Origin of the sequence: Indioceanicola profundi, assembly GCF_003568845.1 — a bacterium.
Classification (GTDB): Bacteria; Pseudomonadota; Alphaproteobacteria; order Azospirillales; family Azospirillaceae; genus Indioceanicola; species Indioceanicola profundi.
This window is the reverse complement of record NZ_CP030126.1, coordinates 222685-277419: the sequence shown is the minus strand read 5'-3', so window position 1 is coordinate 277419 and position 54735 is coordinate 222685. Positions and strand designations below refer to the sequence as shown.

General features: G+C 67.3%; 57 protein-coding genes (2 of these 57 cut by a window edge). 29 read left to right on the top strand and 28 right to left on the bottom strand.

Annotated features, from left to right (window positions below; all coding sequences use genetic code 11):
- Both DOL89_RS01335 and DOL89_RS01330 read right to left on the bottom strand, forming a co-directional pair.
- On the bottom strand, positions 1-1420 hold the 5' end (the start) of the coding sequence (locus DOL89_RS01335; RefSeq protein WP_162937262.1) for a sensor histidine kinase. 1961 nt of this gene lie to the left of the window's left edge; the window shows 1420 of its 3381 coding nt (coding positions 1-1420); its start codon is at positions 1418-1420; its stop codon lies off the left edge, out of view.
- 82 nt (positions 1421-1502) lie between these two features.
- The gene (locus DOL89_RS01330; protein WP_119677528.1) at positions 1503-2105 is read right to left on the bottom strand and encodes a DUF938 domain-containing protein; all 603 of its coding nucleotides are present in this window, start codon (positions 2103-2105) and stop codon (positions 1503-1505) included.
- 134 nt (positions 2106-2239) lie between these two features.
- On the opposite strand from DOL89_RS01330, the gene DOL89_RS01325 reads away from it, so the two are divergent.
- The 5 genes from DOL89_RS01325 to DOL89_RS01305 all read left to right on the top strand — a co-directional run bounded on the left by DOL89_RS01325 (position 2240) and on the right by DOL89_RS01305 (position 5991).
- The gene (locus DOL89_RS01325; protein ID WP_225889854.1) at positions 2240-2725 is read left to right on the top strand and encodes a tellurite resistance TerB family protein; all 486 of its coding nucleotides are present in this window, start codon (positions 2240-2242) and stop codon (positions 2723-2725) included.
- A 53-nt stretch (positions 2726-2778) separates the two neighbouring features.
- On the top strand, positions 2779-3117 hold the full coding sequence (gene fdxA / locus DOL89_RS01320) for a ferredoxin FdxA (protein WP_119677526.1): 339 nt from the start codon (positions 2779-2781) through the stop codon (positions 3115-3117).
- A 377-nt stretch (positions 3118-3494) separates the two neighbouring features.
- Complete coding sequence (locus DOL89_RS01315) at positions 3495-3995, top strand: CarD family transcriptional regulator (RefSeq protein WP_119677525.1); 501 nt, start codon at positions 3495-3497, stop codon at positions 3993-3995.
- A 127-nt stretch (positions 3996-4122) separates the two neighbouring features.
- Positions 4123-4935 carry a metallophosphoesterase family protein gene (locus DOL89_RS01310; RefSeq protein WP_119677524.1) on the top strand — a complete coding sequence of 271 codons (813 nt, stop codon included), beginning with the start codon at positions 4123-4125 and terminating at the stop codon, positions 4933-4935.
- A 168-nt stretch (positions 4936-5103) separates the two neighbouring features.
- The gene (locus tag DOL89_RS01305; protein ID WP_119680166.1) at positions 5104-5991 is read left to right on the top strand and encodes an RNA polymerase factor sigma-32; all 888 of its coding nucleotides are present in this window, start codon (positions 5104-5106) and stop codon (positions 5989-5991) included.
- 106 nt (positions 5992-6097) lie between these two features.
- Here the strand turns inward: DOL89_RS01305 and DOL89_RS01300 are convergent, their stop codons facing one another.
- Together DOL89_RS01300 and DOL89_RS01295 are read right to left on the bottom strand one after the other, a co-directional pair.
- Entirely contained in the window at positions 6098-8101 is a 2004-nt protein-coding gene (locus DOL89_RS01300) for an adenylate/guanylate cyclase domain-containing protein (RefSeq protein WP_162937261.1), read from the bottom strand.
- A gap of 47 nt (positions 8102-8148) precedes the next feature.
- Positions 8149-9684, bottom strand: a complete 1536-nt coding sequence (locus tag DOL89_RS01295; protein ID WP_119677522.1) for a M48 family metalloprotease — start codon at positions 9682-9684, stop codon at positions 8149-8151.
- Positions 9685-10035: 351 nt separating this feature from the next.
- On the opposite strand from DOL89_RS01295, the gene DOL89_RS01290 reads away from it, so the two are divergent.
- Entirely contained in the window at positions 10036-10494 is a 459-nt protein-coding gene (locus tag DOL89_RS01290) for a spore coat protein U domain-containing protein (protein ID WP_119677521.1), read from the top strand.
- Positions 10495-11183: 689 nt separating this feature from the next.
- Here DOL89_RS01290 and rpsU read toward each other — a convergent pair.
- Positions 11184-11387: a 30S ribosomal protein S21 gene (gene rpsU, locus DOL89_RS01285; protein ID WP_012567245.1), complete on the bottom strand. Its 204-nt coding sequence runs from the start codon at positions 11385-11387 to the stop codon at positions 11184-11186.
- 284 nt (positions 11388-11671) lie between these two features.
- On the opposite strand from rpsU, the gene def reads away from it, so the two are divergent.
- Positions 11672-12232 carry a peptide deformylase gene (gene def / locus DOL89_RS01280; protein ID WP_119677520.1) on the top strand — a complete coding sequence of 187 codons (561 nt, stop codon included), beginning with the start codon at positions 11672-11674 and terminating at the stop codon, positions 12230-12232.
- A 130-nt stretch (positions 12233-12362) separates the two neighbouring features.
- Positions 12363-13250, top strand: a complete 888-nt coding sequence (locus tag DOL89_RS01275) for a COQ9 family protein (protein ID WP_225889853.1) — start codon at positions 12363-12365, stop codon at positions 13248-13250.
- A gap of 31 nt (positions 13251-13281) precedes the next feature.
- Here DOL89_RS01275 and DOL89_RS01270 read toward each other — a convergent pair whose 3' ends face one another.
- From DOL89_RS01270 to pheS, 3 genes are all read right to left on the bottom strand, one after another.
- Positions 13282-14970, bottom strand: coding sequence for a methyl-accepting chemotaxis protein (locus DOL89_RS01270; RefSeq protein ID WP_119677519.1), 1689 nt, complete (start codon positions 14968-14970; stop codon positions 13282-13284).
- Between the two features lie 181 nt (positions 14971-15151).
- Entirely contained in the window at positions 15152-17545 is a 2394-nt protein-coding gene (gene pheT, locus DOL89_RS01265; protein WP_119677518.1) for a phenylalanine--tRNA ligase subunit beta, read from the bottom strand.
- 52 nt (positions 17546-17597) lie between these two features.
- Positions 17598-18674 (bottom strand): phenylalanine--tRNA ligase subunit alpha, encoded by a 1077-nt coding sequence (gene pheS / locus DOL89_RS01260; RefSeq protein ID WP_119677517.1) that lies wholly within the window; start codon positions 18672-18674, stop codon positions 17598-17600.
- A gap of 92 nt (positions 18675-18766) precedes the next feature.
- On the opposite strand from pheS, the gene DOL89_RS01255 reads away from it, so the two are divergent.
- Positions 18767-19105, top strand: coding sequence for a BrnT family toxin (locus DOL89_RS01255; protein ID WP_225889852.1), 339 nt, complete (start codon positions 18767-18769; stop codon positions 19103-19105).
- Complete coding sequence (locus tag DOL89_RS01250; RefSeq protein WP_225889851.1) at positions 19077-19433, top strand: helix-turn-helix domain-containing protein; 357 nt, start codon at positions 19077-19079, stop codon at positions 19431-19433. Before DOL89_RS01255 ends, DOL89_RS01250 begins: the two co-directional genes overlap by 29 nt.
- Positions 19434-19537: 104 nt before the next feature.
- Here the strand turns inward: DOL89_RS01250 and rplT are convergent, their stop codons facing one another.
- Entirely contained in the window at positions 19538-19900 is a 363-nt protein-coding gene (rplT, locus tag DOL89_RS01245; protein WP_119677515.1) for a 50S ribosomal protein L20, read from the bottom strand.
- Between the two features lie 13 nt (positions 19901-19913).
- Positions 19914-20114, bottom strand: a complete 201-nt coding sequence (gene rpmI, locus DOL89_RS01240) for a 50S ribosomal protein L35 (RefSeq protein ID WP_119677514.1) — start codon at positions 20112-20114, stop codon at positions 19914-19916.
- A 180-nt stretch (positions 20115-20294) separates the two neighbouring features.
- Between rpmI and DOL89_RS01235 the strand changes: the two genes are divergently transcribed.
- Both DOL89_RS01235 and DOL89_RS01230 read left to right on the top strand, forming a co-directional pair.
- A complete protein-coding gene (locus DOL89_RS01235; protein ID WP_119677513.1) occupies positions 20295-20804 on the top strand; it encodes a DUF488 domain-containing protein in 510 nt (169 codons plus the stop codon).
- Between the two features lie 11 nt (positions 20805-20815).
- On the top strand, positions 20816-21535 hold the full coding sequence (locus DOL89_RS01230; protein WP_119677512.1) for a 2OG-Fe(II) oxygenase: 720 nt from the start codon (positions 20816-20818) through the stop codon (positions 21533-21535).
- A 13-nt stretch (positions 21536-21548) separates the two neighbouring features.
- Here DOL89_RS01230 and pip read toward each other — a convergent pair whose 3' ends face one another.
- Entirely contained in the window at positions 21549-22499 is a 951-nt protein-coding gene (gene pip / locus DOL89_RS01225) for a prolyl aminopeptidase (protein ID WP_119677511.1), read from the bottom strand.
- Between the two features lie 93 nt (positions 22500-22592).
- Entirely contained in the window at positions 22593-23192 is a 600-nt protein-coding gene (locus DOL89_RS01220) for a TetR/AcrR family transcriptional regulator (protein ID WP_119677510.1), read from the bottom strand.
- Between DOL89_RS01220 and DOL89_RS01215 the strand changes: the two genes are divergently transcribed.
- From DOL89_RS01215 to DOL89_RS01205, 4 genes are all read left to right on the top strand, one after another.
- On the top strand, positions 23191-23790 hold the full coding sequence (locus DOL89_RS01215; RefSeq protein ID WP_205574613.1) for a group III truncated hemoglobin: 600 nt from the start codon (positions 23191-23193) through the stop codon (positions 23788-23790). The two genes, DOL89_RS01220 and DOL89_RS01215, sit on opposite strands and share 2 nt — an antisense overlap.
- A gap of 57 nt (positions 23791-23847) precedes the next feature.
- Positions 23848-24273: a hypothetical protein gene (locus tag DOL89_RS01210; protein ID WP_162937260.1), complete on the top strand. Its 426-nt coding sequence runs from the start codon at positions 23848-23850 to the stop codon at positions 24271-24273.
- A 167-nt stretch (positions 24274-24440) separates the two neighbouring features.
- Positions 24441-24599 (top strand): hypothetical protein, encoded by a 159-nt coding sequence (locus DOL89_RS24710; protein ID WP_162937259.1) that lies wholly within the window; start codon positions 24441-24443, stop codon positions 24597-24599.
- Positions 24600-24699: 100 nt separating this feature from the next.
- Positions 24700-25467, top strand: a complete 768-nt coding sequence (locus DOL89_RS01205; protein WP_119677508.1) for a thermonuclease family protein — start codon at positions 24700-24702, stop codon at positions 25465-25467.
- 254 nt (positions 25468-25721) lie between these two features.
- On the opposite strand, the gene DOL89_RS01200 is transcribed toward DOL89_RS01205, so the two are convergent.
- Complete coding sequence (locus DOL89_RS01200; protein ID WP_119677507.1) at positions 25722-26180, bottom strand: spore coat protein U domain-containing protein; 459 nt, start codon at positions 26178-26180, stop codon at positions 25722-25724.
- A 314-nt stretch (positions 26181-26494) separates the two neighbouring features.
- Between DOL89_RS01200 and DOL89_RS01195 the strand changes: the two genes are divergently transcribed.
- Both DOL89_RS01195 and DOL89_RS01190 read left to right on the top strand, forming a co-directional pair.
- Positions 26495-27505: an NAD-dependent epimerase/dehydratase family protein gene (locus tag DOL89_RS01195; protein ID WP_119677506.1), complete on the top strand. Its 1011-nt coding sequence runs from the start codon at positions 26495-26497 to the stop codon at positions 27503-27505.
- A gap of 88 nt (positions 27506-27593) precedes the next feature.
- Positions 27594-28226, top strand: a complete 633-nt coding sequence (locus DOL89_RS01190; RefSeq protein WP_205574612.1) for a glutathione S-transferase family protein — start codon at positions 27594-27596, stop codon at positions 28224-28226.
- 29 nt (positions 28227-28255) lie between these two features.
- Here the strand turns inward: DOL89_RS01190 and DOL89_RS01185 are convergent, their stop codons facing one another.
- The 6 genes from DOL89_RS01185 to DOL89_RS01160 all read right to left on the bottom strand — a co-directional run bounded on the left by DOL89_RS01185 (position 28256) and on the right by DOL89_RS01160 (position 33587).
- Positions 28256-28441, bottom strand: a complete 186-nt coding sequence (locus tag DOL89_RS01185) for a hypothetical protein (RefSeq protein WP_119677505.1) — start codon at positions 28439-28441, stop codon at positions 28256-28258.
- An 86-nt stretch (positions 28442-28527) separates the two neighbouring features.
- Positions 28528-28872, bottom strand: a complete 345-nt coding sequence (locus DOL89_RS01180) for an HNH endonuclease (protein WP_119677504.1) — start codon at positions 28870-28872, stop codon at positions 28528-28530.
- Between the two features lie 169 nt (positions 28873-29041).
- Entirely contained in the window at positions 29042-30472 is a 1431-nt protein-coding gene (locus DOL89_RS01175; RefSeq protein WP_119677503.1) for an NAD(P)(+) transhydrogenase (Re/Si-specific) subunit beta, read from the bottom strand.
- 18 nt (positions 30473-30490) lie between these two features.
- The gene (locus DOL89_RS01170) at positions 30491-30925 is read right to left on the bottom strand and encodes an NAD(P) transhydrogenase subunit alpha (RefSeq protein WP_119677502.1); all 435 of its coding nucleotides are present in this window, start codon (positions 30923-30925) and stop codon (positions 30491-30493) included.
- Positions 30926-30943: 18 nt separating this feature from the next.
- Positions 30944-32281, bottom strand: a complete 1338-nt coding sequence (locus DOL89_RS01165; RefSeq protein WP_119680161.1) for a Re/Si-specific NAD(P)(+) transhydrogenase subunit alpha — start codon at positions 32279-32281, stop codon at positions 30944-30946.
- A 202-nt stretch (positions 32282-32483) separates the two neighbouring features.
- Positions 32484-33587 carry an FUSC family protein gene (locus tag DOL89_RS01160; RefSeq protein ID WP_162937258.1) on the bottom strand — a complete coding sequence of 368 codons (1104 nt, stop codon included), beginning with the start codon at positions 33585-33587 and terminating at the stop codon, positions 32484-32486.
- 184 nt (positions 33588-33771) lie between these two features.
- On the opposite strand from DOL89_RS01160, the gene DOL89_RS01155 reads away from it, so the two are divergent.
- Entirely contained in the window at positions 33772-35514 is a 1743-nt protein-coding gene (locus tag DOL89_RS01155) for a methyl-accepting chemotaxis protein (protein ID WP_225889850.1), read from the top strand.
- Positions 35515-35553: 39 nt separating this feature from the next.
- Here the strand turns inward: DOL89_RS01155 and DOL89_RS24705 are convergent, their stop codons facing one another.
- The 4 genes from DOL89_RS24705 to DOL89_RS01140 all read right to left on the bottom strand — a co-directional run bounded on the left by DOL89_RS24705 (position 35554) and on the right by DOL89_RS01140 (position 40060).
- On the bottom strand, positions 35554-35763 hold the full coding sequence (locus DOL89_RS24705) for a hypothetical protein (protein ID WP_162937257.1): 210 nt from the start codon (positions 35761-35763) through the stop codon (positions 35554-35556).
- Between the two features lie 339 nt (positions 35764-36102).
- Positions 36103-36477 (bottom strand): hypothetical protein, encoded by a 375-nt coding sequence (locus DOL89_RS01150; protein ID WP_119677499.1) that lies wholly within the window; start codon positions 36475-36477, stop codon positions 36103-36105.
- Positions 36478-36641: 164 nt separating this feature from the next.
- A complete protein-coding gene (locus DOL89_RS01145) occupies positions 36642-38315 on the bottom strand; it encodes a peptide ABC transporter substrate-binding protein (RefSeq protein WP_225889849.1) in 1674 nt (557 codons plus the stop codon).
- A gap of 131 nt (positions 38316-38446) precedes the next feature.
- On the bottom strand, positions 38447-40060 hold the full coding sequence (locus DOL89_RS01140) for a peptide ABC transporter substrate-binding protein (RefSeq protein ID WP_225889848.1): 1614 nt from the start codon (positions 40058-40060) through the stop codon (positions 38447-38449).
- Between the two features lie 267 nt (positions 40061-40327).
- Between DOL89_RS01140 and DOL89_RS01135 the strand changes: the two genes are divergently transcribed.
- Both DOL89_RS01135 and DOL89_RS01130 read left to right on the top strand, forming a co-directional pair.
- On the top strand, positions 40328-42763 hold the full coding sequence (locus tag DOL89_RS01135) for an ABC transporter permease (RefSeq protein WP_119677498.1): 2436 nt from the start codon (positions 40328-40330) through the stop codon (positions 42761-42763).
- Entirely contained in the window at positions 42760-43086 is a 327-nt protein-coding gene (locus DOL89_RS01130) for a hypothetical protein (protein WP_119677497.1), read from the top strand. Before DOL89_RS01135 ends, DOL89_RS01130 begins: the two co-directional genes overlap by 4 nt.
- A 16-nt stretch (positions 43087-43102) precedes the next feature.
- Here DOL89_RS01130 and DOL89_RS01125 read toward each other — a convergent pair whose 3' ends face one another.
- The 4 genes from DOL89_RS01125 to DOL89_RS01110 all read right to left on the bottom strand — a co-directional run bounded on the left by DOL89_RS01125 (position 43103) and on the right by DOL89_RS01110 (position 47829).
- Positions 43103-43552 carry a GtrA family protein gene (locus DOL89_RS01125; protein WP_119677496.1) on the bottom strand — a complete coding sequence of 150 codons (450 nt, stop codon included), beginning with the start codon at positions 43550-43552 and terminating at the stop codon, positions 43103-43105.
- A gap of 16 nt (positions 43553-43568) precedes the next feature.
- Positions 43569-44594 (bottom strand): glycosyltransferase family 2 protein, encoded by a 1026-nt coding sequence (locus DOL89_RS01120; protein ID WP_119677495.1) that lies wholly within the window; start codon positions 44592-44594, stop codon positions 43569-43571.
- Between the two features lie 100 nt (positions 44595-44694).
- Positions 44695-46308, bottom strand: coding sequence for a hypothetical protein (locus DOL89_RS01115; RefSeq protein WP_225889847.1), 1614 nt, complete (start codon positions 46306-46308; stop codon positions 44695-44697).
- Positions 46309-46446: 138 nt separating this feature from the next.
- Positions 46447-47829, bottom strand: coding sequence for a pentapeptide repeat-containing protein (locus DOL89_RS01110; protein WP_119677494.1), 1383 nt, complete (start codon positions 47827-47829; stop codon positions 46447-46449).
- A 365-nt stretch (positions 47830-48194) separates the two neighbouring features.
- Between DOL89_RS01110 and ffh the strand changes: the two genes are divergently transcribed.
- From ffh to DOL89_RS01075, 8 genes are all read left to right on the top strand, one after another.
- Positions 48195-49553 carry a signal recognition particle protein gene (gene ffh, locus DOL89_RS01105; protein ID WP_119677493.1) on the top strand — a complete coding sequence of 453 codons (1359 nt, stop codon included), beginning with the start codon at positions 48195-48197 and terminating at the stop codon, positions 49551-49553.
- 4 nt (positions 49554-49557) lie between these two features.
- The gene (locus DOL89_RS01100; protein WP_225889846.1) at positions 49558-49962 is read left to right on the top strand and encodes a VOC family protein; all 405 of its coding nucleotides are present in this window, start codon (positions 49558-49560) and stop codon (positions 49960-49962) included.
- Between the two features lie 29 nt (positions 49963-49991).
- A complete protein-coding gene (gene rpsP, locus DOL89_RS01095; RefSeq protein WP_119677492.1) occupies positions 49992-50336 on the top strand; it encodes a 30S ribosomal protein S16 in 345 nt (114 codons plus the stop codon).
- A gap of 172 nt (positions 50337-50508) precedes the next feature.
- Positions 50509-51126: a ribosome maturation factor RimM gene (gene rimM / locus DOL89_RS01090; RefSeq protein WP_119677491.1), complete on the top strand. Its 618-nt coding sequence runs from the start codon at positions 50509-50511 to the stop codon at positions 51124-51126.
- Between the two features lie 77 nt (positions 51127-51203).
- Positions 51204-51977, top strand: a complete 774-nt coding sequence (gene trmD, locus DOL89_RS01085) for a tRNA (guanosine(37)-N1)-methyltransferase TrmD (RefSeq protein ID WP_119680156.1) — start codon at positions 51204-51206, stop codon at positions 51975-51977.
- Positions 51974-52363: a 50S ribosomal protein L19 gene (gene rplS, locus DOL89_RS01080; RefSeq protein ID WP_119677490.1), complete on the top strand. Its 390-nt coding sequence runs from the start codon at positions 51974-51976 to the stop codon at positions 52361-52363. Before trmD ends, rplS begins: the two co-directional genes overlap by 4 nt.
- A 90-nt stretch (positions 52364-52453) precedes the next feature.
- Complete coding sequence (locus tag DOL89_RS24700) at positions 52454-52612, top strand: hypothetical protein (protein ID WP_162937256.1); 159 nt, start codon at positions 52454-52456, stop codon at positions 52610-52612.
- A gap of 149 nt (positions 52613-52761) precedes the next feature.
- Positions 52762-54414, top strand: a complete 1653-nt coding sequence (locus DOL89_RS01075; RefSeq protein ID WP_119677489.1) for an ABC-F family ATP-binding cassette domain-containing protein — start codon at positions 52762-52764, stop codon at positions 54412-54414.
- A 57-nt stretch (positions 54415-54471) separates the two neighbouring features.
- Here DOL89_RS01075 and DOL89_RS01070 read toward each other — a convergent pair whose 3' ends face one another.
- Positions 54472-54735 carry the end of a DUF2087 domain-containing protein gene (locus DOL89_RS01070; protein ID WP_119677488.1) on the bottom strand. Its footprint extends 288 nt past the window's final position, so only the last 264 of its 552 coding nucleotides appear in the window; its start codon lies beyond the right edge, outside the window; its stop codon occupies positions 54472-54474.

The window sequence follows — 54735 nt, the reverse complement described above, 5'->3', positions numbered from 1 at the left end:
CGGTGCCCGACGAGCCGGGCGGGCGGCGGTAGAGACCGCGCTGGGTGCCGATCCAGACGCTTCCGTCCAGCCCCTCCGCCAGCGCCATGACGGCCCCGTCTCCAAGGCCGCCGGTCGCATCGCCCCCGGCCGGGCGGATGGCGTCCACCCGGCCCTTCCGGTGGTCGAGCACATCGATGCCGGCCCCGGCGGTGCCGAGCCAGAGCCGGCCGTCGCCGGTCGCCAGGACGCTGAGCACGTTGGCGCGCGAAGGGCCGGAATTGCCGTCCGGCGAATAGGCGATGGTTGAAATGGCGTCGTTGGCCGGATTGTGGCGGTCCAGCCCGTTTCCGGCCGTGCCGACCCAGACCAGGCCGGAGGGATCGCGGTACAACTCGGTTACCGCATCGCCGGAAAGACTGCTGGGAATAGCCCCGTTGTGCCGGGCGACCCGCATCGCTCCCGTGGCGGGGTCCAGGATCGCGATACCGCCGCCATAGGTGCCGACCCAGATCTGGTCCGGCCCCACTTCCGCCAGCGCCGTCACCCGGTTGTGCGGCAGCCCGTCCGCCCCATCCGCTTCGGCGCGCCACCGGCGCAGCACGCGCCCGTCCGGAGCCAGCAGCCACAGCCCCTCCGTCGCCGTGCCAACCCAGATGCGGCCCGCCTTGTCCTGAGCAAGGGCCAGGATGGCGGCGCTGGGCCAGCCTTCCCCCGAATCCTGCACGGGGCCGCCGATCAGGCCGCCATCCCAGGTCCGGCGCACCAGCCCAGCCGCGGTGCCGATCCAGAGATCGCCGGTATCCGTGGCAAGCAGGGTCGCCACCTTCTCCGCATGGGAAGCGGGGAGCGGACCGGAATCGGTGGGAACGGCGGTCAGCGCGCCGCTGACCGGGTCCAGATGCTGGAGCCCGGCCTGGGTACCGATCCAGAGCCCGCCGGTCCCGTCCTCCACGATGGCATTGACCCGGTCGGAGGCCAGCCCCTGCTCCGCCGCCGTCCAGCGCCGCCATGTGCCGTCATGGATGTCCAGCACCGCCAGACCATCGGCGTTGCTGCCCACCCAGAGCGTGCCGTCCGACCGGCCGTGCAGCGCGCGGATGAAGGCGTCCGTCATCACGCCATCGGCAGGTCTGAACCGGTAACCGTCGAAGCGGGCGAGGCCGCCCTGGGTGCCGACCCAGAGGAACCCGTCCGCATCCCGAACCACCGATCCCACCACGGCATGGGGCAGGCCATCGTCGCGGTCGATCCGGTCGAAGACAGGTGTGGCCAGACCGCGCCAGTCGGCGCGGGGCGCAGCGGCGGCCATCGCCGTCGCGACCGGCTCCGCACAGGCCGGTGCCGCCCCCAGCAGCGCCAGGCCGACAAGGCCAGCCGTCAGCGCCCGCGCGAAAGCGGGGCGGCGGGACGGACCGATGAGGGTGACCGGAGATGGCATGGACGGGCGCAGTGCAGCAGCGGCCCGGCGAACATACACGGGCGCCGGATACTACTCCATCCTGTTGGAGTAGTCCTTGCGGTCAGACGCGGCGGAAGACCAGGGAGAGATTGTTGGCGGGCATCTCCGCCACTTCTTCCAGGGCCAGACCGCGCCCCTCCGCCTCCTGCGCCATCGCTTCCAGATCGCGCACGCCCCAGGACGGGTCGCGGGCGCGCAGAGACTCGTCGAACGCCTCGTTGCTGGGCGCCGTGTGGCGGCCGCCCCGCCGGTAGGGGCCGTAGAGCACCAGCGGCGCCCCTGGCGCAAGCAGGGCCCCAGCCCCTTCCATCAGGCCGACCGTCGCCGCCCAGGGGGAGATGTGGACCATGTTGATGCAGACGATGGCGTCGGCGGCTTCCACAGGCCAGGGCCGGCGGGTCACGTCCAGCGCCAGCGGCTCCGCCACCGAACGGACGCCGGTTTCCCGTACCCAGGCGCGGATGCTGTCCAGATTCTCGGGGTCCAGGTCGGTGGGTTGCCAGCGCAGGCCGTCCAGCGCCTCGGCGAAGAAAACCACATGCTCCCCCGTGCCAGACGCGATCTCCAGCACCAGCCCCTCGGCCGGAAGCGCGCGGCGTAGAACCTCAAGGATCGGGCCGCGGTTGCGCAAGGCTGCGGGTGCGGATCGGCGGGGATCGGTCATCGGATTTTCCTGGTTGCGGCGCAGGGGACGATAGGTCAGGCGGAACGTCCCCGCAACGTGGCCGTTCCCTTTGCAATGGCAGGCTTGGGAGCGATCCGCAGGGCTTGCCCTTTCCTGGCCACGACCCAAGCTGGATGACCATGTGGAACCGCGTCAGACGATTGTTCGAGCAGCCCGAGCGCACCCTGGGTGAACTGTCCAAACCGGACAAGCTGCATCTCGCCGCCGCCAGCCTGCTGGTGGAGGCGGCGCGCATGGACGACACCATCTCCCCCGAGGAGCGGGTGCGCATCCACGGCATGCTGCAGCGGAAATTCGACCTCTCCCAGGAGGAGACGGACGAGCTGCTCGCCTCCGCCGAGAAGATGACGGAGGGACCGGCCCAGCTCTACGCCTTCACCAGCAGCCTGAAGGACCAGTGCAGCTATGAGGAGCGGGTCGAGATCATCGAGATGCTGTGGGAGGTGGTCTATGCGGATGGTGAACTGCACCACCTCGAATCAAGCCTGTTGCGCCGGGTGGGCGGATTGCTCTACGTCTCCGACCGGGACCGGGGCGAGGCGCTGCGGCGCGTGAAGGCGCGCCTGGGACTGCCGTCCGGGCCGGGCGTGCCGGACTGAACCGGGCGCCGCCGATCCGAAGGCGGGTCGGATGGTCAGAAGAGAGGTCGAGGATGCCGTACGTCGTCACCGAGCTGTGCATCAAGTGCAAGTACATGGATTGCGTCGAGGTCTGCCCCGTGGACTGCTTCTACGAGGGTGACAACATGCTCGTGATCCACCCCGACGAATGCATCGACTGCGGCGTGTGCGAACCGGAATGCCCGGCCGAGGCCATCATCCCGGACACCGATCCGCAGGCGGAGAAGTGGCTGGAGATGAACCGCGACTATGCGGTCCAGTGGCCCAACATCAACCGCAAGAAGCCGGCCCCGGCCGACGCGGACGAGTGGAAGGGCGTGCCGGACAAGTTCGCCAAGTACTTCAGCAAGGACCCGGGCGCCGGTACCTGACCGCCGCGCCCTGCGCTTGCGACACGGCGGCTCCACGAACGAATAAGTTCCCTGCGGCTCTGCGGCCGAACGCCGCAGTTTTCGCCCGACATGCGGGATTCGCATGGCGGTTCCGTGCAGCAATGCGAGAACTTTGCGGGAACGATCAGGACGGCGGTCTGTAACCGTGCCGTCACATGCCCTATATTGATCAGGTGAGGACGGGTGTGCCGACGCGTCAGGGATTTGCGCGCCGTCCTGTTTCGCTTGGCAAGATCATGGGCTGGTGACGGCCGTTTTCGGACGGACGCCGCTCTGCCGTTGTCTCTGCCGGCAGGCTAACCCCGTCGTTCTTGTCCTGGCGCGCGGGTCCGCGCGGAAAGTGAGAGCCGACCGAAATGTCCGAAACCTTCGACTTCTCCACCGGTGACCATGTCGTCTACCCGGCGCATGGCGTTGGCAAGATCATCGGGATCGAGACGCACAGCATCGCTGAGCATACCGTCACCCTTTATGCCATCCAGTTCGAGAAGGAACGGATGACGCTGAAGGTCCCGGTGAAGAAAGCCCAGGCCGCCGGCCTGCGCCGCCTGTCCTCCAAGGACCGCATCAAGGCTGCGCTGGAGACGCTGCAGGGACCGTCCAAGATCAAGCGGATCATGTGGTCCCGCCGCGCGCAGGAGTACGAAGCCAAGATCAATTCCGGCGACCCGGTGTCCATCGCGGAAGTCGTGCGCGACCTTTACCGCGGCGCCGACCAGTCGGACCAGTCCTACAGCGAACGGCAGATCTACCACGCCGCGCTTGAGCGTCTTGCCCGCGAGCTGGCGGTGGTGGAGAAGATCGACGAGGCCAAGGCGACCGAGCGGCTGGAAGCCGTTCTCAGCAAGGCGGCTTAAACCACCGCTTAACGCCTTTGGGTCTATACGTTAAGGAGGGGCGACCTTTGCAGGTCGCCCCTTTTTTTGCGCGTCGGCGGCGCATACACTCGCGCCCGGTTTCCCGGGACCCAAGAGCGCCGACCGAATGGCAGAAACGCAGAAATTCGTCCAGTTGGGCCGTCCTCGCCGCATCTGGGCGGTCGCCTCCATCCATGGCGAGGTGAACCGGCTGGCCGCGCTCCATGACGATATCGGCGGACGCTTCCTTCCGGGCGACCGGCTGGTCTATCTCGGCAACATGATCGGCCGCGGCCCGTCCGTGGCCGAAACCATTGACGAGCTTCTGGCCTTCCGCCGCGCCATCCTGGCCATGCGGGGCGTGATCGACACCGACATCGTCTATCTGCGCGGCGGGCAGGAGGAGATGTGGCAGAAGCTGCTGCAACTCCAGTTCGCACCCAACCCGATGCAGGTGCTGCAATGGATGCTTGGCCAGGGCGTGGAATCCACGCTGATGGCCTATGGGGGCGATGTGCAGTTCGGGCTGGCCTGCGCCCGCGACGGGGCCGTCAGCCTGACCCGCTGGACCAACCAGCTCCGCGCCGCCCAGCGCGCAGCGCCAGGACACGACGCCTTCTATACCAGCCTGCGCCGCGCAGCCTTCACCGGCGCAGGGGAACCGGCCTCCGGCCTGCTGTTCGTCAATGCCGGCGTTGATACAAGCCGGCCTCTGGGGCACCAGGGCGATAGCTTCTGGTGGGGCGGCATGGGCTTCAACCGCATCACGGAGCCGTTCGGGGAGTTCGTCCGCATCGTCCGCGGCTACGACCCTGCCCATGGCGGCCCCGTAGTGACGCCGCACGCGGTCACTCTGGACGGCGGCTGCGGCTTCGGCGGCAAGCTGATCTGCGGCTGCCTGGCGCCGACCGGCGACATCCTGGAACTTGCGGAAGTCTGAGGGGCGGCTCCGCCTCCCCTTCCCGTCCGGTCCATCCGCTTCGCCTTATCTGCGCATTGGAATTTTTCCAAACCCAGTGATCCGTTCCAGAACCCCCTTCGTATCAGTCGTGAAGAGGGGCGGATGAACGGCTGCATGGCCCACCGCCTGCCGAACAGGGGATGGGACATGGCGCACATCGACGATCCGGAAACCCAGAAGGCCAACCTCACCTTCATCAGAGCATCGATGAAGGAGCCTCTGCTGTCCCGGGACCACGAGTTCGAGCTGGCCAAACGCTGGCGCGACGGGGGAGATGAGGATGCGCTGCATGAGCTGGTGCGCAGCTATACCCGTCTGGTCGTCGCCACCGCGTCCCGCTTCCGCAATTACGGCCTGCCCATGGGCGACCTGGTGCAGGAGGGCAATGTGGGCCTGATGCAGGCGGCCGCCCGCTTCGAACCGCACCGGGAAATCCGTTTCTCCACCTATGCCGCCTGGTGGATACGCTCCGCCATGCAGGACTACATCCTGCGCAACTGGTCCATCGTGCGCACCGGCACCACCGCCGCGCAGAAGAGCCTGTTCTTCAATCTCCGTCGCCTTCGAGCCAAGATCGAGGAGAGCCCCTCGGCCACGAACCTGTCCACGGACGGGCGGCGGAAGATCGCCGAAGAGCTGAATGTGGATGAGAGCGAAGTGCTGAGCATGGAAATGCGCCTCGCCGCCGCCGACCAGTCGCTGAACACCCCCGTGGCGGAAGGCGGCGACGACCAGTGGCAGGATTTCATCGCCGACAACCGTCCCTCCCCCGAGGATGTGGTGATCGGCGCCCGCGACAGCCGCATGCGCTCCAAATGGCTTGCCGAGGCGCTCGGCGAACTGTCCCCGCGCGAGCGCACCATCATCGCCGAACGTCGCCTGCGCGACGACGGCGCGACATTGGAAGAGCTGGGCAAGGTGCTGGGCGTCAGTAAGGAGCGGGTGCGCCAGTTGGAGCAGCGCGCCCTGATGAAGCTCCGCGCCTCCATGATGCGACATGTCGGGCTGTCGTCCGACCTGCTGCTGGAGGCGTGAGGCCGGGCCGTCTCCCGAAAGTCATGCTCGGCGGCGGCCTCCGGTCATCGGCGGCAGCGTCGAACGTGACCGGAGCGCGGTCGGCATCGAGTAGGCGGCTTCGACCTCAGCCTTGCGCCATGGCCGGCGCATCCGCGGCGGCCCCTTCGGTCAGCAGCCGGTGGACCCCGACGGCGCCCGCGCGTCCGCGCAGTTGGAATCGGCCGAGCGCGCGGGTGGAACCAGCCTCCGCGCCGGCGGCCTGCACCGTATCCTCGCTGGTCAATGCGACACAGCAATCATCCCCGATCATCTCACTGCCCAGCACTTCCAGCCGGGCGGCCGTGTTCACCGTGTCTCCGACGATGGTGTAGTTGATTCGGCTGGCAGCGCCGATATTGCCCACCACGACGGGGCCGGAATGGATGCCCATGCGCAGGCACAGCTTCGGCCTGCCCGCGGCGTCCGCCTCGTCCGCCGCGGCACGGATCAGCCGGTCGATGGCGCGGGCGGCACGCAGGGCGCGGGCAGCATGATCGGCCTGATGCTCCGGCGCGCCCCAGAACGCCATCACCGCATCGCCGATGAACTTGTCCACCGTCCCGCCCTCCGCCTCGATGCAGCCGGCGATCAGGGTGAAATGGGCGTTCAGCCAGTCCGCCGTCTGCTGCGGCGACAGGGTTTCCGCCAAAGCGGAGAAGCCCTTGATGTCGGTGAACATCACGGTGACGTCCCGCTCCTCCGATATGACGCCCAGCGGGTTGGCCCCGCGGTCGATCAGGCGCAGCACCAGGGCCTTGGGCACATAGGTCTCGAACCAGCGCAGACCGCCCACCATGGTGTTGAAGGCATGCGCCGCATCCGACATTTCACGGAACCGGCTGTCCGGGAGAACCGGGACGGCATGGAAATCCAGCCCGCGCACCGCGGCGGCGGCGGCGGCCAGACGCTTGATCTGCCGCCCGATCCGCTTGCCGAGCCAGAGCGCCAACACCACGGATACCACAAGGATGAGAAGGCCGCCGCCGGCCAGCTTCATCAGGCGCTGATACTCGACCAGCACGTCGTCCTTCGGCAGGACGATGGACAGGGTCCAGGGATGCTCCCCGTAATCCGGAAGCGGCCGCAGAAGATAGATGTACTCAATCCCGTCCAGCTTGGATTCGCGGGTCGTCAGGTTGAGCAACGGCCGATCCGGATGGACACGCAGGTCGAGATGTATGCCGCGCGGCTTCTTCGCATATCCGGTCGCCTGCCCGTTCGGATCGGCCTGCTGCCAGATCGCCGCCAGGACCGGATCGCCCAGCTCCTCCAGCGAGGGCAGCGGCGGGCGTTCCTGCCGGTCGATATCCTCGAAGTCGAAGCGTCGATCCCGCAGGATCGGGTGGGCCAGCACATAGCTGTCGTTGAACAGGATTGCCGCCTCCAGCCCCGATTCCGTCTTTACGCGCGCCAGGAAGCGGGACAGGTCGGTAAAGCTGACGCCGGTGAGCAGCATGCCGAGAAAGCGCCCGTCCCGGCGCACCGGCATCTGGACGGTCAGGATGCTGGTGCCCAGCTCCTCCGACCAGATCGGGTCGATCCAGACCGCTCCGCCGATGGACCGGCCGAGTTGGAGCGTCTCCCGCGCCCAGAACACATTCTGCTCGGTCCGGGTCTCCACCTCCGTGCCGCCCTGCCGGCTGGCCGTGACGAAATTGCCGTCGGCGCTCAGGAAGCCCACCCCGGTGATCTGCGGAGCCGCGGCCAACGCCGTGCGGAGATGCCGGCCGAGCTGTCCCTGATCCTCCAGATCGACGTGCCCCTTGGCGATAACGTCGGCAAGGAATTCCACCTGCGCCTTGGCGGGGTCGAGCTGGGCGCGGACCCGCGTTTCCAGCCCATCCATCAGAAGCTGCGCTTTGTCCACCAGCAGCGTGGCGGTGTTCCAACTGGTCGTGGCCATCCCCAGCAGCAGCACACTGGCGACCGCTACCAGCATCAGCCCGCCGAAGCCCAGAGTCAGCACCGCCGCGATCGGCAGGCGGATGAGCTTGCGCTTTATCCGGCACGCCTGATCCGGGGCGGGGCTGAGGGGCGGAGGCTCCGGCTCGGCGGCAGCCGGCCGGGCAAGGCGGTTCCTGGCGGTCATGGTGCGGACGGTACGCCGCGCCGCGCCATGCCGCAACGGAGATCAATTCAGCCTTCGGTGACGATTTTAATCAACTGACCGGGTTGAAGCTGCTGGCCCGGCGGGATGTTGTTCAGCACCCGGAACCTCTCCTCCGCATATTCGCTGAACGGCATGCGGCGGATATAGTCCTCTGCCGTCTCGCCGGAGCGGACGGAAACCGTGCGCAGCCGGTAGGGCCTGAACTGCGACCGTTCCGACTGGCTCAGTGTCCGGAAGCTGTTCACCACCTGCTGGAAATCGCGGTCAAGGCTTGCCGTGGCCTGCGGGGCCGAGGCGAAGAGGAAACGGTAGAAGGTGGAATTGTCCCACTGGATGGCAACCAACCGCACATCCACCGCACCCTGGTTGGTATTGGCCCGCGTCAGCCCCGTAGCGGCGGGCCTGCCGTTGACGCTCAGGGACTGCACGCCGTTGAGCTGCGCCTGGCCAGCCCACTCCCCGGTCAGGAACTGGACCGGATCGCGCGTGCTCTGCGACCGCGCCACGTCGAAGATGATCTGTGCCTGTTGCTGCGGCCCGATGGCCGTCACCTGCTGGGTTCCGTTCAGCAGCCTGAAGCCCTCCGGCACTTCGAAACGGAAGCCCAGAGTGGGATGCACGAACATCCTGTCGCGCACGAAGCCGTGCTCCGGATTGTCGCCGTAAAGCAGGCCGTCGATCCGGCGCAGATACTCTTCCGAATTCACGATCCAGTCCTGGCCGGGATTCTGCGCCACGGCAGCGGACGCGCGCTCCACCCGTTCACCGGTGGGCGGGTGGGTCTGCAGATAGTTGAAGCTGTCAGCGGCCCCCGGCTGACCGGCCAGCAACGCCTCCAACTGTGCATGCCGGCCCATCGTGTCGAGGAATCGCGCCATCTCCATCGGGTCGTAGCCGGCGTTGGCCATATAGCGGATGCCGAGCTGGTCGGCTTCCAGCTCCTGCCCCCGCCCCCACCCGGCCAGCGCGTACTGCGCCCCTTGGGCGGCAAGCTGGCCCAGCTCGGCCCCGCCGAGGACGGACGCCAGGACAGCGCCGACCTGGGCCACGGTGCCACGGCTGTAGCGCTCGGCCGTGTGGCGCCCGGTTATATGCCCGATCTCATGGCCGATGACGCCGGCCAGTTGCGCCTCGCTGTTGGCCAGGGCCATCAGCCCGCGGGTGATGTAGACATAGCCGCCCGGCAGGGCGAAGGCATTGACCACATCCGAGTCCAGAACCGTGAAGGTGTATTTGACGTCCGACCGTTCGGTGTTGGCCGCCAGCCTTTGTCCCAGACGGTCCACATAGGCGCGGATCTCGGGGTCCTGGACCTCTCCGCCGAACTCCTCGAGGATCTGCGGGTGCTGCTCCGCCCCGACGGCGGCCTCCTGCGCCACGGGCATGAGGCCGGTGAACTGCCGTTCACCGGTGGCCGGGTTTACGGCGCAGCCGCCCAGCAGCAGCCCGGCCGCGGCCAGCGCTCCCAGGACACGCAGCCTCAAGGCGGTCCAGTGGCGCCCGGCGCCGACATCATGCGCTTCTATCTGTCCGGCAAGCTCCCGCGCGGCCGCAGCCGTCATCTCCCCATCCTTCTTTCTTCCCATTCTACCAGTTACGAGAAAACAGCCGCCCCCTAGCCGGGTTCCCGGATCGTCGGCGGCAACCAACCGGGCGTACGCGCGGGAACCCGGCACCCGTTGCGGTTCGCAATGCTTCCTGCAAACACCCCTATACGGCTTCGACAATATGCAATTGCATTCTGCCATACCCGCCAGCGGGAGTGGGAAAAGATGACCTGAATATCATCGCAAACTCCATATATTACAGCCGCTTACACGACCATCGCCCTATGCTGGGCACCTGGCCCGTTGGTTGCATTCTGGTTTGGCATGCAGGCGAGAACGCCTCGACCGAACCGATGGAGCCTTGAGATGATCCGCACCGTTGCCGCCGCCCTGATCGCCACCGCCGCCCTGACCGTCGCCGGCTCCGCCGCGGCCGCGACCAGCGGCACGATCAAGCTGAACGGCAAGGTGGACCTGGCCTGCTCGGTGTCGGTGCAGGATCTGAACCAGCAGCTGAACCTGGCCGGCGGCGACAGCAACAAGGCGGTTGGCAAGGTCACCGAGACCTGCAACTCCGGCAACGGCTACCGCATCAGCATCTCCTCCCAGAACGGCGGCAAGCTGCGCGGCGAGCGCGGCACCGAGATCGGCTACCAGGTGAACTACGACAACCAGGGCGGCACGCTGGGCAGCGCCATGAATGTCGACCGCGCCGGCGCCCGCTTCGGCCAGCAGTACGATCTCAAGGTCTCCGTCCAGGGCTCCGACCAGTACATCGCCGGCGCCTACGAGGACACCCTCACCGTCACCATCGCCGCTAAGTAAGGCGCGCCGACAGGCAGAGCATCGGTTCGTGAGGACGAAGGGCCGGCACCGGAAACGGGCGCCGGCCCTGATGCGTTTACAGGAGCGGAACCGCAGAAATCCACCGTGCCCCCGGCAGCCCTTCGGCCACACGATGGAACCGGCATGCCTTGAAAGATCAGCTTTATAGGGAAGTCTACATTGCCGTGACTCTGCCAGCGGCCCGGCCGCGTAGCCGCAGATCATCGCAAGGGGGCTGGCGCCCCGCCGACTTCCGGCAAGTTCGTCATTTTCGCAATTCGACTTGTTACCGGCCTCGCACGTCGACCCTGTCCAGGTTTGCGTTCGCAAATCCCGATTCTCGACAAAGCAGAAGGGGAAGACCGAGCTGACGTCAGCCGCGAACGATTGGCAGAAGGCTTGCTCCCGTGCGGGCATGCCATCTCACTTTGCGTCGCAGAAGTGAACTTCAGGGCCGTCCACGGGCGGCAGCTTGCCAGCGTGTCTGGATGCGAGCTGAATGGATGGATGCTCGGCCTGTGGGGCGCGGCCAACCCGGTTTCCGATAGGCTGGATCGTCCAGACGGGGCTGCCGACGAAGCGCGCTGCAAAGACCAAAAGCCGCCCGGCGGCGTCGCGGGGCGGCTATCGATCCTTTGCAACCGGCCAGCCCGTAACTTCGGGCTGGTTCACCGGACTGCCGGCAGGGCTTAGTAGCCCTCGCGCTCCAGGCGCTTGCGCAGCAGCTTGCGGGCGCGGCGAATCGCCTCCGCCTTTTCACGGGCGCGCTTCTCCGAGGGCTTCTCGTAGTTGCGGCGCAGCTTCATCTCACGGAAGATGCCCTCGCGCTGCATCTTCTTCTTCAGCGCGCGGAGGGCCTGATCGACGTTGTTGTCACGAACCAGAACTTGCACGGGTCGTCACCACTCCGATGGTTGCAAAGGTTGGACGGCGTTATGCCGACGCAGGGTTAACAACGAATAAAGGGCAGACGCCACCATGAGGTCGCGCTGCTGCCCGATCCAGTTGCCGGGTGGTATAACAGCAAGGGCGGCGGTTGTGAAGCGCCATGGGTGCGGAATCTTCAAGGATGTCCTGCAATGGGGCCATGCGCCGCCCGGCAAGACGTGAAATGATGAGGAAATACAAGCGGTCCGGGATGCCGGACCTGGGCTGAAAGCAGGGACACAAGGGAACGATGACCATCCTGAAGATCGCGCGAATGGGCCATCCGGTGCTGCGACGGCCGGCCCAACCGGTGGAATCCCCCATTCCGGCCGTGGTGCGGCAGCTTGCCCAGGATATGGTGGAAACCATGCTGGACGCGCCGGGCATCGGGCTGGCGGCCCCGCAGGTGCATATCGGCTGGCGCGTCGTCGCCTTCCGCGTTCCCGCGGACCGCAGCACCGGCCAGCCTGGCGATCCGGTGACGGAACCGCGGGTGCTGGTGAACCCGGAGCTGGAGCCCGTCGGGGACGAAATGGTGATGGGATGGGAAGGGTGCCTGTCCATTCCCGGCCTGCGCGGACTGGTGCCGCGTTATGCCCGGCTCCGGTATCGCGGCTATGGGCTGGACGGGCAGCCGGTGGAGGGGGAAGCCTCCGGCACGTTGGCTCGTGTGCTGCAGCATGAGGTCGACCATCTCGACGGCATCCTCTATCTGGACCGGATGCCGGACCTGACCAAGCTGACCTTCACCGAGGAAATGAAGTACTTCGCGGCGGATCTGGCCGGCAGCGTCCCCCCGCCGCCCCGCTGACCGGGGGAGCGCCGCGACAACCGGACAGGCCCTGCGGGAGCACTGGCCGTTCCCGCTTGGCGTTCCATCTGTTAAGGCATGTGGATGCGCCGCCCGTCGGCGCCGGACCGAAGCCAGACGAGAGCGAGCGATGGCGAGAAAAACCCCGACCGATCCCGTGCCCGGCGCGCCCACGACAGCTGGGCAGATGGCGCACAGCTCTTCGCCGGCCGAGGCCGATCCGGTGCGCCCAATTGGCGGGCAGAGCCCGATCGATCCCCTGACCACCGCCGAAGCGGTGGAAAAGCTGGGCGGCACCGAGTCGGCGGCCACGGCGGGTACAGGTGCGCCGCGCGGCGGCTACGCCCATACCGACGGCGACGCCATGGATGAGCTGACGGCCCGCCGCGACGCCATTCTGCTGGCAATGCTGCCCGACGTGGCGTTCGATGGCTGGACACGGGCCGCCATGCTGCGCGGGGCGGAGATGGCGGGCATGGAGCGGGAAGCGGCGCTGGCCAGCTTTCCCGGCGGCCCGGCGGAGGTGGTGGACCATTTCTCCAATTGGGCGGACCGGGAAATGCTGTCCCGGCTGGACCCGCAGGACCTGGCCGCCATGAAGGTGCGGGACCGTATCACGCTGGCCGTACGAACGCGGCTGGAGGTGCTGGCCCCCTACAAGGAGGCGGTGCGCCGGACCATTGCCCTGCTCGCCCTGCCGCAGAATGCCGGGATCGGCCCGCGCATATTGTACCGCACGGTGGATGCCATGTGGTTCGCCGCCGGCGACACCTCCACCGACTACAACTTCTATACCAAGCGCATGCTGCTGGCCGGGGTCCAGACCTCCACCCTGCTGTACTGGCTGGAGGACCGGTCGGTCGGCAATGCCGACAGCTGGGCCTTTCTGGACCGCCGCATCGCGGACGTCATGCGGGTCGGCAAGAATATTGCTCAGTTCCAGGGGCTGGGTGGCCTGCTGAACCACCTGCCCAACCCCTTCCGCTTCTCCCGCCATCTGCGGCGGACGATGCGGTAAAGGGGGGAGAGCTGGAACGGGGCGGCGGGCCTTACCCTGCCCGGACGCGGGCGACGAAGCCCTCCACCTCGCGGCGAAGCACGTCGGCCTCCCCGACCAGCTCATTGGCGGCGGCGAGCACGTCGCCGGCCATGGTGCCAGTCTCACCGGCGGCGCGGGTCACCTCGCCGATGGTGGCGCTGACTTCGTTTGTGCCGGCGGCAGCCTGGGCGACGCTGCCGGCGATCTCGCTGGTAGCAGCCCCCTGCTGCTCCACCGCGGCGGCGATGCTGGTGACGATATCGCTGATCCGGCCGATGGTGCCGCCCACACCCTGGATGGCGCCCGCCGCATTGCCGGCCGCCGCCTGCATCTCGGCGATCTGGCTGCCGATCTCCTCCGTCGCCTTGGCGGTCTGGGTCGCCAGGTTCTTGACCTCCGACGCCACCACGGCGAAGCCCTTCCCGGCCTCTCCCGCCCGCGCTGCCTCGATGGTGGCGTTCAGCGCCAGCAGGTTGGTCTGGCTGGCGATGCCGTTGATCAGCTTCACGACCTCGCCGATCCTGCTAGCGGCCTCCACCAGCCCGGTCACGGTGGCGTTCGACCGGTCCGCTTCCGCCACCGCCTCGTGCGCGATGCGGGAGCTTTCGGAAACGCGCCGGGCGATCTCCTGGATGGAGGCGGACAGCTCTTCCGCCGCGGACGCCACCGTGTTGACGTTCTGGGCGGCCTGTTCGGCACTGCTGGCCACCGCATTGGATTGACGGCTGGTCTGCTCCGCCACGCCGGTCAGCCCCTCCGCCGTCTGGCGCATGCGGCGGGCTGCACCGGCAACGGACCGGACCACCTCATCCATGGTGGCCTCGAACTCCCCGGCCAGGGCGGCCATGGCGGCGCGCTTCTCCGCCTCCGCCTTCTCCTCCAGCGCCGTCTGCTCGTGGCGGAGCGTCTCGGCCTCCCGCATGTTGCGCTGGAAAATGGCGACGGCACGGGCGGTATCGCCGATTTCATCCCGCCGCTCGCCGCCATCGATGCGGACGGACAGGTCGCCGCCGGCCAGCCGGCTCATGGTGGAGACGACGCGCGCCAGCGGGCGCGACACGCCCACCATGGTCAGCCACAGCGCCAGCGCCATGAACAGAACGGTGCCCGTGGCCCCGACGGCGAGCGTCACCCACCATGCCCGCTCGTTCCGCTCCATGGCTGCTTCTTCGCCGGCCGCCACCGCCTTGTCGACATCGCCGGTGATGATTACCAACCGGTCCAGCAGGTCGGTCAGCTTGATGTCGAACTCATCCACCAGGATGCGCGCACCCCGCTCCGTCTCTCCGGCCAGCAGCGCCTGACGGGCCTTCTCCGCCAGCTCCATCATCTGCCGGAAATCCTGCCGGGCCAGATCCAGGTCGGTCTTGCGGCCGGGGAACAGCCGCTCCACCCCGTCCAGATGGGCCAGCAGTTCATCTCTCTTCAGATCGATTTCATCCGCCATGCTTTCAATGATGAAGCTATCCGGCTCCGCCACCATCATGTAGGCGACGCGCCCGATATGGGCGGCGGTCTCATTGGCCAGCAGGACGTTTTTCACCGCCACCGTGTCGCGCCGCAACAGCCCTTGATAAACCTCCCCGACGCCGCGCATCTGAGACAGGGCATAGAGAGAGGTTCCAACCGTCAGCGCTCCCATGAGGATAAGCGGGACCAGCAGCTTTAGAACGATCGGTAGGTTCTGAAATGCCTTCACCAGCGCCTCCCTGGTCACGACCCGTCGGTCTGTGCAGATGGTACATTATTATACTTTAGTTTGGAGGGTATTGTTGATGATCCTTCCCTTCTTCGCAAGCGGGCCGGAAAAGGAAAACGCCGCGCAACCAAGGCGCGGCGTTTTCTTTGGAAGTAATTACTTCAGGTAGTCTGCTCGGTTCTTATCCGCGCAGGGTGGCACCTGTCGCTTTCGCCACGGCAGCTACGATCTTCCCTGCCACCGCCTCGATCTCCGCATCTGTCAGCGTCTTGTCCACCGGCTGGAGCGTGACCGAGATGGCGACCGACTTCTTGCCCGGCTCCACGCCCGCACCCTGATAGACATCGAACACGATGACGCCGGTGATCAACTGCTTGTCCGCCCCGCGGGCCGCCTTGACCAGCTTGTCGGCCTCCACCTGCTCATCCACCAGGAAGGCGAAGTCGCGGTCCAGCGGCTGGAAGGGGGAGAGGGCGAGCAGCGGCTTGGCTGTGCCGCCCTTCTTCTTCGGCGTCGGCACCGCGTCCAGCATCACCTCGAACGCCGCCATGGGGCCGCTGGCATCCATCGCCTCCAGCACCGCCGGATGCAGCTCGCCGAAGCGGGCCAGCACCGTGGGGCCGAGGCGCAGCACGCCGGAACGGCCGGGATGGTACCAGTCCGGCGCATCGCGGGTGACCTGCAGGTTCGCCGTGGGGGCTCCCGCCGCTTCCAGCGCCGCGATGGCGTCGGCCTTGACGTCGAAGGCGTCCACCGCGCGCTCCCCCTTGGCCCAGTTGCGCGGCACGGCCATGCCGGCGCGCAGGCCGGCGGCTACGGCATCCTGCCCTTTGTCGGTGGCATCGCGGAAAGCGGCCCCGACCTCGAACAGGCCGACATCCGGGAAGCCTTTGGCGGCGTTGCGACCGGCGGCCTGGATCAGGTTGGCCAGGATGCTGGGCCGCATCACCGCCATGTCGGCGCTGATCGGGTTCAGCAGCTTCAGGTCCGGCCCCACCTGCCCGAACAGCCCCGCTGTCTCCGCCGGGACGAAGGACCAGGTCACGCATTCCAGCAGGCCGCGGCCGGCCAGGGCGCGCTTCACCAAGCCGGTGCGGCGCTGCCCCGGATCGATGGCCGGGCGGGTGGTGGTCAGGTCGCGCGGCAGCGGGGTGGCCGGGATGGCGGCGAAGCCGTGGACCCGCAGCACCTCCTCCACCAGATCGGCCTCCCCATGCACGTCGGCGCGCCAGGACGGCACGGCGCAGGCCAGCCGGCCGTCATCGGTGCGGGAAACGCCGAAGCCGAGGGCGGTGAGGATGCGCACCTGCTCCGCTTCCGGCACGTCGACGCCGCCCAGATGGGCGACGCGGGCGGGGCGGAGATGCAATGTGCGCTGCCATGCGGGCTCGGCTCCGGCCACCACCGTTTCCGATGGTTCGCCGCCGCAGAGGTCCAGGATCATGCGCGTGGCCTGCTCCACCGCCGGCAGCACGCTGGCCGGGTCTACCCCACGCTCGAAGCGGTAGCGGGCGTCGGAGTTGATGGAAAGCTTGCGGCCGGCCTCGGCGATGCGCACCGGGTCGAACAATGCCGCCTCAAGCACCACGTCGGTGGTGCTCTCGGTCACGCCTGTGCTCTCCCCGCCCATGACGCCGCCCAGAGAGATGAGGCCGCTGCCGTCATAGATGCCGACCAGCCCGGCGGGCAGGGTGTAATCCTTCTCGTTCAGGGCCAGGAAGCTGTCGCCCTCGGCAGAGTCGCGCAGGACGATGCCGCCCTTCAGCTTGGCCGCGTCGAAGACGTGCAGCGGTCGGGCCTGGTCCTGGCTGAACCAGTTGGTGATGTCCACCAGGGCGGAGATCGGGCGCAGACCCACGGCGATCAGCTTGTCCTGCAGCCACTTAGGGCTGGGGCCGTTCTTCACGCCGCGGATGAGCCGCGCGGCGAATTGGGGGCAGCCCTCCGTCTCCAGCCGCACCTCGACCGGGGCGGGGAAGCGACCGGGAACGGCGCTGCCATCCAGCGGCTTCAGCGTGCCGAGACCGGCGGCGGCCAGATCGCGGGCGATGCCGCGCACACCGGCGCAGTCGGCGCGGTCAGGGGTCAGCGCGATCTCGATCACCGGGTCGGCGATGCCGCGATATTCGGCGAAGCTGCCGCCCACCGGCGCATCCTCCGGCAGTTCGATGATGCCGGTATGCTCGTCCGACAGCTTCAGCTCCCGCTCAGAGCACATCATGCCCCGGCTCTCCACCCCGCGGATGGTGCCGATCTGGAGCACGTCGCCGCTTTCCGGAATCTTCGTGCCCGGGCTGGCGAAGACCACCTTGATGCCTTCCCTGGCGTTGGGCGCGCCACAGACCACCTGCACCGGCTCGCCCGCCCCGGTATCCACCATGCAGAGGCGGAGCTTGTCGGCATTGGGGTGCTTCTCGGCGCTCACCACCCGGGCGATGCGGAAGGCCGCCAGCTCGGCCGAGCGGTCCTCCACCCCCTCCACCTCGAGCCCGAGGTCGGTGAGCTTCTCCACGATCAGGTCCAGCGGCGCCTCGGTTTCGAGGTGCATCTTCAGCCAGGACAGGGTGAACTTCATGGGGAGATGATCCGTCAGCTAATCTTGAAGGCGTGTTCTGCGGCGCAGCCCGTCACCGGGTCAGCCCCTGGGCCAGGCTCGGCTGGTCCAGCGGGACGAAGCCGTAATGCTTCAGCCAGCGCAGGTCGGCCTCGAAGAAGGTGCGCAGGTCGGGGATGCCGTATTTCAGCATGGCGATGCGCTCGATCCCCATGCCGAAGGCGAAGCCCTGGTAGCGGCTGCTGTCGATGCCGCAATTCTCCAGCACGGCCGGATGGACCATGCCGGAACCCATGATCTCCAGCCAGTCGCCATAGGGCCCGAGCTTCAGCTCGCCCCCGCTGCGCTTGCAGCCGATATCCACCTCCGCCGACGGCTCGGTGAAGGGGAAGAAGCTGGGGCGGAAGCGGATCGGCAGATCGTCGATCTGGAAGAAGGCGCGGGCGAACTCCAGGATGCAGCCCTTGAGATGGCCCATATGGATGTCCTCTCCGATGACCAGCGCCTCCACCTGGTGGAACATGGGCGTGTGGGTCTGGTCGTAGTCGGAGCGGTAGGTGCGGCCGGGCGCTATGATGCGGATCGGCGGCTTCTGCTTCAGCATGGTGCGGATCTGCACCGGGCTGGTGTGGGTGCGCAGGACCCGCGCCTGCCCCTCGGGCGAGTTGGGCAGGTAGAAGGTGTCGTGCATCTGCCGCGCCGGATGGTTCTCCGGGATGTTCAGCGCGGTGAAATTGTTCCAGTCGCTCTCGATGTCCGGCCCTTCCGCCACGGTGAAGCCCATGTCGGCGAAGATGGCGACCAGCTCGTCGATGGTCTGGGTGATGGGGTGGATGCGCCCCTCCGCCTCCGGCCGGGTCGGCAGGGTGACATCGATCCGCTCCGCCTCCAGCCTTTTCGCCAGCTCCTGCTTCTTCAGCACGTCGCGGCGGGATTCCAGCGCTTGGCCGACCTCCTCCTTCAGTGCGTTGAGGAGTTGCCCGCGCTCCTTCCGCTCCTCCGGCGAGAGGTTGCGCATGTCGCCCATCAGGGCGGTGATGCGTCCCTTCTTGCCCAGGGCGGAAACCCGCACCTCCTCGAGACTGGCAAGGTCGGCTGCACCTTCCACGGCGGCGAGGAGGTCGGATTTGAGGCTGGCGGCGTCGGTCATGGGATCGGGTCCGAATGGGGCCGTTCTTTCGTGAGCGGAGAGGTTTAGCGCAAGCCCTCGCAGGCTGCCAGACCGAACGGCGCAGAGCGGGCTTGAGCATTTTGACCCGACTAGTGGCTGGTGCTAGTCTTCATCATTTGAATATCGGTTTCGACCCGTCCAAGAATGAGCGGAATGTACGGGAGCGGGGCTTCGGGTTTCTGGCGGCTGCCCGCATTTTCCTCGGCCATACGCTGGAGCGGGACGATCTGCGCCGGGATTACGGGGAGCGCCGCATCCAGGCCATCGGGCAGGCGGACAGGTTCACATACTTCGTTGTTTATACATGGCGCGCAGATGCGGACGGCCCCTGTCGCTGGATCATCTCCGCACACCTGGCCAGCCGCAAGGAGAGGGAACGTTATGCCGCGTTTTTCGCTGACCGACCTTGAGGCTGCCCGGCCGGAAGACCCGGCCCGGATGGCTGCCACGACGGAAGAGGACATCCGCCGCCACAAGGCGAAGGATGGGGTGGATGATCTGGGCGGGCTGGACTCCGGTGAGTTCAACGTCCGCGGCGCCTATCCAGATGTCCGGGAGCTGCGCCGCCGCCTCGCCCTGACGCAGGAGGAGTTCGCACGGGATTTCGGCCTGTCGGTCTGGACCGTCCGGGACTGGGAGCAGCACCGGGCCGAACCGGAAGGGCCGGCCCGCGTTCTGCTGAAGGTGATCGAGCAGGACCCCGATGCCGTCCGGCGAGCGGTCCTGAACGCGGCCTGATCGGCACAAGGAAACACCCCCCGGATCGGCATCCCAGCGGTCAGACGTAAAAAGGGCGCGCCCTTGCGGACGCGCCCTTCTTAACTCGAACCCTGGAAGCCGGATCAGGCGGCCTTCAGCGCGTTCTGGGCCTGATCGGCCAGAGCCTTGAAGCTCTCCGGCTCACGGCCGGCGATGTCGGCCAGCACCTTGCGGTCCAGGTCGATGCCGGCGCGCTTCAGCCCGTGCATGAACTTGCTGTAGGTCAGGCCGTGCAGGCGCGCACCGGCGTTGATGCGCTGGATCCACAGGGCGCGGAAATCGCGCTTCTTGTTGCGACGGTCGCGATAGGCGTAACGAAGCGCCTTCTCAACCTTCTCGATCGCAACGCGATAGCACTTGGAGCCGCGGCCGCGGTAGCCCTTGGCCAGCTTCAGGATCTTCTTGTGACGGGCGTGAGTGGTCACGCCCCGCTTGACGCGAGCCATTGTTCAGACCTCCTCAAACCACGCGCAGGAAATTCTCGAGAATCTTCTCGCCGTCCGCCTTGAACATGACGAACGTGCCGCGGGCGTTCCGCTTCATCTTCTGCGGACGCTTGCTCATGCCGTGGCGCTTGCCGGCGGCCTGGGCCCGGACCTTACCGGAAGCGGTCACCTTGAACCGCTTCTTGGAGCCGGAATGATTCTTCAGCTTGGGCATTTTCTGTCCTTACCGTTCAGAGTTTCATGGGTGGTTGGGCATGCCCCAGGCTTGCCGCCTGGCCTCGCCACCCGGATGAAGCGCGCCTTATACGCGGATGCCCCCATTCTGGCAAGGGCGGAGGGGGCGGCCGGGGTCCGCATGGGGCGCTTTATATCGACCCGCCGCCGCATGGGTGTTATGCGGTCCATCGGCCTTGGCGCAAGGCCGGACGATCTGCGGCGGGAGGCGTGCGTGCAGTCAGCCCTGTTCACCATCGGCTATGAGGGGGCGGGCCAGGGGGCCGTGATCGCGGCCCTGAAGGCGGCGGGGATCACGACCCTGATCGATGTCCGCGACCTGCCGCTGTCGCGCCGGGCCGGCTTTTCCAAGCGCCCGCTGGCCGCCAGTCTGGCGGAGGCCGGGATCGGCTATGTCCATCTGAAAGGGCTTGGCACGCCGAAGGAGGGGCGGCTGGCCAACCGCGCCCGGCGCTGGGACGAGTTCTGGCAGATCGTGGAGAACAGCCTGGCGCGGCCGGAGGCGGAGCATGACCTTGCCCTTGCCATCCGGATCGCGGGCGAAGGCCGGGCCTGCCTGCTCTGCTTCGAGGCCGACCCGCATATCTGCCACAGGAAACGGGTGGCGGAGATGATGGCGGAGGGCCATGGGTTCAGCGTGGAACACATCGCTCCCGATCCCGCCTTCTGAAGGATGCGCCCATGCCCGGCCTGCCGCCCGTCGCCGAACGCCTTGCCGCCTGGGACTGGCCGGCCCTGCGCCGGAACCTGGATGAGACCGGTGCGGCACCGACCCCGGTGCTGCTGTCTTCCGCGGAATGCGCGGAGCTGGCGGGGCTGTTCGGGCGGGAGGACGGGTTCCGCAGCACCGTGCATATGGCCCGGCACGGCTATGGGGAGGGAGACTACCGATACTTCGCCGACCCGCTGCCGCCGCTGGTGCAGGAGTTGAGGGCCGCCGCCTATCCGCATCTGGCCCCGCTGGCGCAGGACTGGGCCCCGAAGATCGGGATCGAGCATCCAATCCCGGACACGCTAAAGGAATTCAGACAGGTCTGCGCCGATGCCGGACAGATGAAGCCGACGCCGCTGCTGCTGCGATACCTGGCCGGCGGGTGGAATGCGCTGCACCAGGACATCTATGGCGGGGTGGTCTTCCCGGTCCAGATGACGGTGCTGCTGTCCGAACCGGGCGGGGATTTCAGCGGCGGGCAGTTCCTGCTGACCGAGCAGCGGCCCCGGATGCAGAGCCGGGGTCACGCCTTCGATCTGGTGCAGGGACAGGCGATCCTGTTCGCCACCCGCTTCCGCCCGGCCCGCGGCAGCCGCGGCACCTACCGCGTCGCCCTACGCCATGGCGTCTCCACCGTCACGGCGGGGGAGCGCTACACGCTGGGCATCATCTTCCACGATGCGACGTGAGGGTCGCGCCTCGTCACCCCAGCGACTTGAACCGCTCCGTCGCCTGGACAAGGGCCGAACGGATGCCCGGCTCCATGGCGCTGTGGCCGGCATCGGGGACGACGATGTAATCCGCCTCTGGCCAGGCCCGGTGCAGCTCATCCGCCGTGCGGATCGGGCAGACCACGTCGTAGCGACCCTGCACGATCACCGCCGGGATGTGGCGGATTTTATGGACGTCGTCCAGCAGCCTGGATTCCGGCGAGAGCAGGTTGTTGCGGAAGAAGTGCGCCTCAATCCTGGCCAGCCCCAGGGCGTGATTGTCCTCGCCGGAGGCGGAGATCAGCTCCGGGCTGGGCAGCAGGGTGGAGCAGGCGCCCTCATACACGCTCCAGACCCGGGCGGCGGACATGCGCACGGTCGGATCGGGCGAGGTGAGACGGGTCCAGTAGGCCCCCAGCAGGTCGCCCCGCTCCGCCTCCGGGATGTGGGACACGAACTGGCCCCAGGCCTCCGGGAAAATCTGGCGCATGTCGTAGAGGAACCAGTCGATCTCCTGCCGTCGCATCAGAAAGATGCCGCGCAGCACCAGCGCCAGCACCCGGTCGGGATGGGCCTGCGCATAGGCCAGCGCCAGGGTGGAGCCCCAGGAGCCGCCGAACACCATCCAGCGCCGGATGCCCAGCGTCTCCCGTAGGGTTTCCAGATCACCCACCAACGCTCCGACGTCGTTCTCCCGCACCTCGCCCAGCGGGGTGGAGCGGCCGGCCCCGCGCTGGTCCAGGATCACGATGCGGTAATGGTGCGGGTCGAAGAAGCGCCGATGGGTGGGCGACGCGCCGGCGCCGGGCCCGCCATGCAGGAAAACCACCGGAACACCGTTGGGATTGCCGCACTGCTCCCAATAGATCGTATGTAGATCGGAGACCTTCAGACGCCCGCTGGCGAACGGATCGATAGGAGGGAAAAGCTCACCACGCGGCATATCGGACCTGCTGCCTTGAAATTCCCGCGAGTTTAGAGAGGGCGGGACCGTAAAGGCAAACACCGTCGCGTAACATTTGGTACTTTTCCGCCCCTAGGACGCTTTTCCGGGCCAGGCCGCCATCGCGGTCGCGGCCACGACCCTCAGCTCCGCGGCACTTGCGCCGGACCGGGCCTGCACCGCCATTCCCTGCTGCACGGTGGTGAAGAACTTGGCCAGGGCATCGGCATCCGCATCGGGCGGCAGCTCGCCGCTTTCCCTGGCGCGGTTCAGCCGGCAGCGCAGGGCGACCTCTACAGCGGCGCGGCGGCGGGCCAGTTCGGCCTGCACCTCCTCCGCCTCCTCCCCGCCGCACAGCGCGCCATGGACCAGCAGGCAGCCGGCCGGCCGGTCGGGCTGTTCCGCACGTTCCGCCGCCCGGTTCAGCAGGGATGCCACCGCTTCCCGCGCCGGAATCCCATCCTCCACGGCCCCGAGCAGGCCGGCGGCGGGTCCGGAGAGGTATCGGTCCAGAACCTTGAAGAACAGCGCCTTCTTATCCCCGAAGGCGGAATAGAGGCTGGGCCGGTTGATGCCCATGGCCTCCGTCAGGTCGGAAAGCGACGTGCCGTCATATCCCTTGCGCCAGAACAGGTCCAAGGCACGGTCCAGGGCCGTGTCCGGATCGAATGCGCGCGGGCGTCCCCGTATCATGGCCTGGCGTCCCCCCGTCGCCTTTCCGCGGCTTGCCCCTCTGTACGTAATGGGCATGCCGGATGCGGTCAATGCGGGGGCGACTTCCCACGAGGCGGGCTGCGACCAAAAGCCGGATGACTTCATGGGCGGACGCGCCCACCTTTCCGGCCAGTTCCGGTACTGGATGGGATGCGGCCCGGTGGCGCGGCTTTCACGGATCGATGCGGATGCCATCGCCGAACTGGTGGTGGCCTTCTATGCCAAGGCCCGGCAGGACGCGCTGCTGGGGCCGGTGTTCCTGGCCGCCATCGGCCCTGAGGATGAGGCCTGGATTCCCCATATCCAGCGGGTCTGCGCCTTCTGGGAATCCGTGATGCTGGCGACCGGCCGGTATCTGGGCCGACCGATGCAGGCGCATGCGGCGCTTTCCGGCCTTGGTTCCAACCACTTCGCCCGTTGGCTGGAGCTGTTCGGGGAGACGGCGCGGGAGATCTTCGCCGAACGGGAGGCGCTGGCCTTCACGTTACGTGCGGAGAAGATGGCCGCGGCCCTGCAGCACGGCATCGCAGCGGCAAGCGCGGAGGAGCGGCAGCCGGCCACCTACAATCTTGTTTGACGCCGGCCCCTGGCCGTGCTGACCTGTGCACCCTGGACCCGTGATCAGCCAGCCGACGTGACAGACACCAGCCGCCATAGCCCCGAGGAGCATCAGCCGGACAGCACCGGCCGATTGCCGCGGCGCGTGGCGGAACGGCTGACCCTGGGCCTTGCTGCCCTGGTCCTGGCCTTGTTCGGCGGCTTTGGCCTGACGGCAGAGGTGGGAGAGAGCCGGAGCGAAGGGCTGCGAGGCCGGGCCCAGGCGGAAGCGCCAGCGTCCGAGCGCGCCGTCGCAGGCATCCTGCGGACGGAGCGGCGCAACCCCGACAATGTGACCCCGGCCGGCGGGCCGGATGCCCTGCCGGAGCCGGAAACGGCGGCGCTACGCCCTGTAGTGTTTGCCTCGGCAGCACCCATTCCCGCCTCCACGTCGGCCCCGGCGCGCCCGGCGCACCGATCCCCCCGTGTTCCCACAGGACCGCCCGCATTCATGTCCGCCTAGGAACCCGCACGGGTTCCATGCCGCCATGATTGCCGGGCCGTTGTGCGACCGGGTGCCTTGCCGCCCGCGTCGACGCCGCGCCCCGGCCCATGCGCGCGGGCCATGGCCCGAACGGACCGCCCTGGACGGCGGCCGGGCCGCCCGCGCCCGTTTACGGGACGTGTGACATGAAGCGTATGCTTGCCACCTATCTTACCCTTCTCGCCCTGGCGGAAGCCATTGCACTGGTCGACCGGCAATGGGCCGGCTTCGCCCTGCTGTCGATCATGATGGTCTGGTTCGTCCATGCCGTCATCGCCGCGACGGGAGAGCAGCAGCGGCTCTGACCCTTTCCGTTCTTCCCTGTCTTGACTTGGCCGGCGCACTCCGCCGGCCTTTTCTTTGGGGCGGGCTTGCGGGAAGGCCGCCGCCCCGTACTAATAGGGCATGTCCATACTTTCGCGCTGCGCCCTGCTGATCCTGTTGCTGCTGCCGTTCCGCGCCGCGGCCGGAGCAGAGATTCCAGGCGGCACCATACGCATGGGCGAGGGCACGGTGGCGGAGGTGCTGGACGGAACCACCGTGCGGATGGAAGACGGGTCCATCGTCCGCCTCGCCGGACTCCGCACACCCCTGGCGGATGTGGCGCGGGAGGCGCTGGCCGGTCTGGCGCTGGGCCGCGCGGTGGAGCTGCGCCGGGCCAAGCGCGACCGGGACTGGGACAGACATGGCCGGACCGTGGCGCACTTGGTGCGGGAAGATGGTCTCTGGATACAGGACGCGCTGCTGCGCCAGGGAATGGCGCAGCACTATAGCCAGAGCGACATCAATGGGCTGTCCGCGGAACTGTCGGAGGCTGAACGGGCGGCGCGGTCGGCGAAGCGTGGCCTCTGGGCCGATCCCGCCTTCCAGCCGCGGGACGCCAAGCTTGAGGCGGCGTGGACGGACGCCATCGGCGGATATCATCTGGCCGTCGGAACGGTGCTGGCGGCCGAGCGCCGGCGGGAGCGGCTGTATCTGAACTTCGGAACGGACTGGCGGCGCGACTTCACGGTGGAGATCGCAACCCGCGATCTGCGCCGCTTCGCCGGGGCGGGGCTGGACCCGCTGACATGGCAGGGCAAGCGGCTGGAAGTGCGCGGCTGGGTCGAAAGCTACAATGGCCCCCTGATCCGGGTCACCCATCCGCAGCAGATCGAGTTTGTCGGGGACTGAACGGCGTTCCGGCACCAGATGCAGATAAAGAGACGGCGCGGCGGAGAGGGCTCCGGACCGCGCCGTTCCAGTCTGCGCGTTCGCCCCGAACCGATTATGGGGCACGGCCGCGCCTGACCGCTGTTCAACCCTGCCTGGGGCCTGTCCGCTTCGGACGGCACTCCATCGGGAGGGGTATCCCGCGGCAGGGAGCCGGGCTTTTCCCGGAGACCCCCCGCCTGCCTTCCGGCTTTTGCCGGTCGGAAGGTCGCGCCTTACTTAGCGGCGATGGTGACGGTGAGGGTGTCCTCGTAAGCGCCGGCGATGTACTGGTCGGAGCCCTGGACGGAGACCTTGAGATCGTACTGCTGGCCGAAGCGGGCGCCGGCGCGGTCGACATTCATGGCGCTGCCCAGCGTGCCGCCCTGGTTGTCGTAGTTCACCTGGTAGCCGATCTCGGTGCCGCGCTCGCCGCGCAGCTTGCCGCCGTTCTGGGAGGAGATGCTGATGCGGTAGCCGTTGCCGGAGTTGCAGGTCTCGGTGACCTTGCCAACCGCCTTGTTGCTGTCGCCGCCGGCCAGGTTCAGCTGCTGGTTCAGATCCTGCACCGACACCGAGCAGGCCAGGTCCACCTTGCCGTTCAGCTTGATCGTGCCGCTGGTCGCGGCCGCGGCGGAGCCGGCGACGGTCATGGCGGCGGTGGCGATCAGGGCGGCGGCAACGGTGCGGATCATTTCAAGGCTCCATCGGTTCGGTCGAGGCGTTCTCGCCTGCATGCCAAACCAAAATGCAACCAACGGGCCAAAAGTGGCCCGCCCTTTGGCTCGTTATAAATCAATTAGTTACAAGGAACCCCTCTTCCTCGGGGCTCTCGCATTTCGGTGCAGAATGCAAGTTCGTTGCAGATGTCCATTGCTCATTTCAATGAAGATGCATAATGCAACGCCGAGCGGCCCTGCCGGCCGATGCCAAACCGGCTGCGGACATCCTCTTCACCGCCTGTCAGGATTGATGATTGTCCCTCGCCATCAGCAGGAGCTGGACAACCATGCGCATCCTCGTCATCGGCGGCACGCAGTTCGTCGGACGGCATCTGGTGGAAGTCGCCCTCGCCCGTGGACATGAATTGACCCTGTTCCACCGTGGCCAGTCGGGCGCCAGCCTGTTTCCGGGGGTGGAGCGCATTCGGGGAGATCGGGAGACGAACCTGGACCGCCTTGCCGGCCGGCGTTGGGATGCTGTGGTGGATTGCTGCGGATATCGCCCTCACCAGCTGGCCGCATCCACATCCGCGCTGAAGGAAGCCGTCGGCGCCTATCTCTTCATCTCCACGATCAGCGTGTACCGCGATTTCCGCCAACCGGGCATTACGGAGGCGTATCCCGCGGGCACCGCCCTGCCCGGCCTGTCAGAGGGGGAGGAGCCGCGGCCGGATCTGCCCATTGACGGTGCGACCTACGGACCGTTGAAGGCGCGGGCGGAGCAGGTGGTGCGGGAAGCGATGCCCGACCGCCATCTGATCGTGCGTCCCGGCATCATTATCGGGCCGCAGGACAAATATACCCGTTTCAATTACTGGATCGCCCGCGCGCGGGCCGGCGGGCGCATGGCGGTTCCGGGCCGACCGGACGAGCAGGTCCAGTTCATCGACGCCCGCGACCTGGGCGCCTTCATGGTCCGCCTGCTGGAAGCCGGTACAATCGGTACGGTGCAGGCCACCGGCCCGGCCAGCAGGCTGACCCATGCCGACATGATCGAAGCGGTGCGGCACGGGCTGCCGGAAGCCGCCGAACCGGTATGGATCGCGGCGGAGGCGGCTGTATCGGCAGGAGTCGAGTTGCCCGTACCCATGCGCAGCTGGGTCTCCCTGGATGACGACTTCGCCCATATTCAGAAGATGGACATTGCAAAGGCCCTGTCGCTGGGTCTGACCACCCGCCCCCTGGAAGAAACAGTGCGCGATATCCGGGGCTGGCTTGATGCGAGGGGCGGAGATGAGGATATAGCCGCATTGGCGCCGGTCGAGCGCCGCCTGCTGGAACTTGCCGACGGCGGATAAGATGCGCTTATCCATGGCCGGCAAATGATCTGATTGGACGGCGGGGCCGATCTCGGCCACCCTTTCCCACCGCAACGGGAGGGAGATCATGGCAATGGACAGCTACGAACTCTTGGCCGCAAAGGGCTGCGGCTCCGCGATCGTAGAGGCAGCTTTCGCCCTGGCAGGCGCGCCGGTCACCGTCACCGAGGCGTCCCCCTATGAGGAGGGACCCGGCAAGGAGCGGCTGCGGGCGTTGAATCCCTTGCTGCAGGTGCCGACCTTGGTCCTGCCGGACGGGCGGGTAATGACGGAAAGCGCCGCCATCATCCTGCATCTGGCCGACCGCTATCCTGCGTCCAGCCTGATACCGCCCCCGGATGCGCCGGAGCGGCCGGAGTTCCTGCGATGGCTGGTGTTCCTGGTGGGGGCCGTCTACCCCACCTTCACCTTCGGCGACGTGCCGGCCCGCTACGTCACCGGCAAAACAGCAGAGGACGAGCTGCGGCGCACCAGCGACGAGGCCCGCAAGGCCATGTACCGGCAGATGGAGGCAGTGGCCGGAGAGCCCTGGTTCCTGGGCGAACGCTTCTCCGCCATCGATCTTTATCTTGCCGCGATGGTGAACTGGCGGCCCCGGCGGGCGTGGTTCACAGCGGAATGCCCGAGGTTGGACGCGATCGCCACGCGCACCCAGGCGCTTCCCGCCCTGGCCGCCGTCTGGGCCCGGAACTTCGACTAGTTCCGGCCGTCGTGGGGATGCCGGTGCGATTACCGGTCCCCCGCGCCCTCACCCTTGGCCCGTCCTTCCCGGCCGGCCTGCTTGTTGTCCTTCGTCGCCCGCTCCGCCTTGATGCGGTTCAGATCGTGTGTGCCCGAGTTCGCGGCCGGGGTGGCCTGACCGGCCTTGTCGGGGATGCCCTGGTCGGTGTCGATGTTGCGCGGATTGGTCGGCATCTGCGCCTTCCTTCTGCTGGAAACGGTCCCCTGCAACCGCCCCGGCCGGTACCGGTTCCCTGCCGCGGAGTTTCCACGGTGCGTTGCTATTCCCGGCTCTTCCGGCGGAAGGTCGCTTTGGTGAATTCCGGCGGTTTGCGGGCGACCCAGCGAATGAAATCCGCGATGGCGGGGTGCGCCCGTAGCGCCTCCACGCTGTGATAGGCGTCCCGCAATTCCCGCTCGGTCAGCTCCGCATGGATTTTCCGGTGGCAGACCCGGTGCATGTCGACCGTCTCCCGCCCGCCCTGGGATTTCGGCACCAGATGGTGCGCATCAACGCTCGGCCCCGCGCTCATCTCCCGCCCGCACAGGGGACAGGGGCCGAGGCTGCGGCCGGGCGGGTCGCGGCGGGGCGGCAGGTCGGGGGGAAGCGGGGCGAGGCGGCGCATGGACAGGATATGGCCGTTTTATCCGACCTCGTCCAGGCGGGCAGCTTCAAGGCCCCAGGGCAACACCACCCTGCCACCCTATCGGGGGAGGTCACGATCCGATGAACGAACTGAAAAGGGCCGCCCGGTTTCCCGGACGGCCCCTTGCACAGGATCGTGGTCGTAAGGCTCAGTGCCCGCTGCCGGACAGCGCCTTGACGATCTCTTCCGTCATCTTCTTCGCGTCGCCCAGCAGCATCATGGTGTTGGGGCGGAAGAAGAGTTCGTTTTCGACGCCGGCATAGCCCGCGCCCATCGACCGCTTGATGAACAGCACGGTCTTGGCCTTTTCCACATCCAGGATGGGCATGCCGTAGATCGGGCTGGCCGTGTCGGTCTTGGCGGCCGGGTTGGTGACGTCGTTGGCGCCGATGACATAGGCCACGTCCGCCTGGCCGAAATCGCGGTTGATCTCGTCCAGCTCGAACACCTCGTCATAGGGCACGTTGGCTTCGGCCAGCAGCACGTTCATGTGGCCGGGCATGCGGCCGGCGACGGGATGGATGGCGTACTTCACCTCCACCCCCTCGGCCTTCAGCAGATCGCCCATCTCGCGCAGCGCGTGCTGGGCCTGGGCCACCGCCATGCCGTAGCCGGGCACGATGATGACCTTGGCCGCGTTCTTCATGATGAAGGCGGCGTCATCGGCCGAGCCCTGCTTGAAGGTGCGGTCGATGGCCGCCCCGCCGGCGGCACCGGCGGCAGCCGCATCGCCGCCGAACCCGCCCAGGATCACGTTGAAGATGGAGCGGTTCATGCCCTTGCACATGATGTAGGACAGGATCGCGCCGGAGGCGCCGACCAGGGCGCCCGTGATGATCAGCAGGTTGTTCTGCAGCGTGAAGCCGATGCCCGCCGCCGCCCAGCCGGAATAGCTGTTCAGCATGGAGACCACGACCGGCATGTCCGCCCCGCCGATGGGCAGGATCAGCAGCAGGCCGAGCAGTAGCGCCACCACCACGATGGCCCAGAAGATCACCGTGCTCTGCGTCAGGCACAGCACCAGGATCAGGGCCACCAGCAGCACCGCGAGCCCCGCGTTCAGCGGGTGCTGGCCCTTGAAGACCAGCGGCTTGCCGCTCATCCGCCCGTCCAGCTTCAGGAAGGCGATGACGGAGCCGGTGAAGGTAATGGCGCCGATGGCGATGCCCAGGCTCATCTCGATCAGCGAGCCGATGTGGATGTCGCCCGGCTCACCGATCCGGTAGCTTTCCGGGCTGTAGAAGGCGGCGGCGGCCACGAACACTGCCGCCAGACCGACCAGGCTGTGGAAGGCGGCGACGAGCTGCGGCAGCTCGGTCATCTGGATGCGCTTGGCGATCACATAGCCGATGCCGCCGCCGATGGCGATGCCGCCCAGGATCAGGGCGGCGCGGCCGGCCGTCATCGGGATGCCGGTCAGGGATTCCTGCGCCACCAGGGTGGTGACGATGGCGACGGCCATGCCGATCATGCCATAGCGGTTGCCGGCCTGGGCCGTTTCCGGGCTGGACAGCCCGCGCAACGCCATGATGAAGCAGATCGCCGCCACCAGATAGGCCAGCGAAGCGAAGACGAACATTGCGGTGGCCTCCCCCGGTTATTTCTTGGAGGCGCCGGCGGGCGCCTTCTTCTTGTACATGGACAGCATCCGCTGGGTGACGAGGAAGCCACCGAAGATGTTGACCGAGGCGAGCACCACGGCGACGAAGCCGAAGCCCACCGACCAGCCCGAAACGCTGGCGCCGGTGGCGATCAGAGCGCCGACGATGATCACGGAGGAGACGGCATTGGTGACGGCCATCAGCGGCGAGTGCAGGGCCGGCGTCACCCGCCAGACCACGTAATAGCCGACGAAGCAGGCCAGGGCGAACACGGTCAGGCCGGCGACGATGAATGGCACGCCCTCGGTCACCGCCGCGGCGGGCTGAGCCAGTTGCGTTGCCTGGAGAGCGAGGTCGGCGGCGCGGTTGGCCAGTTCCTGCGCATTGGTGGCGAGGTCGGCCGCATCTTGTACGTGTTGGTTCGGATCCATTCCTAGGCTCCCCACGGCTCAGGTCCCGGTGGACGGCGTTCCGCCATCCTGCGATTTCTCCGACTGGCCCTCAGGCGTGCCGTCCGGCTTGGCCGGCTTCACCTTGATGACCTCGGGCTTTTCCTCCCCCGCTTCCGTGGAGGGCGGGGTGGCCTGAACCGACTGGTCGGTTTCCGGCTGGGCCGCCGAGGGGGCGGGCGCTGCGGGAGCAGCATCCGTCACGAAGGACGGGTGCACCACCCTGCCGCTGCGGGTCAGCGCGGTGCCCTTGACCAGATCGTCGTCCCAGTTGAACTCCAGCTTTCCGTCCTTGATGAAGGGCGTCAGGAAAGTCAGCAGGTTCTTGGCGTAGAGGGCGGAGCTGTCCACCGGGATGCGGCTGGGCAGGTTGACGTGGCCGACGATCTTGACCCCGTACTTCTCTACCACCTCGCCGGGCACGGCGCCCTCGATGTTGCCGCCCTGCTCCACCGCCATGTCCACCAGCACCGCGCCCTGCTTCATGCTGCGCAGCATGTCGTCGGTGACCAGGATCGGGGCCTTGCGTCCGGGGATCAGGGCCGTGGTGATGACGATGTCCTGCTTCTTGATGGTTTCGGCGATCAGGGCCTTCTGCTTGGCCTGATACTCGGCACTCATCTCCTTGGCGTAGCCGCCGGCGGTCTGGGCCTGCTGGAACTCCTCATCCATCACGGCGACGAAAGTGCCGCCGAGGCTTTCCACCTGCTCCTTGGTGGCGGGGCGGACGTCGGTGGCGCTGACCACGGCGCCCAGGCGGCGCGCGGTGGCGATGGCCTGAAGGCCCGCGACGCCGGCGCCCATGATCAGGGCGCGGGCGGGCGGCACCGTGCCGGCGGCGGTCATCATCATCGGGAAGGCGCGGCCGAAGACATAGGCCGCCTCCAGCACCGCGCGGTAGCCGGCCAGGTTGGACTGGCTGGACAGCACGTCCGCACTCTGCGCCCGGGTGATGCGGGGCATGAACTCCATGGCGAAGGCGTCGATGTTCGCCGCGCCATAAGCGGCGATCCGCGCCTTGTCGGCATGGGGAGACAGCACGGCGACCAGGGTGGAGCCCGGCTTCAGCAGGGCCATCTCATCGACGTCCCCCTCCCCCGGCCCCAGCGGGCGCTGCACCTTCAGCACGATGTCGGCGTCGGAGACCGTGGCCTTGACGTCCGGCGCGATGCTGGCGCCTGCGGCCTCATAGGCCTGGTCGGTGATGGCGGCACCCAGGCCGGCCCCCGTCTCGACCACCACGTCGAGGCCCAGCGCCTTGAATTTCTTGACCGTGTCCGGCGTGGCTGCAACGCGCAACTCGTTCGCCCGCCGCTCCTTTGGTATCGCGAGTTTCATGCAGTCCGTTTCCCCCTTTGGCATCCCGTTCGCGCTGGCCGGCGGCACGACAGAGCCTGCCCATTTTTCGCGCATGAACCTTGCCCGATCCGGAAATCATTGTGAAGCTTTGCGGGCGTGGATTGAACGAATAGCCAATATGCGGCGATAGGGGGCTTTCGGAATCGGTCCCTGGCTGCACAGGCGCCGCGACTGGACGGAATCAGGGGCGCTGCTCGGGCGGAGTGCCGCACAGCAGATCGACCAGTTCCTGCAGGTTCTTGTGCAGTTCGGAGAGGCCGAACTCCAGCGCATGGATGCGCACGGCGGAGGGACGGTCGGCATTCTCCGACCCGACGCGCAGCACCTTTTCGGCGGCATGCACCGCATCCCGGACGGCATCGGGCTGCGGCGGCGGCTCCCACCGCGCCATGCTGTCGGTCAGCAGGTGCAGGTGCTGCACGGTCGCTTCGCGGACCCGGCGCAGGGCCGCCACGGCCTCGTCGCTCAGCCGCCGCTCCAGGGCGAAGCGGGTATCGGAATCAACGCGATCGAGCAGGACCAATGCGTGCCAGAGCCGCTCCGTCACCCGGACGAGGCGCTGGGGGTCTGCCCCCTTGGACAGGCCGGGCAGGCGGTGGAGGCGCGACGCCCCGGAGGCCGCATGGGCCTGTTGCAGTTCCAGGAGGATGCGCTGGTGCAGCGGTCCCAGCTTTGCCCCTCCCCCACCCTCCGCCAGATCGTCCAGCGCCTCCGTGACCAGATCGGCGCAGGCCGTCAGGGCGCGGCGGACGTGCCGGCGCAGGCGGCGGTAGGCCGGGTCGGGCCAGATCGCCAGGGCGGCGGCGATGCCGAGCAGGGTGCCGGTCAGGATGGCCGTACCCCGGTCCACCGCCCCTTGGACGGCATTGTCGGCGGCCGGCTCCAGCGCGATGATCGCGGCGGCGATGACTCCGTAGCGCAGCCCCGGCCTAGCCACTGAAATGGCGTTCATCACAAGCCCGCAGAGAACCAGCCGCAGCAGAATCCCCCAGCCGCCCCCGACGGTGCCGACATGATCGACATCGATCAGCACCACGCTGGCGAGCCCGACAGCACTGCCCAGAACCGTGCCGACCAGCCGCCCGCCCGCCGATTGGAGCGTGTTGTCCAGGCTCTGCTGCACGACGAACAGGGCGGACATCACGGCCCAGGACAATTGCGGCAATCCCGTTACGCGCATGACCAGATAGGTGCCGCCGGCCGCCACGGCGGATTGCAGGCCCAGCCGGATCAGGTCACGGCGGGTCTCTGGCGATAGATGTATATAGTGGCTGAGATTCGGCACGCTGCCTCCGGGCATCTGAACCGGAGGTGAACGGAATACGAGGCCTTGCGTTACTGCCGGCCCGGCGACGCCGCCAAGAGCATAAGGGCGGAGTCCTAATCCTGAAGTGATATGACCCTACACTTCTGAGCGGCGATGCTAACTCACATTCCGCTCGCCGCCCTCCTCCCCTTCGGCGCGGGCAGTGCACAACCATGCTGCCGAGGACGCGATGTTCGCCAATCTGAAAGTGCTTCCCAAACTGCTGATCCTGGTCGGTCTGCTGACCGGCGCCATCCTGGTCGTCAGCGTGATCGGCTGGTCCGGAATCGGTCGCGTGGCGGATACGACGGTAACCATCCAGGCCTCGAACCGACTGGCCGTGGCGACAGCCAGGGCGAACCAGAACGTGATCGCCCTGAACCGGGCTGAGTACCGGCTGGCCGCCGATCCGTCCAGCGACCAGATCGCCACGATCCGGCAGGTGGTGGACCGGGAACGGGAAGAGTATCTGCGGCGGATCGGAGAGTTGCACGAGGATCTTGACGGTGCGGGAGATGCGCGCGGCGACGCCCTGCTAGCCGAGGTGGAAGCCGCCTACGCCCGGTACATGGCCTCGCTGGAGCAGACAGTGACCACCGCTACGGAGGTCGGCAGTGACGTCACCGTGTCGGATGCGCAGCTCGCCGTTCGGCAGCGCGCCCGCGAGAGCCGGGCCGTCGCGGAGGAGTTGCAACAGCGGGTCCGTGCATTGACCGAGCATGTGGAGGCCGGGTCGCGCGCGGCGGCCGAAGCGGCGGCCGCTACGGCGGACAACACCAAGGTCATGATGCTGACGGTCGCCGTGATCGCCGTGGTCGGCGGGTTCGGCATCGGCTTCATGGTGGCCCAGTTCGGCATCGCCCGTCCGCTTTCCCGCACGGTGGAGGAACTGCGGGCGCTGGCGGGCGGGAAGCTGGAGGTGGAGATCAGCGGGACCGGTCGGCGCGACGAAATCGGCGAGGTGGCCCAGGGGCTGCGCATCTTCCAGGAAAGCATGCTCCGCACCCGCCGCCTGGAGCAGGAGGCCGCGGCGGCGGAGGAAAAGGCGCGGCAGGCCCGCCGCGCCGCCATGCTGGAGCTTGCCGACCAGTTCGAGGCCAGCGTGAAGGGGGTGGTGCAGTCCGTCTCCAGCTCCGCCACCCAGCTTCAGGCCAATGCCCAGGGCATGTCCGCCGTGGCGGAGCAGACCAACCGGCAGGCCACCGCGGTCGCTGCCGCGACCGAGCAGGCGTCGGGCAATGTCCAGACTGTGGCCGCCGCGACGGAGGAGCTCGGCGGTTCCATCACCGAAATCAGCCGTCAGGTCGCCGAAGCCGCCCGCATCAGCCGCGAGGCGGTGTTCGAGGCGGAGAAGACCAACGAGTCCGTCGAGGGGCTGGCCGTGGCGGCGGAGCGGATCGGCGCTGTGGTCCAGCTGATCCAGGACATCGCCGGCCAGACGAACCTTCTCGCCCTCAACGCCACCATCGAAGCGGCCCGCGCCGGAGAGGCCGGCAAGGGCTTCGCCGTGGTGGCCAGCGAGGTGAAGGCGCTTGCGAACCAGACCGCCCGCGCGACCGAGGAGATTGCCGGCCACATCACCGAAATCCAGGGCCGCACCGGCGTGTCTGTGGATGCCATCCGGTCCATCGGCCGTACGATCCAGCGGGTCAGCGAAATCGGCAACTCCATCGCTTCGGCGGTCGAGGAACAGTCGGCTGCCACCCAGGAGATCGGCCGCAACGTGCAACAGGCCGCCATGGGGACCCGGGATGTGTCCGAGAACATATCCGGCGTCAGCTCCGCCGCGGCGGAAGCCGGCACCGCGGCCAGGGAAGTGCTGACGGCGGCCGGTACCCTGTCGCGGGAAGCGGGGCGGCTGCGCGATGAGGTGGATGCCTTCGTCGCCCGGGTTCGCGCCGCCTGACATGTCCCGCATGCCGGCCCCGGCGGGGCCGGCATGCGGTCAACCCGCCAGAAGAACCTCCGCCCGCCATTCGGGATGGTGGGGGCAGATGCCAGAGCCATAGGGGCAATTGCTGTGGCTTGCACAGGCAAGCGCCCGCCGGGTGGCGCCATCGGCGCAATCCAACCACGCGATCCGCGCCACGCGCTTCGCCGCCGACAAGGGGGCATCCAGGTAAGTGGCGTCGATCACATTTTCATGTAACGGCATCGTCTCCCCCCGTTGCCCGCCCATGTCGCCCCGGCAGGGCGCCACATGCTTTCTATTTTTCAGCCGCCCGGCAGATCAGCGGCAGTAGCGGAGAGACCATACCACTTTCGGAAAATAAATGTGAAGATTCGTTGTAATTCGTCCGTATTTTTTGGAAGCCCGTAAATCATAAGATAGAAGCCAAAGCAACACGTTTACACTGCGCCGCACAATGCTACTGGCCATCTGCTTCAAGAAGAGCTGTCAGCCGTTGATTTCCGCGGCATTGCATAGTTAAGACGTAATTAACCATTCACGGCCCAGCCTTGAGAGCGCGCGCGCCCTCGCGCAGAACCAGCATCAGGCGGCGGCATTTACAAGCGTGGCGAGCCCTACGGCCAGCAGAGCGGCATCCAGCGGGTTGGGGAACGCGCCCCAGGCGCAATCGCTCGGTTCGGGACTGCGCAACTGTTCAACCAGATCGGTGGGATCGCTGCGCAGGCGGGCCATAAGGTCCCCGGCGATCCAGGCCCCCACATGGGACGCGGCCACGCCCAGATAGCAGAGACGGGTCAGATTCAGCGCGAAGGCCATGGGCGTCTGGCCTTCCAGGGCTGCCGGCACCGCCCCGGCCAAGCCCCAGCCGATGACCAGCCCGGCCACGACGGGCAGCAGAGCCGTCGAAGCGACGGCACGCAGATCGACGCGCAGGGCGGCGGGGATCGGGTGCGGCATGGGCGGGGCTCTCACGGTCGTGGCGGATCGGCGGACCGCCACCATGCAGCGGCATGGTTAACGTGTCCTTAGCCGTCCCGTCCCTCCCTCGGCAGGCGGGCAGAGAAAAGGCCGCCGGGGCTTCCCCCGGCGGCCTTCCCGATCCGATCCCGACCCGGGCCGGCTTACTGCTTGATGCGCAGGAAGCGGGTGGGGTGGTAGTCGGGCAGGTTGTCGTTCCAGTTCTCAACCCGATCAGAAATCATGTGCTTGCTGGCATAGAAGTAGAGCGGGAACAGGGCGACATCCTCGATCACGATGCGCTCCGCCTGCTGCATCAGCTCGGCCCGCCGCTCCACATCCTCGGTACGGTTCGCCTCGATCATCAGCTTGTCGAACTCCGGGTTGGAATAGCCGGACGGGTTCTGCTTGCCGATGTCGGTGCGGAACAGTTCCAGGAAGTTGTTGGCGTCGTTATAATCGCCGATCCAGCCGTGGCGGGTCACGTCCTTGAACTTCTTCTCATCGCGGGAATCCAGGAACACCTTCCATTCCTGGTTATTCAGCGTGACCTTGGCCCCCAGCTTCTGCTGCCACATGGCCGCGACGGCGATAGCCAGCTTCCGGTGGTTCTCGCTGGTATTGTACAGGATTTCGACTTCCAGCGGCTGGCCGCCGGGGCCATAGCCGGCCTGCTGGATCAGCTCCTTGGCCTTGGCGTCGCGCTGCTCCTGCGTCCAGGCGGCGTATTCGGGCGCCTGGTTCTCATAGTTGGTCGTGCCCGGCGGCACCCAGCCATAGGCGGGAATCTGGCCCTGCTTGTTGATGTCCCTGACGATCACGTCGCGGTCGATGGCGAGATTGAGGGCGAGACGCAGGTCCTTGTTGGACTTCCATGGCTCATGGGTCATGTTCGGCGCATAGAAGTAGGTGCCGAAATAAGGGGCCAGCCGCAGGTTCTGCGGCATGTTGGCCTGGACCCAGTCCATCTGGCTGACCGGCACTTCATAGGTCACGTCCAGCTCACCGGCGCGGAAGCGGCGCAGTTCGGCCTCAAGCTGCTCGGTGACATAGTAGTAGACTGTGTCGATCTGCACTTCGTCCTTGGCATGGAAGTGCGGGTTCTTCACCAGCTTGACGTGGCTCTGCGGAACCGCCTCGGCCAGCATGTAGGCCCCGTTGCCCACATAGTTGCCCGGCCGCACGAAGTTGTCCCCGTGCGTCTCGTACGCCGCCTTGTTGATGGGGTAGGTGGCGTGGTGGTGCAGCATGGAGGTGAAATAAGGCGTCGGCGCCCGCAGCTTCACCCGGAAGGTCAGGTCGTCCACCGCCTCGACCGCCAGATTGTCCACCGGCTGGCGGCCCAGCGTGATGTCCTCGCCATTCTCGACCGGCCACAGGAAATAGGCGTAGTCGCTGGCGGTCTTGGGATCGACCAGCCGCTTCCACGCAAAGACGAAGTCGTGCGCCGTGACGGGCGTTCCGTCCGACCACTTGCCGTCGGGACGCAGATGGAAGGTGTAGGTGAGCTGGTCGTCGCTGATCTCGGTGCTTTCCGCAGCACCGGGGATCAAGCCGCCCTTCCCGTCGGGCACCATCAGCCCTTCAAAGAGGTCGTACTGGATCCAGCTTTCCGGCACGCCGGTGGATTTGTGCGGGTCCAGGGTCTCCGGCTCCGCGCCATTTCCGCGCCGGAGCACGATGCCGTCCGCCGCGGCGGGAGGCGGCGCCGCGGAGGCCTGCTCGGTCGTGGCCTCCTGCTCGCCGCAACCGGCGAGCGCCAGCAGGGCGAGCGCGCCTGCGGCCAGAATGCCCGAGCGCAAGGCCTTCGGGCTGAAACGGGACATCACGGTCTGCATTCCTTCACTACTCTCCCTGATCGGCGGGCTGGCCCCGGTTTGATTACCATTTAAGGGATTAGCGGTCCGATTTCATCCCGAAGCGATCCAGAAAAGGAACGGGCAGCGCCCGTCCCCCTCCCCCGGTCCTGTCATTCCACGCTGATGTAGCGGGTGGGCTGCACGCCCATGGGGTTCTCAAACCACCCCTTCACCTTGGGCGAGACCAGGTTCCGGTATGTGGCGTGATAGATCGGGATCATCGGCGCATCGGCAACCAGCACCGCCTCGGCTTCCGCCATCTTGGCCATACGGGCTTCCGGGTCGAGGAGCGCGTTGGACTCGTTGAGCAACCGGTCGTACTCGGCGCTCGCATAGCCGGACCGGTTCATCTTGCCGACATCGCTGCGGTAGATCTTCAGGAAAGTATAGGGATCGGGGAAATCGCCGATCCAGCCCAGCGAGGTCAGGCCGGGATAGTCCTTCTCTCCCGCCTTCTGCAGTACGACCTTCCATTCCTGATTGTTCAGGGCGACCTTGGCGCCCAGCTTCTGCTGCCACATGGCGGCCACGGCGACCATGATCTTGCGGGTGTTCTCGTTGGTCGCGTGCATGATTTCGACCTGAAGCGGCTTGCCGCCGGGGCCGTAGCCGGCCTCCGCCACCAACTTCCGCGCCAGCTCGTCCCGCTGTGCCTGGGTCATGGAGGCTTCTTCCGGCAGCGGCAGGGTATAGCCCTGGGCGCCCGGAGCGGTCAGGGTCCAGGCGGCGCGCTCACCGGACTTGGTGATCTTCTCCACAATGGCGTCGCGGTCGATTGCCAGCGACAGCGCCCGGCGGAGCTTCGGGTTCGATGCCCATGGCTCCCGCGTCATGTTGACGGGCATGTAGTTGGTGGCGAAGACCGGATAGAAGAACATCGTCTCCGGCATATTGCTCTTCAGCCAGTCGATCTGCGTGACCGGGGCCATCTGCACCGTATCCAGCTCACCGGCGCGGAAGCGGCGCAGCTCCGTCTCCGGGCTGTCGGAATGGTGGAACACGACCTTGTCCACCTTCACCTCGCCCGCGGCCCGGAAGTGCGGGTTCTTCACCAGCGTGACATGGCTCTGCGGCACATGCTCCGCCAGCATGTAGGCGCCGTTGCTGACCAGCTTGCCGGCCCCGACCGCACTATTCCCCAGCGCCTCGAAATTGGCCTTCTGCACCGGATAGGTCATGCGGTGGACCAGGCTGCCCAGGAAGTAGCCTGTCGGCTCCTTCAGCGTGACCTTCAGCGTGAAATCGTCCACGGCCTCGGCGCCCAGGCTGTCCACCTGCATCTGGCCGCCGCTGATCGCCTCGGCATTCTTGATGGGCCAGAGGAAATAGGCGTAGTCGCTGGCGGTATTGGGATCGACCAGCCGCTTCCAGGCGAAGACGAAATCATGCGCCGTGACGGGGCTGCCGTCCGACCATTTGCCGTCCGGGCGCAGCTTGAACGTATAGGTGAGCCCGTCCTCGCTGACCTCCCAGCTTGCTGCCGCGCCCGGCACCACCGTTCCGTCCGAGCCGTAGGTGAGCAGCCCCTCGAACAGGTCGTAGCCGATACGAGCGGACTGGACATCGGTTCCCTTGTGCGGGTCGAGCGAGGTCGGCTCCGCCTGATTGCCGCGGTTCAACAACATTTCAGCGGCGGCGGGCGCGGCGAAGCCGGCGCCGGTCAAGGTGACGGCGATCAGTGCCGGTGCCGCCATCCGGCGCACCGCACGGGTCAGAAGTCGCATGCTGTTCTCCCTGTTCTTCCCGGTTCCGGCTTTGCCGTTTGCGGGCGCGCCATATGTGCGGATTACCGTCCCTTGAGTCCAGGGGCGGTTTCAGATGAAACGACCAGACCGCCGCTTCAACTGCGGACACCCGTGTGTCCGGAACCGGACACTGTCCGCATGCGGACAGGCGATAGAGTGCCTCTTTCTAAGGAAATCAATATCCTATGCACGGCCTGGTCCTTGCAATCTCCATCCGGCGTAAGCTGACAGTATCCCCGGACTCCAATGCTGACGCAGTTCCTCCGCCCGTTCCGCCGACAGGCACTGTTCGCCGCCATCAACCTGATCGGGCTTGCCATCGGGGTGGCAGGCTTCCTGTTCGTGGCGCTGTATGTGAAGGGGGAGTTCAATTACGACCGCCATTATGCTGCGGCGGAGCGGCTGTACCGCGTCGGCAACACCCTGGCCCTGCCCAGTCGTCCCACAATGCAGGTGGCGGGAAGCGCGCCCGCCATGGCCGAACTGCTGCGCCAGGAGTTTCCAGAGGTCGAAGCGGCGACGCGCGTGGAGCGGCAACTGGACAATCTGCGCCTGGATTCGGAGACCAGCTTTGCGGAGACGCTGCTCTGGGCCGATCCGAACTTCTTCGAAGTGCTGGATTTCCCCTTCGCCAGCGGCGATTCCGGTACGGCGTTGGCCCAGCCGGACGGGATTGTGCTGACAGCGGAGCTGGCAGCCAAGCTGTTCGGGGATGAGAGGGCCGTCGGCCGCCGGGTGGAGCTGACAGACGGCACCGCCCTGACGGTCACCGGCGTGCTGAAGCCCCTGCCGCCGACACATCTGGATTTCACCGCCATTGTCGCCGATGCCGCCCGAGGCGCCGCAAGTTTCGACCGCCGCCCGCCTGACAGCTGGTCCCAGGGCGGTGCGAACACCTATGTCCGCCTGTCCCCCGGTGCCGTCCCCGACACCCTGCGTGCAGGCCTGCCGGACTTCGTGACCCGGCACGCTACGGGACTGCCGCCTGCGGACATGTTCCCGGACTTCCTGACCCTGCGCCTGGACCCGGTTACCGATATCCATCTGCGCGTCAAATCCATCGACGACCCGAAGAGCGGCGGGAATATGACGCTGCTCGGCACGCTGGCCGGCGTGGCAGCCCTGATCCTCGGCATCGCCATCGTCAACTACGCCAACCTTGCCACCGCCCAGGCGATCCAGCGGGCCAAGGAGGTGGGGGTGCGCAAGGTCGCCGGAGCCAAGCGCCGCCATCTGGTCATCCTGTTCCTGGGGGAGTCGGTCGCCATGGCGGCGGCAGGCACCCTGCTGGCGCTGGGCTTCGTGGAGCTGCTGATGCCGGCCTTCAACGCGCTGGTGGAGCGGAATCTGTCGCTCTGGCGCGATCTCTCGGCAGGGACGGCGGTCCTTATGCTGGCGACGCCGTTGGGCGTCGGCCTGTTGGGCGGACTCTATCCGGCACTGGTCCTGTCAGGTTACCGGCCGGCAGAGGTGCTGAAGGGCAAGGCGCAGTCGCCTGGATCGAACCGGCTGCGCGGCACGCTGGTGGTGGTGCAGTTCGCCATCTCCATCATACTGGTCATCGTTACCCTGACGGTGCGCCAGCAGGTCGAACATGCCCGCACGGCCGAGCTGGGCTATATGGCGGACGGCCTGGTCTTCGCAGGGGTACTGGACCCCGATCCTTTGCGCCAACGCACCTTGAAGACCGAGCTGACGTCGCATCCGGGGATCGTGGGCGTCACCTTCTCCTCCATCGTGCCCGGCGATCGGTCCCAGAGCATCAGTTCTGTCCAACTCATCGGTGTGGAATATCCCGGCCCGCCGCCGGTGATGTCCGCCTATCAGGTGGCGCCGGATTTCTTCAGCATCTACGGCATCCGCCTGATCGCCGGCCCCGGCGTGCCGCCCGGCTGGGAGCCGGAGCCGATCCTGGATGAGAACGGAAATCCGGTCGACACCCCCGGCAGCTATGCCTATCTGAGCCGATCCGGACTTGCCCGGCTGGGTTTCGCCACGCCGGAGGAGGCCATTGGCAAGCTGATCAATGGCGGCCAGGATGGAGAGCGCTATCCGACCGAGATCGTGGGGGTGGTGGAGGATATCCGGCTGCGTACGGCGCGCGACGGGGCGGAGGCGATCCTGTTCACCTTCGCCCGGGCCATGGACTACGTCACGATCAGGTTGGCCCCCGGCGATCCGCGCCCGGTCCTGGATCATCTGGATGCCAAGGTGGAGGAGCTGTTTCCCGACCGCCGGATCAAACGCCGCTTCTTCGTGGATGAGCGGCTAGAGGAGCAGTATCAGGGGGAGCGGCGGCAGGCCGCCATCTTCGCCACTTTCGCCGCGTTGGCGATCCTGCTGGCCAATATGGGGCTGTTCGGGCTGACCGCCCTTGCGGCGGCGCGACGGACCAAGGAGATCGGCATCCGCCGCGTGGTCGGGGCCAGCGTGCCCCAGGTCGTGCTGCTGCTGGCCCGGAATTTCACCCGCCCGGTTCTGCTGGCCAATCTGATCGCCTGGCCGGTGGCCTGGCTGGTCATGGCGCGCTGGCTGGAGCAGTTCACAGTGCGGATTGAACTCGGCCCCCTGCCCTTCCTGCTGGCGGGTGCGGCGGCCCTGCTGGTGGCGGTGGCAACCGTCTCCCTGCACGCCGCCCGCGTGGCATTGAGCCCACCGGCCCGATCCCTGCGCTACGAATGAGGGCGGCTGCGCTTCTTGCCATCGGGGCCGCCCTGCTGGCCCTGCTGGCCGTCCCGGCGCTTTCGCAGACAACCCCGCCCGCCCCGGCGGAGCCGATGGAGGAGATCATCGTCGAGGGGCAGCGGCCCGTTCTCCCTACCTTTCAGGAGGAATGGGAGTTCCAGCAAGTGGAGTTCGAGCGCCTGCGCAAACGCTTCGAGCCGCCGAACACCGGCTTCGGCCGGGTGGACCGGATGACCGGCACGCCCAACCCGGACAAGGGCAAGAGCGTGATGCGCAGCCCCGGCTCCGCAACCGTGCAGGGCCGCCCCACCCCGGACTGAGCCGGCGGGCGCCCCTTCAGCTCTGCCGGAACACCACGAGGCGGGAGAGGGTGAAGTTGAAGACCAGACCGCTGATGCTGCCCGCCGCCACGCCGGCATAGGGGATCAGCTCCGCCGCTTCGTCCGGCCAGAGGCCGGTCAGGGGGACAACGGCGATGACCACGGCATAGACGGCGTAGTTCACCGCCGCACCCACGGCATTCGCCGCCAGGAACCGCCCCCACTGGCGCACCGCCCCGCGGCGGCTCACGCCCTTGAAGGTGAACTCCCGGTTCATCCACCAGGTGAAGCTGGCGGCGCAGAGATAGGAGAAGAGCCGGCCGGTATAGAGGTCCAGCCCCAGCGGATTCAGCGCCACCCACAGCGCCGCCATGTCCACCAGCAGCCCGGCCACGCCAATGGCGGCGAAGATGGCGAACTGCCGGCGGATGCTGGCGGCGGGCGACTGGCCGGCGGCGTCGGTCATGGAAGAAATAGCGGCCTCACACAGGCTTGGTCGTGTCGCCGGATATGCTGTCCGGGTTGAAGTCCGGAGCGGGGATTTCAAGATACTTCAACCGCTTCATCTCCCGCCGCCCACGGGTCACCGTGTCCAGCACCAGCCCGCAGGCCAGCGACAGGAAGCTGAGCAGGCCGAGGCCCGTCGCCAGCACGGCCGTGGGGAAGCGGGGGACCAGACCGGTCTGGTAATAGGTGATGAAGATCGGGATGGAGATGCCGATCGAGGCCATCGCCAGGACAAGCGCCACGAGCCCGAAGGATTGCAGCGGCCGCTCCTCCTTCACCAGCTTGCCGATCATCCACAGGATGCGGAAGCCGTCGCGGAAGGTGGAGAGCTTGGAGGTGGAGCCGGGGGCGCGGTCCTTGTAGGGCGTCTCCACCTCGCCGATGGGCATGCGCATCTCAAGCGCGTGCACCACCAGCTCCGTCTCGATCTCGAACCCGCCGGCCAGCACGGGGAAGCTCTTGACGAAGCGGCGGGAGAAGACGCGGTAGCCGGACAGCATGTCCTCCGTCCGCTTGCCGAACACGGTGGTGACCAGCCCGGTCAGCAGCTTGTTCCCGAAGCGGTGGCCCTTGCGGTAATTGTCCCAGTCGGTGACGCGGGCGCCATTCACCATGTCCAACTGCTCGGCCACCAGCTTGCGTACAAGCTCGCCGGCCTTGCTGGCGTCGTAGGTGTCGTCGCCATCGACCATCACATACACGTCCGCCTCCACATCGGCGAACATGCGGCGGACCACATTGCCCTTGCCCTGCAACGTCTCCCGCCGGACCACGGCGCCGGCGGCGCGCGCCACCTCCACCGTCCGGTCCTTGGAGTTGTTGTCATAGACATAGACGGTGGCATCCGGCAGGGCGGCCTGGAAGTCGCGCACCACCTTGGCGATGCTCGACTCCTCATTATAGCAGGGCACCAGGACGGCGATGCGGGGGGCCACGGGCGCGCTGGCCGTCGCTGTCGGCGTGGTCAGGGTGTGCAGCGTGGCAGAGGACGGAACGGACATAGGTCTCAGGGTCCTGTCGGACAATTGGAACGCCGCATTATAACACGGAATGCGGCGGGAGGATGACGCTGGCAGGAGCACCCCCAATGCGCAGAGGGCTTTATGCTCCCGCCTTGTGAACGCGGCAGAGCATCATCGGTTCATCCAGGTTCGACGTGACCGGCCGGCAATCTTCCATATCGGCCCGCAGACCGTAGCGGGGCAGGATGTCGTCCGCCGTCCAGACCTCCCAATGGGCTACCAGCAGGTAGAAATCCCCGTCATGGGCCGCGATGGCGTCGGCCATCTTCCGGTTCAACCCGGTCGGGCCCTGGTCGGGATGCTGGAAATAGCTGTGCAACCGGTAGACCGGCGCCTGCGGCGGGAAGCCGGTGGTGAGAAAGCTGGTCGGGGCGAATCCGGTCTGGAGCAGGATCGTGTTGTCCGGGTCCGGAAGCTCCGGGGCCTGGATTTCCACGAACCGGTCGGTCCAGGCGATGCGGCCCCAGGTGCCGGGCTGTATCGTTACCGCCGCCAGCACCAGAAGCGCCGCCACGATCCCCTGCCGCGCCCGCATCCCCACCGGCCAGAGCGGGGCTGCCGCGATCAGCAGCAGTGGGGCCGCCATCTCCAGCGGGATCAGGTAGCGATAGATGGCGAACAGCTTCAGCCAGACCAGATAGGTCAGCACGCCGGCCGCCAACACGTAACGGGCTGCAGGCGTCACCCGGGAGGCCTGGCCGCGCAGGCGCGAGACCAGCCAGATCAGCCCGGTGGCGATCAGAACCACGTAGGCGACCGGGATGCGCAGGTCGCGGAACGCGATCTCTCCCACCTCCGTCTGGTCGGCCAGCCAGAGGAAGGGGAAGGCCACGGCTTCCCCCAGGCTCTTCGGCACGAACTTGTCGTCGCGGTAGGCCTCCGGCGTCGCCCAGGGGCTTTCGAAGATGTGGTTGAAGTAGGGGAAGAGCGGGTTCTGGTAGGCGTCCCAGAGATGCAGCATCCAGTGGCCGCTGAAGATCAGCATGCCGGCGATGATGCCGATGCCGAAGAAGAAGGCGGTGAACATCCGCCGCCAGAAGCCGCTGGCCACCGCCAGGAAGGCGAAACAGAGCCCCACCGCATAGGGCAGCGTGGGCTGCTTCAGCCCCACGGCGCTGCCGACCAGCAGGCCGGCGATGCCGACGATCAGGAAGGCCGGCCCCGCGGGACCGCCCCAGACCAACTCCGCCCGCGCCACGACGAGCCACAGCCCGCCCAGCACGAACAGGCTGATGACATTGTCATAGAAGGTGGTGCCGATCAGCCCGATCTGACCGCCGCCCAGGAAGCAGACCAGCGCCACCGCGGCGGCCGCCAGCGTCCGCCCCCTGCCCTCGGCCTGCGCCACCAGGGGGGCGAGCAGAACCCAGGCGATGCCATAGAGCGGCACGAGGTTCAGCCCCTGCACGGCCCCCAGCAGGAACCCTACCGCCCTGGCCGGCAGCGCCTGCGCCAGCCAATAGACCGGCAGGTCCAGGGTGGGATTGTACCAGGTCGCCACCTGCGCCGGCCCGACATCCTGGTCCAACCGGCCGGTCAGGAAGGCGTGGGCATTGTACCAGTGGTAGTTCCGCAGATCCCAATTCGCATCCTGCCCCAACATCAGCGACAGCAGGCCGCCCAGAACGGGCGACAGGATCAGGAGGGTGAGAAGGCCGGCACGGCGGGTACGGTCGGGCGACGGAACGGGCATGGATCAGCGACCTGGACGAATGAAAAGCGGATGCCAGGGAATGAACGCGGCAGCGGCCGAATAGGCCCCGAATGCGGCGGCGATGGGGCGCAGCCTCGGTAGGCCGGGGAAAGACCGGTTCAGGGGCCCCGCGGTCCGTCAGTCCGCCGCGCGGGTCCGCACGGCGGCGTCCAGCCGGGCGCCTGTGGTCCTGACGTCCGACAGATCCGTGCCGGAAAGGTCGGCGTCGCGGCAGTCGGCGTCCGACAGGTCGGCTCCGGTCATGCGCGCATCGGCCAGATTTGCGCCGGTGAGTTTGGCCGCCACCAGACTGGCCTGGGCCAGGACGCAGCGGTTCAGGATCGCGCCCGTCATGTCCGCGCCGTCCAGCCGGGCCCGGTGCAGGTTGGCGCTCCACAGCCGGCCGGCGCCGGACTGGATGTGCACGGGGCCGATATCCGCCTGCACCAGTGTGGCTCCGGTGAGGGTCGCCCGCTCCAGCGAGACGCCGCGCAGGTCCGTCCGGCTGAGTGCGGCATCGCGCAGATCGGCCAGGGACAGGTCGGCCATGGCAAGGGACGCCCTTTCCAGATTGGCCCCGGTCAGGACGGCGCAATGCATCAGCGCGGCGGAAAGGTTCGCCCCGGAAAGATCGATGCCGGTCAGATCCAGCCCCGACAGATCGGCGCGCAACCCGTCCTTTCCGTTGGTTTCCACCCAGACGGCATGGCTGGCCAGGATTTCCACCAGATCGAGGCCGCTATCCGCCGGCGTACGGGCAACCACGGCATCGCTCATATCGGCCGAGCGGCGGGTCATCTCATCCATGATGACGCCGATCAGCACCGCGTTGGTGAAGCGGGTCTGGTTCAGGTCCGCCCCCGACAGGTTGGCCCCGGCCAGCCGCGCGCCGGACAGGTTCGCCTCCCGCAGGTCCGCCCCCTGGAGATCGCAGCCGGTGAGGTTGGAATTGGTGAGGTTGGAGCGCCCGAACTTGGTGCCGCGCATCACCGCATCCGTCAGATCCGTCTGCATGACGAAGGCGTTGGAGACCCGCGCGCGCGACAGGTCGGCCGCGCGGATGGTGGCGACCGACATCTCCGTATGCACGGGCACGGCCTCGAACTCGTGCATCGTCATCTCGCCGTTCTTGCGAACATGCATGATGGTGCCGTCGCGCAGATCGGTTTCCACCATGGTGGCTTCCGACAGAACGGTCCCGCGCAGGCAGGCCCCGCGCAGGTCGGCGCGGCGCAGGTCGGCCCGTTCCAGATTGGCGAGGCGCAGGTCGGCGGCATAGAGATTCGCCCCGGCCAGCACCGCCCCGGTCAGTCGGGCGCCGAACAGCTTGGCCCCGGACAGATCGGCGTCCGACAGGTCGCAGCCCGCCAGATCCATGTGGGAGAGGTCGCGGAGCTTCAGATTGGCCCTGATGCCGCCCGGCTGCCGCCGGACGAAAGCCATGTGCTTGGATACAATGGACTGGAGCTCCGCCGCGGTGACCCGCGTCCGGTCAGGCTCACGCCCCATGCTACCAGCCATGCGCACCCTCCGCTTTGCAGCCCGCACAGGCACAGTCGATAAGAGCACCGCTATTTTGCGCGGCGCCGATCAACTGGACTGTACCACGTTCGAGCAGGGCAAGTTCCAGATTATTTCGAAGCCCTTACCAAAACCGGGCAATATGCATACCACGAAAGATAGCAGCCTTGCCATGCGCTTTCGGGCCACGCAGCCCTCGTGCCCGGCCGCTGTGATTGACAGTGCGGGCCGAAGCCTCTATCTAACCGGCTCCCTCAATGGGGAACCGAAATCCGCGCCAAGGCGCGACGCCAGTCCGCGAGTATCCGCGCACTGGCGCTTTTGCGTTTGGCGGTATGGAACCGTGACATGTTCGAAGGGCGCACATGTTTGAAGGGCTGAGCGGACGGCTGGGCGACATTTTCGACCGCCTGCGCAAGCGCGGGGCGTTGTCGGAAGACGATGTCAACGCGGCCCTGCGCGAGGTGCGCATCGCGCTGCTGGAGGCCGACGTAGCCCTTCCGGCGGTGAAGGCCTTCGTGTCCGGCGTCCGGGAGAAGGCCGTCGGGCAGGAGGTGCTGCGCAGCGTCACCCCCGGCCAGCAGGTCATCAAGATTGTGCACGACCATCTGGTCGAGCTGCTGGGCCAGACCTCGGAAAGCATCAACCTCAACGCCGTCCCGCCGGTGCCGGTGCTGATGCTGGGCCTGCAGGGTTCGGGCAAGACCACCACCAGCGCCAAGATCGCCCTGCGCCTGAAGACGCGGGAAAAGAAGAAGGTGCTGATGGCCTCCCTGGACACCCGCCGTCCGGCGGCCCAGGAGCAGTTGAAGGTGCTGGGCGAGCAGGTGGGCGTCGCCACCCTGCCCATCGTTGCCGGCCAGACCCCGGTGCAGATCGCCCGCCGCGCCATGGAGACGGGCCGGCTGGAAGGCTATGACGTCGTCATCCTGGACACCGCCGGCCGCCTTGCCATCGACGATGAGCTGATGCAGGAGGTGGTGGAGATCCGCGACGCCGCCAAGCCTGTGGAAAGCCTGCTGGTGGTGGATGCCATGACCGGCCAGGACGCCGTCACCGTCGCCACCAACTTCAATGAGCGCGTCGGCATCACCGGCATCGTGATGACCCGCATCGACGGCGACGCCCGCGGCGGTGCGGCGCTGTCCATGCGCCATGTCACTGGCAAGCCGATCAAGCTGCTGGGCGTCGGCGAGAAGGCGGACGCGCTGGAGGCCTTCCATCCCGACCGCATCGCCGGCCGCATCCTGGGCATGGGCGACGTGGTCAGCCTGGTGGAGAAGGCCGCCGAGAGCATCGACCGGGAAGAGGCCGAGAAGCTCGCCAAGAAGATGGAGAAGGGCGGCTTCGACCTGGACGACATGCTGTCCCAGATGCGCCAGATCAAGAAGATGGGCGGCATGGGCGGGATGCTGGGCATGCTGCCCGGCGTCGCGAAGATCAAGGACCAGATGAAGAACGCCAACATCGACGAGGGCATCCTGAAGAAGCAGGAAGCCATCATTCTGTCGATGACCAAGGCGGAGCGGAAGAAGCCGGAGCTGCTGAACGCCAGCCGCCGCCGGCGCATCGCCCTGGGGTCCGGCACCACCGTCGCGGACGTGAACCGGCTGATCAAGCAGTTCCAGGACATGTCCCAGATGATGAAGAAGATGAAGAAGCTGGGGCAGAAGGGCCTGATGCGCCAGGGGTTGAGCGCGCTGCTGCCGAAGGGGATGCGCTGACGCCATGCTGGTCGCGCACGTCTCCCTCGGGGTCTCCGACCTCCCCCGCTCCGCCGCCTTCTACGACAAGGTGCTGGCGACGCTGGGCGTCGGGCGTCTGTTCGAGGATCACGACCACATCGCCTATGGGCGGCGGGGCGAGACCTTCTTCATCATCAACCTGCCGCTCGACCCTGCACGGGGCGAGGCGCGGTTCAACAATGGCGGCCATATCTGCTTCCGTGCGGCCAGCACGGAGCAGGTGCAGGCCTTCCATCGCGTGGCGCTGGAGAACGGTGCCACGGACAATGGCGGTCCGGGCCTGCGCCCGCACTATACGCCGACCTACTACGCCGCCTTCGTGCTCGATCCGGACGGGCACAATATCGAGGCGGTGACCTACGTTCCGGAAAGCCCCGAGCAGGGCTGACACATCAAGAGAGAAGAGGACCAGTACCCATGTCCGTGAAGATTCGCCTGACCCGCGGTGGCGCCAAGAAGCGTCCGTTCTACGCCATCGTCGTGGCCAACAGCCGCGCCCCGCGCGACGGCTCCTTCATCGAGAAGGTCGGCACCTACAACCCGATGGTCCCGCAGGACCATCCGGAGCGCGTGACCCTGAAGGAAGATCGCATCAAGGAGTGGCTGGCCAAGGGCGCCCAGCCGACCGACCGCGTCGCCAAGATGCTAGGCAAGGCCAACATCATCGAGATGCCCAAGTTCCGCGACACCCCGAAGAAGTCCGCCCCGAAGGCGAAGGCCCAGGAGCGCGCCAAGGCCGCCGCCGCCGGCGCCGCGGAGTAATCCGGGCACGGACATGGGCGGGAGGGCGCATCCCTCCCGCTTCCCGGTTCCCCGGCCGGTCCGGCAATCCCGATTTTCCGTTACCCCGGCGAAGGCCGGGGCGGCGGGACAGTAGGGGTCTGCCGCTCCGGCCTGGGCATCGGCAAGCTCACACGTTCAGAATCAGGCTGTCATGTCAGACCGCGTTTGCGTTGCCCAGATCGTCGGCTCCCACGGGGTGCACGGGCGGGTGAAGCTGAAGAGCTTCACCGAAGTGCCGGAGGATGTCTTCGGCTACATGCCCTTGACCGATGAGAAGGGGACGAAGCCCCTCACCCTCGCCATGACCGGCACGGGCAAGGATCATTTCCTGGCTTCGGTCGAGGGGGTGAAGGACCGCAACGCCGCCGACGCGCTGAAGGGCCTCCGCCTCTATGTCGGCCGGGACCGGCTGCCGGCCCCGGAGGATGAGGACGAGTTCTACCATGCGGACCTGATCGGCCTGGAGGCCGTGACGGAGTCCGGCGATGTCTTCGGCACCGTCAAGGCGCTGTACGATTTCGGCGCCGGCGACATGGTGGAGTTCGCCCTGCCCAACGGGAAGACGGTCTTCGTGCCCTTCACCAAGGCCTGCGTGCCGGTGGTGGACGTGAAGGCCGGCCGCCTGATCGTCGCCCCGCCGGACAACCTGTTCGCCTCCGCCGGTCCCCAGCTCACGCCCGAGCAGGAGAACGAGATTGTGGAGATCGAGCTGGATGACGGGAACGAGGCCGACGGGGAGCAGACCGGCGCAGAGGAGAGCCGTCCGTGACCACGGACGCGCCCGACCTTCCGGGCGAAAGCCCGCGCCAGCCCTGGCGCGTGCGGGTGCTGACCCTGTTCCCGGAGATGTTCCCCGGGCCGCTGGGGCAGAGCCTGGCCGGGAAGGCGTTGGAAAACGGGACCTGGACGCTGGAAACAGTGGACATAAGGTCGTTCGCGCGCGATAAGCATCGCTCCGTGGACGACACCCCGTTCGGCGGCGGACCCGGTATGGTCATGCGGCCCGATGTTCTGGATGCGGCGCTCAGCGATACGCTGGCACGCGGGCCGGAACGGGGACGGGTGATCTATCTCAGCCCACGCGGACGGGTCCTGGACCAGGAACTGGTGCGGGAACTCGCGGCGGCTCCCGTCGTGACGCTGCTCTGCGGCCGCTATGAAGGGGTCGATGAGCGGGTGATCGAGGAACATCGCCTGGAGGAGGTCTCCCTGGGCGATTTCGTGCTGTCGGGCGGCGAGCCCGCGGCGCTCTGCCTGATCGACGCCGTGGTCCGGCTTCTGCCGGGGGTCATGGGCAATGTCGAAACGGCCGGGGAAGAGAGTTTTGAGCGGGGGCTCCTCGAGTACCCGCACTACACAAGGCCCGCCGAATGGCGCGGCCGCATGGTGCCGGAAGTCCTTTTATCCGGCCATCATGGGAATGTCCGGGCTTGGCGGCTCGAACAGGCGGAACGGATCACGGCGGAGCGTCGCCCCGATTTGTGGTCCCGATACCTGGAAAGCCGCCCGGCTCCAAAGGTGAACAAAAAACGCCGCGCCCGCAAGGCGACGGCCCTGCCAACCCAGACCGACGACCGGCAAGAGGCCGGCGGCGGAAGTACCGAAGGACAGTCGAGATGAATATCCTCCAGCAGCTCGAGCACGAGCAGGTTCAGAAGCTGACCGCCAACCGCGCCGTTCCGGAATTCTCCCCGGGCGACACCGTGAAGGTCAATGTGAAGGTGGTCGAAGGCAGCCGCGAGCGCGTCCAGGCCTATGAGGGCGTCGTGATCGCCCGCAAGAACGCCGGGCTGAACAGCAGCTTCACCGTGCGCAAGATCTCCTACGGCGAGGGCGTGGAGCGTATCTTCCCGCTGTACAGCCCGCGCATCGACAGCATCGAGGTCATCCGCAAGGGCGATGTCCGTCGCGCCAAGCTGTATTACCTGCGCGGCCGCCGCGGCAAGTCCGCCCGTATCGCCGAGCGCACCACCGGCCGCGGCATGAACGAGAAGGCCGAGGGCTGATCCCCTCCCCTTCCCGGCGCCAGCCGATGTGACGAAGCCCGCCGGGGAAATCCGGCGGGCTTTTCGCATTTCATGCCCAGGGAGACAGGCATGCGGGACTGGAAAGAGCTGGACGAGATCGAGCAGCTCGAACTGCGCGCAGCCTATGACCGCGAACTCGCCGACCAGCCGCCCACCTGCCTGATCGAGGAGAAGATCATGCGGTTCCGGGCATGGCTGGTGTCGAGGGGCATCGACTATCCGGCCTGATCCGGCCCAGACGCGCATTTTCCCGCGTCCGCCTATTTACATCCGATCTCGGATGTGTTTAAACAAGGCCACACACGAACAGGAGTATCGAGAGATGGATCGGAAGCACCGCTGAACCGCCCGTCCTGCGTTCACCGAGGTGCCGATCCATGCCCGTACCCTGTCTTTCCGCGGACCGTCTCTCGTTCGCCTGGTCTCCCGATACGCCTCTCTTCAACGATCTCAGCCTCAGCATCGGGGCGGAGCGGGTCGGGCTGGTCGGCGCCAATGGCGCGGGAAAGACCACCCTGCTGCGCCTGCTGCTGGGCGATCTCGCCCCTGCCTCCGGCCATGTGGCGCGCAGTGGCCGCTTCCTTTATCTCACCCAGCGGCCCGCCCCCCGAACCACGGTGGCACAGGCGCTGGGGATCGACAGGAAGCTGCAGGCGCTGGCCCGGATCGAAGCCGGCGGAACCGATCCGGCCGACTTCGATGCCGTCGGTGAGGATTGGGCCTTGGCCGAACGGGCGGCGGAGGCCCTGGCGCAAGCAGGTGTCCCCGACATCGCGCTGGACCGGCCGCTGTCCAGCCTCAGCGGCGGGCAGGCGACACGGGTGCGGCTGGCCCGCATCCACCTCGACAGGCCCGAACTGCTGGTGCTGGACGAGCCCACCAATGATCTCGATGCGGAGGGGCGGGCGGCGCTCTACACGATGGTCCGCGGCTGGCGGGGCGGGCTGCTGGCCGTCAGCCACGACCGCACCCTGCTGGAGGCGATGAACCGTATCGCCGAGTTGTCCGGCCTGGGGCTGCGCTGGTACGGCGGCAACTATTCCGCCTACCGCTCCGCCAAGGAGCTGGAGGTGATGGCGGCGGAGCGGCGGCTGGCCGATGCGGAGAAGGAACGCGACCGCATCCGCCGCACGGCGCAGGAGGCCGCGGAACGCGCCGCCCGCCGCGCCCGCATCGGCAAGGCCCAGCGGGACGGCAGCCAGTCGAAGATGCTGCTGGATGCCAGGGAGGATGCTGCGGAGAACCATGGCAGCCGCCTGCGCCGGCTGGCAGAACGACAGGCCGGGAATACGCTGGCGGAGCTGGAGGCGGCGCGGGCAGAGCTGGAAATCCGGCGCACCTTGTCCCTGGCGCTGCCCTCGACCGGCCTGCCGCGGGGCAAGAGCGTGCTGGTGATGGAGGATGTGGCGGCCCGGCACCCGGGTGCCGCCCGCCAAGCCCTATCCGGCCTGTCCCTTGCCCTGACCGGGCCGGAGCGGGTGGCGCTGGCTGGACCGAATGGGTCCGGCAAGAGCACCGCCCTGGCCGTAATCGCCGGACGCATTGCGCCGGAAGCCGGAACAGTGCGGCTGGGGGTGGAACGGTGGGCCCTGCTGGACCAGCGCCTGTCCCTACCGGCCGGCGGCACGGTGCTGGATGCCGTGCGCGCCCGGAACCCGGACCTGCCCGACCAAGCCTGCCGCGCGGCGCTCGCCACCTTCCTGTTCCGCAACAGCGCCGCGCTGAAGCCGGTCGCCCAGCTTTCCGGCGGGGAGCGTCTGCGCGCAGCCCTGGCGGCGGAACTGGCCGGCGCCCCGCCCCAACTCCTGATGCTGGACGAGCCCACCAATCATCTTGACCTGGAAAGCATGGAGGCGCTGGAAGCCGCCTTGCGGACTTATGACGGCGCCCTGCTGGTGGTCAGCCACGATCCCTGGTTCCTGGACGCCATCGGGATCGAGCGGGTGGTGGAGGTGGGAGCGACCCTGCCGCAGTCATTTCCCGCTCATCCTGAGCCCAACCGCCCTCATCCTGAGCCTGTCGCAGGGTGACCATCCGCGCAGCAACGGCAGGCTCAGGGTGAGGAGGACCATGGAGGCCGGCGCGGGTTAGCCCGGCTGCCGCTTGCGCCCAGTCACCTGCCGGATCAGGGCGACGGCCTCGGCCGGGGGTTCCCGTTCGATGCGCCAGTAGCTGCGGCCATCGGTGGTGCGGCCGATCATGCGGTAGTTCACCATTTCCCGGCGCAGCAGGACGTGATCGCCGAACATGTGCTGTTCGGCCAGCAGCACGTTCATCTCCGGCTCCGTGAAGGTCCGCCGCGGCGGCAGGCGGGACCAGAGCACCCAGAGGCAGGGTTCCTGGTGGCTGAA

What these genes read in the sequence shown, in the direction of transcription:
- DOL89_RS01330 (WP_119677528.1), bottom strand. Translation starts at nt 2,105, where the DNA reads ATGACCGATCCCCGCCGATCCGCACCCGCAGCCTTGCGCAACCGCGGC.
- DOL89_RS01325 (WP_225889854.1), top strand. Translation starts at nt 2,240, where the DNA reads ATGACCATGTGGAACCGCGTCAGACGATTGTTCGAGCAGCCCGAGCGC.
- fdxA (WP_119677526.1), top strand. Translation starts at nt 2,779, where the DNA reads ATGCCGTACGTCGTCACCGAGCTGTGCATCAAGTGCAAGTACATGGAT.
- DOL89_RS01315 (WP_119677525.1), top strand. Translation starts at nt 3,495, where the DNA reads ATGTCCGAAACCTTCGACTTCTCCACCGGTGACCATGTCGTCTACCCG.
- DOL89_RS01310 (WP_119677524.1), top strand. Translation starts at nt 4,123, where the DNA reads ATGGCAGAAACGCAGAAATTCGTCCAGTTGGGCCGTCCTCGCCGCATC.
- DOL89_RS01305 (WP_119680166.1), top strand. Translation starts at nt 5,104, where the DNA reads ATGGCGCACATCGACGATCCGGAAACCCAGAAGGCCAACCTCACCTTC.
- DOL89_RS01300 (WP_162937261.1), bottom strand. Translation starts at nt 8,101, where the DNA reads ATGACCGCCAGGAACCGCCTTGCCCGGCCGGCTGCCGCCGAGCCGGAG.
- DOL89_RS01295 (WP_119677522.1), bottom strand. Translation starts at nt 9,684, where the DNA reads ATGACGGCTGCGGCCGCGCGGGAGCTTGCCGGACAGATAGAAGCGCAT.
- DOL89_RS01290 (WP_119677521.1), top strand. Translation starts at nt 10,036, where the DNA reads ATGATCCGCACCGTTGCCGCCGCCCTGATCGCCACCGCCGCCCTGACC.
- def (WP_119677520.1), top strand. Translation starts at nt 11,672, where the DNA reads ATGACCATCCTGAAGATCGCGCGAATGGGCCATCCGGTGCTGCGACGG.
- DOL89_RS01275 (WP_225889853.1), top strand. Translation starts at nt 12,363, where the DNA reads ATGGCGAGAAAAACCCCGACCGATCCCGTGCCCGGCGCGCCCACGACA.
- pheT (WP_119677518.1), bottom strand. Translation starts at nt 17,545, where the DNA reads ATGAAGTTCACCCTGTCCTGGCTGAAGATGCACCTCGAAACCGAGGCG.
- pheS (WP_119677517.1), bottom strand. Translation starts at nt 18,674, where the DNA reads ATGACCGACGCCGCCAGCCTCAAATCCGACCTCCTCGCCGCCGTGGAA.
- DOL89_RS01250 (WP_225889851.1), top strand. Translation starts at nt 19,077, where the DNA reads ATGCCGCGTTTTTCGCTGACCGACCTTGAGGCTGCCCGGCCGGAAGAC.
- rplT (WP_119677515.1), bottom strand. Translation starts at nt 19,900, where the DNA reads ATGGCTCGCGTCAAGCGGGGCGTGACCACTCACGCCCGTCACAAGAAG.
- rpmI (WP_119677514.1), bottom strand. Translation starts at nt 20,114, where the DNA reads ATGCCCAAGCTGAAGAATCATTCCGGCTCCAAGAAGCGGTTCAAGGTG.
- DOL89_RS01235 (WP_119677513.1), top strand. Translation starts at nt 20,295, where the DNA reads ATGCGGTCCATCGGCCTTGGCGCAAGGCCGGACGATCTGCGGCGGGAG.
- DOL89_RS01230 (WP_119677512.1), top strand. Translation starts at nt 20,816, where the DNA reads ATGCCCGGCCTGCCGCCCGTCGCCGAACGCCTTGCCGCCTGGGACTGG.
- pip (WP_119677511.1), bottom strand. Translation starts at nt 22,499, where the DNA reads ATGCCGCGTGGTGAGCTTTTCCCTCCTATCGATCCGTTCGCCAGCGGG.
- DOL89_RS01215 (WP_205574613.1), top strand. Translation starts at nt 23,191, where the DNA reads ATGGCCTGGCGTCCCCCCGTCGCCTTTCCGCGGCTTGCCCCTCTGTAC.
- DOL89_RS01220 (WP_119677510.1), bottom strand. Translation starts at nt 23,192, where the DNA reads ATGATACGGGGACGCCCGCGCGCATTCGATCCGGACACGGCCCTGGAC.
- DOL89_RS24710 (WP_162937259.1), top strand. Translation starts at nt 24,441, where the DNA reads ATGAAGCGTATGCTTGCCACCTATCTTACCCTTCTCGCCCTGGCGGAA.
- DOL89_RS01205 (WP_119677508.1), top strand. Translation starts at nt 24,700, where the DNA reads ATGTCCATACTTTCGCGCTGCGCCCTGCTGATCCTGTTGCTGCTGCCG.
- DOL89_RS01200 (WP_119677507.1), bottom strand. Translation starts at nt 26,180, where the DNA reads ATGATCCGCACCGTTGCCGCCGCCCTGATCGCCACCGCCGCCATGACC.
- DOL89_RS01195 (WP_119677506.1), top strand. Translation starts at nt 26,495, where the DNA reads ATGCGCATCCTCGTCATCGGCGGCACGCAGTTCGTCGGACGGCATCTG.
- DOL89_RS01190 (WP_205574612.1), top strand. Translation starts at nt 27,594, where the DNA reads ATGGCAATGGACAGCTACGAACTCTTGGCCGCAAAGGGCTGCGGCTCC.
- DOL89_RS01185 (WP_119677505.1), bottom strand. Translation starts at nt 28,441, where the DNA reads ATGCCGACCAATCCGCGCAACATCGACACCGACCAGGGCATCCCCGAC.
- DOL89_RS01180 (WP_119677504.1), bottom strand. Translation starts at nt 28,872, where the DNA reads ATGCGCCGCCTCGCCCCGCTTCCCCCCGACCTGCCGCCCCGCCGCGAC.
- DOL89_RS01175 (WP_119677503.1), bottom strand. Translation starts at nt 30,472, where the DNA reads ATGTTCGTCTTCGCTTCGCTGGCCTATCTGGTGGCGGCGATCTGCTTC.
- DOL89_RS01170 (WP_119677502.1), bottom strand. Translation starts at nt 30,925, where the DNA reads ATGGATCCGAACCAACACGTACAAGATGCGGCCGACCTCGCCACCAAT.
- DOL89_RS01165 (WP_119680161.1), bottom strand. Translation starts at nt 32,281, where the DNA reads ATGAAACTCGCGATACCAAAGGAGCGGCGGGCGAACGAGTTGCGCGTT.
- DOL89_RS24705 (WP_162937257.1), bottom strand. Translation starts at nt 35,763, where the DNA reads ATGCCGTTACATGAAAATGTGATCGACGCCACTTACCTGGATGCCCCC.
- DOL89_RS01150 (WP_119677499.1), bottom strand. Translation starts at nt 36,477, where the DNA reads ATGCCGCACCCGATCCCCGCCGCCCTGCGCGTCGATCTGCGTGCCGTC.
- DOL89_RS01145 (WP_225889849.1), bottom strand. Translation starts at nt 38,315, where the DNA reads ATGCAGACCGTGATGTCCCGTTTCAGCCCGAAGGCCTTGCGCTCGGGC.
- DOL89_RS01140 (WP_225889848.1), bottom strand. Translation starts at nt 40,060, where the DNA reads ATGCGACTTCTGACCCGTGCGGTGCGCCGGATGGCGGCACCGGCACTG.
- DOL89_RS01135 (WP_119677498.1), top strand. Translation starts at nt 40,328, where the DNA reads ATGCTGACGCAGTTCCTCCGCCCGTTCCGCCGACAGGCACTGTTCGCC.
- DOL89_RS01130 (WP_119677497.1), top strand. Translation starts at nt 42,760, where the DNA reads ATGAGGGCGGCTGCGCTTCTTGCCATCGGGGCCGCCCTGCTGGCCCTG.
- DOL89_RS01125 (WP_119677496.1), bottom strand. Translation starts at nt 43,552, where the DNA reads ATGACCGACGCCGCCGGCCAGTCGCCCGCCGCCAGCATCCGCCGGCAG.
- DOL89_RS01120 (WP_119677495.1), bottom strand. Translation starts at nt 44,594, where the DNA reads ATGTCCGTTCCGTCCTCTGCCACGCTGCACACCCTGACCACGCCGACA.
- DOL89_RS01115 (WP_225889847.1), bottom strand. Translation starts at nt 46,308, where the DNA reads ATGCCCGTTCCGTCGCCCGACCGTACCCGCCGTGCCGGCCTTCTCACC.
- DOL89_RS01110 (WP_119677494.1), bottom strand. Translation starts at nt 47,829, where the DNA reads ATGGCTGGTAGCATGGGGCGTGAGCCTGACCGGACGCGGGTCACCGCG.
- ffh (WP_119677493.1), top strand. Translation starts at nt 48,195, where the DNA reads ATGTTTGAAGGGCTGAGCGGACGGCTGGGCGACATTTTCGACCGCCTG.
- DOL89_RS01100 (WP_225889846.1), top strand. Translation starts at nt 49,558, where the DNA reads ATGCTGGTCGCGCACGTCTCCCTCGGGGTCTCCGACCTCCCCCGCTCC.
- rpsP (WP_119677492.1), top strand. Translation starts at nt 49,992, where the DNA reads ATGTCCGTGAAGATTCGCCTGACCCGCGGTGGCGCCAAGAAGCGTCCG.
- rimM (WP_119677491.1), top strand. Translation starts at nt 50,509, where the DNA reads ATGTCAGACCGCGTTTGCGTTGCCCAGATCGTCGGCTCCCACGGGGTG.
- trmD (WP_119680156.1), top strand. Translation starts at nt 51,204, where the DNA reads ATGTTCCCCGGGCCGCTGGGGCAGAGCCTGGCCGGGAAGGCGTTGGAA.
- rplS (WP_119677490.1), top strand. Translation starts at nt 51,974, where the DNA reads ATGAATATCCTCCAGCAGCTCGAGCACGAGCAGGTTCAGAAGCTGACC.
- DOL89_RS24700 (WP_162937256.1), top strand. Translation starts at nt 52,454, where the DNA reads ATGCGGGACTGGAAAGAGCTGGACGAGATCGAGCAGCTCGAACTGCGC.
- DOL89_RS01075 (WP_119677489.1), top strand. Translation starts at nt 52,762, where the DNA reads ATGCCCGTACCCTGTCTTTCCGCGGACCGTCTCTCGTTCGCCTGGTCT.